This window comes from Actomonas aquatica (assembly GCF_019679435.2).
In the GTDB taxonomy this organism is placed as follows: Bacteria; Verrucomicrobiota; Verrucomicrobiia; order Opitutales; family Opitutaceae; genus Actomonas; species Actomonas aquatica.
Genome location: NZ_CP139781.1, coordinates 5,205,100 through 5,262,770 on the forward strand (window position 1 = coordinate 5,205,100; position 57,671 = coordinate 5,262,770).

Consider the following 57,671-nt stretch of genomic DNA (forward strand, 5'->3'; position numbering starts at 1 on the left):
AGGCGGCGGCGGAAGCGCAGGTGCAACAGCTCAACGTCGCGGTGGCCGTGGCGGAGCAGGAGAAAACGCTGTTGCGCGAGACGGCGCAGACCTTTCGCGAGCAGGCGGAGAAGGAGCGCGAGGAGCGCATCAAGGTGCAGGAGACGACCACCCAGCTCGCGCAGGGCGTGGGCGCGCTGGCGGAGCGGTCCGAGGCGATCACGCAGGAGATCCGCGAGAACCGGCCGATCAACGCCAACATCCTGTTCAGCGATTTCCTGCTCAACCGCGTGCCGGCGCAGTTCAACGCGGCGCGGATCAATGTGTTTGGCAACGAGCTGACCCGCAACGCGGTGGCGCGCACGATCCTGGTGCGCGACGGGGAAGCGATCTACGCGATCATGCATGTGGAGGACACGCCGTTCAATTTTGAGGAGCCGGCTTCGCAGTGGGCGCGGGTGTTTGTGACCCTGGCCAAGGACGGGGTGCGGGCGGCGGCCCCGGCGTTGCATTTCATCAATCGAGATCCGCGCATCGTGGCGATTCCGGTGGAGGCGTCACAGGCGACGGCACTGGGGGTGAAGATTTACGATATGACGATCGTTCCCTTCCGGTTTCCGGAGGCGGTGCTCATTAGCAAGGGCGGCGAAGGTTATGGCGAAGTGCCGTTTAAATTGGAGTCGGACCTGCCGGGTTATGTGCGCATGGACAACCGGTTGATTCGGCGGCTGGCGGGCGACTATTCGCCGAGTCGAGGCGACCTCGTGCTGTCCAAAACCGGTGAGTTGTTAGGCGTGATGGTGACGTCGGATTTGTGCGCGATGGTCGATGAGATTTCGGCGGCGGGCACGATCCGCACCGGTGATACCAGCGGGCAAAATCTGGAAGGATTGCTGGAGCGCATGGAGGCGCTGGCGGAGAGCCGCGATCGTTGATCGGTGATGGGCGAGATGAGCGCAGATGCTGCTGGTGAGAACGGTGGAGTTGTAGGGCCGCCGCTTGCGGCGTGCCGCATGTGCACGGGGGGACGGAGAGGCAGGGGCGGCGCGGCGCGAGCGCCGGCCCTACATAGGAGGTTGTCGTGATGAGGCCTAACATCCTATGGATCGTGACCACGCAATGGCGGGCGCAGGCGCGCGCGGCGATGGGCGATGTGAATGCGCGCACGCCGCACCTCGACGTGTTGGCCTTGGCGGCCGACGGTTGCGACTATCAGCAGGCGACCACGCCGCATCCGTTTGGGCCCTTTGCGCGGGCGGCGATGCTTACAGGCGTAACGTCGCCGGAGAATGGCTTGGCGGATTATTGGGATCCGTTGCCGAGTGGAGCGCGCACGATCGCGCACGACATGAATGAGCGCGGTTATGTTACGGCGTGGTTTGGCAAGTGGCACTTGGCGGAGCGTGATCGCAATGCGCCGCTGGTGGGCGACGCGCATGCGCGTATGATCGTGCCGGATACAGCGCGCGGCGGCTTTGGTTTTTGGGAAGGATTTGAGAGTGGGTTTTTGCTCAATGATCCGTGGTTGCACGGCACGCGTTTGCCGGAGCCGGTGCAGGTGTCGGGGTATCAAAGCGACGTGCTGGGCGAACGGGCGGCGGCATGGTTGGCGGATCGCGAAGCGGCCGAGGCGCCGTGGTTTGCGGCGGTGAGTTTGGAAGCGCCGCATCCGCCGTATGCCGCGCCGGCGGCGGGCGTGAAACCGATGGCGCCGGAGGAGGTGGTGTTGGCGGACAACGTGCCGACAGCGGCGGCGGAGCGGGCGCGACGGGAGTTGGCGGGGTATTACGCGCACATCGAGGCGACGGATCGGGCGATCGGGCGGTTGGTCGCGACGTTGCCGGAGGACGCGATCGTGGTCGTCACTTCGGTGCATGGCGACATGCACGGGGCGCACGGGTTGTTTCGCAAAGGTTGGCCGCACGAAGAGAGTGCGCGGGTGCCCCTGGTGGTGCGCGGGGCGCCGGGGGCACGTGGCGTGAACGATGGGCCGGTGTCGTTGCTCGATCTACCCGCGATGACGCGGGCGTGGGCCGATGGGGAGGCGTGGAGCTGTGCGCGGGAGCGCGCGCCGATTTCGATGCCCTGCGTGGTGCCGTTGGCCGATCAGTGTGACCGGGTGTGGTCGGGGTGGCGGTCGGCGACGGAGAAGCGGGTTTGGGCGGAAGGTGGAGCCGAGTGGGTGCTGGGGGAAGACTGAGAGGCAGGGTGGAGCGGCCGAGACGGCCGCTGCTACACTCCTGATAGTTCAGTCGTAGGCGACGGGGTGGGTGGTGCCGAAGGGGCCGGTGTTGACGAGGAGGTGGGCGGTTTTACGCAGGAGGGCGTGGTCGAGGCCTTCGGGCACCACGGGGGCGGTGGCGCCGTCGATCCAACGGCCGTCGATGACAGTGGTTTTGGGCTTTTGGGGCAGGCCGCGTTCGTGGCGCAGAAGCTGACCGGCGACGAGGTCGACGGCGGCGGCACCGATGCCATGGGCGTCCTGGTAAATGCCGGCGACGGCGCCGTCGTCTTTGGCGAGGTCGAGCGAGCAGTAGGCGATGTCGGTGGGGACGTTGATTTTGGCTTCGGCCAGCCATTCGAGGATGCGCGGTTCGGTGCTGATGATCGCATCGGGTTGGGCCAGCTCGACCCAGGCGAGGAAGCTCTTAGGATCGAGGTCGTAGGGACGATGGAGGAGGGCGTCGTTCCCAATGCCTTCGGCGAAGGTTTCGAGCAGGTATCCGCCGGTCCATTGGTCGGCGACGCGGTGGTCGAGGCGGGCGGCGAGGGCGAGGCCGATGCGGCGGCGACCGGCGGCGTGGAGGCGGGCCACGCAGACGCGGGCGGCGGCGCTGTGGTTGTCGTTGGCGCGATGGAGGCGCGGTTCGGTGAGGGTGTAGGCGATGGTGGCGGCGGCGAAGCGCGGCCATTGCATGGCGAGGGTGCCGGGTTCGTAGAGGGGGGCGATGATCACGCCGTTGATGCCGCGGTTGTAGAGGATTTCGGAGAGGCGGGTCGCGTTGCCGCCGACGTCGCCCAACCAGAAGTGTTCGAGGCGGTAGCCAGCGCGTTCGGCGCGTTCCTCGGCGCCCTCCCAGCAGCGACCCATAAACGGGCCGACGCGCCAACCGTCGCGGCGGTGATCGGAGGTGACCCAGGCGAGGGTGATGCGGTCGGTGGTGGGTTGGCCGGCGCGAATGGCGCTCATCGCTTCGGCGAGGAGCGGATTGGGGCGCCAGCCGAGCTCGTTGGCGATTTTTTGGATGCGTTCGCGAGTGGAGACCGGGATGCGCGGGTGGTTGCGCAGGGCCATGGACACGGCCGCCCGGGAAACGCCGGCGGCTTCGGCGATGGTGCCGAGGGAAGGGGTTTGGGAATGACGACGCATGGGGAAGGGCTGCGAAAACTAGCCGGAGTTTAACGCGTAACAAGCATCGATGTATGTTAACGGGATGCGGGATGCGGGATACGGGATCCGGGATACGGGATCCGGGATCCGGGATCCGGGATGCGGGATGCGGGATGCGCGAGGCGCGGCTCGCGGGGCTTTTCTCGGTATCCGCTGGGGACGGGGATAAAGAGAAAGATAAAGAGGAAAGAGAAAGAGGCTGAGCCGGGGGCTCAGTTTAGGCGGTGGGGAGTTCGCTCTCTTCGGAGTGGGCGGTGAACTGACGGCGAATGACTTCGCTGAGTTCGTGCAGCTTTACGGGCTTGGTGATGTAATCATCCATGCCGGCTTCGAGACACACATCGCGGTCGCCTTGGAGGGCGTTGGCGGTGAGGGCGACGATCTTGGGCTGACGTTCGCGGGGGAACTTGCGGCGTATTTCGCGGGAGGCTTCGAAGCCGTCCATTTCCGGCATCTGCAAGTCCATCAACACCAGATCAAAGTCACGGTCTTCCAAAGCTTGGACGGCTTCGAGGCCGTTGCCGACGCAATCGGCGCGGTAGCCGAGGCGATCGAGGAAGCGCAGGGCGACCTTTTGGTTCACCATGTTGTCCTCGACCAGCAGCACATCGAGAGGGAACTCCTCGGCGAGGATGCGACGTTTGGCCGGGGCTTCGATGGGCGGGAGCGATTGATCGGTGGCGCGGAAGAGGGTGTGGACGCCGCGCAACAGGGTGCTGGTCTTGAGCGGCTTCTTGAGCGAAAGGACGTAGGGTTTGGCGCTAAGCTCGTCGGGCACCGGGCGACCGGGGGTGAGCAGCAACAACGTGGGCAGAGAGCGCCGGTTGATGGCTTGGAGCAGATCCGGGGCGGTCGGTGATTCCAGCACGTCGTCGTCGAGCAGCACGAGGCCCGGGGCTTCGGGAGCGTGGGCGGCGGCGACTGCGGCGGTGGCATCGGTGGCGGGAAGGTAGTCGATCTTCCACTGTTGAAAGAACGTGGAAAGGCGTTGCTGGCCGACCGCGTTGTCCTCGATGCCTAGCACCGGGTGCTTTTTCAAGGAAGTGGGCGCGGCGGGCAGCGCTTCGATGTTGATCGGGTGCGCGGCTTCGGTGCGCAGGGTGAAGATGAAGCGGGAGCCTTCGCCCTGGGTGCTTTCGACGTGAATGTTGCCGCCCATGAGCTGGGTGAGGCGGTGACAGATGGCGAGGCCGAGACCCGTGCCACCGTATTTGCGGGTGGTGGAGGAGTCGATCTGGCTGAAGGGCTTGAAGAGGCGGTTGACCCGTTCCGAGGGGATGCCGATGCCGGTGTCCTGCACCGTGACCTCGAGCATGATGCGGTCCTGACCGCCCGGCACCACCGAAAGGTGTTTGCGGCGCACGGTGATGGTGATGGCGCCGGAGGCGGTGAATTTGACGGCGTTGTTGACGAGGTTGACCAAGACCTGCCGCAGACGGGTGATGTCGCCCATGATCCAGCCGGGGACGTCTTCTTCGACGTGGTAGGCGAGGTCGAGGTGTTTGGCCGCGGCCTGCATGGCGAAGAGGTCGAGGGCCTCCTCGACGCAGGTGGTGAGGTCAAAGGGCAGGTGCTCCAGCTCCATCTTGCCCGACTCGATTTTGGAGAAGTCGAGGATGTCGTTGATGATGGTGAGCAGGGCTTCGCCGGAGGTGCGGATGGTGTTGACGAAGTCGCGTTGCTCGGGGTCGAGCTTGGTGTCCATGAGCAGGCTGGTCATGCCGATGACGCCGTTCATGGGGGTGCGGATTTCGTGGGACATCGAGGCGAGGAACTCGGACTTGGCGCGGGAGGCGTGGTCGGCCTCGGCTTTGGCGCGGCGCAGGGCGTGCTCGGTTTCGACGCGGGTGGTGATGTCGGCGAGGATGGCGATGAAGGTCTCGACCTGGCCCTGCTCGTTGCGGACGGGTTGGACCTCGAGGTGGATGTGGAACTTGCGGCCCGACTTGGAGTAGTTGACGACCTCGGTGGTGACGCCGACGCCTTTGGCCATGGCCACACGAATGTGACGGATGGTGCGGGGCTTGGTATCGGGTCCGGCCATGAAGGTTTCGGGGGTGCGGCCGCGGATCTCGTCGAGTTCGTATTCCATCACCCGGGTGAAGGATTCGTTGATCCACTCCACCGCTCCCATGGGCGAGGTGATGAGCACCATGTTATCGGTGCGGGCGGCGACGAGGGAGAGTTTGCGGGTGGCGGCCTGGGATTCGCGCAGGGCGGCCTCGGCGGCTTTGCGTTCGGTGATGTCCTGCAGGGTGCCGATGATGCGCTGCGGGGTGCCGGAGGAGGCGCGGGCGACGGTTTTGGCTCGGGTGTAGATCCAGCGCCATTCGCCCTTGCCGGTGCGGAGGCGATACTCGGGATCGATGAAGGTTTCGTCGCCGGCGAGTTGGCGTTCCACGGCCTCGCGGTAGCCGGGGAGATCGTCTTCGTGGATGAGGGCGGTCCAGGCGCCCGGGGAGTTGGCGATCTCGCCGGGGGAGTAGTCGAGCATGGCCCACAGACCCGGGCTGTAGTAAAGCTGGTTGGACGGCAGCGACCATTCGAAGATGCCGATCTGGGTGGAGTCGAGGGCGAGGCGCAGACGTTCGTCCGACACCTTCAACATGGCTTCCACGCGGCGACGTTCTTCGTTTTCGGCGACGAGGCGGCGGTTGGAGAGTTCGGCGGTGCGCAGCAGGGTGTAGGCGGTGCGGGCGAGGTGAACGGAAACACCCAGCAGCAAGGTCACGATGAGGCCGGCGGCGCCAGCGAGCTCGGGCAGGTTGCGGCGTTCGTTGGCGAAGGCGGCTTCCTTGAGCACGAGGGTGAAACGCATGCGGCGGTCGCGGAAGTCGATGACCCGATCGTCGCCGCCGCGGCGGGTGATGATGCTGTCGGTCAGGGGGCTGCCGCCGGTCGTATCGAAGATGGTGGTGTTGCTGATCGAAATGATCGCGAGGTAATCCCGATTGAGGTTGGGCGTCGCCTCGAAGATCTCGCCCAGCACGTGGCTGTAAATGAAGTCGGCGTTGAGGAAGTTCCAGATGCGGCCATCGCGTTCGATAGGGGCGTAGATGGCGTAGCCGGGATTGTCGGGCAGAATGTCAACGGTGCCAGAGACGGTGACTTGGCGAGGCGGTGCGAGGGCCCGGGCGATGGCGGCGGCGCGGGCAGGGTCGTCGGCGTGATGGTAACCGGCGAGGTGTTCGTTGCCGTCGATCGGGTAAAACTCGCGGGTGGGATGCGTGATTTCGGTGCCGACGAGCATGACGGCCATGCCAGCGGGAAAATCGGTGAGGTAGCTACCGGCTTCGACGCCGCGCACGACGGCGGTTTTGGCGGGGTTGGACCAACCGTCGGCAAAGTCCTCCAAGGCGGTGGCCTGACGGGAGATCTGGTCCTCGAGGTTGGTGATGATGGTGTTGTTGATCCGCCAAGTGGTGTCGCGCAGACGCACGATCTCTTGCTGCTCGAGGCCGAGGTAGAGGATGACGGTGAGCGTGGCGGATCCAACCACCACGGGGAGGGGCAACCACACCGGTGCGCTGGATTCATCGAGGGTGTGTTCACGCCAGGCGCGAGCGAGCAGGGCGGCGCCGAGCAGCACGATTACCCAAGCCGAGAAATGCGGTGTGACGTCGCCGGAGCCCCAGCGGTAAACGGAGGACAGGTCTAGGGCGTAGCCGAGCAAGGTCGCCGCGCCGACGGAGACGACGGCGGAGGCGACGAGCGCGAAGAGCAGCGTGAGCCGCTGGCTGAGGCGCGAGAAGACGAGGGAGGTGACCAGCAGGCTGGCGAGCAGTAGGCTGGTCGAGACCGGCAGCGTCAGGCCGCCGTCGCTGCCGGGCAGCGGGTCAAAGAGGAGGTGGTCGATCCCGATGCTGCGACCGGTGAACTCCTGGAGGAGCGTAAGCGCTGCGATGGTGACAGGCAGCAGGCTGAGCCATGCGGCACGGCGATAGCCGACTTCGATGGCGAGCAGGATGGCGCCCAACAGGAAGGCGATGAGGGTGGTGTTGCCCTGAATGGGAGCGGAGTCCGAGCCCAGCGTGATAAAGGCAGGAATCTGCAACAACCAGCCCAGCAGCGGGAAAAGGCACACAGCCACCAAGCAACCGGCCAAGAGGAGGCACGCACGCTTGGGCCACACATCGCTGAGGGCTTTAGAGGATTGGACCATTAGGGAATCCACCTCACGAAGAGGCAAAGCTGGCGGGGGGGCAATGTTGTTTCCGGTAGGGAAATTACGGGGATTTCGGCGGGAAATGCCTCAGCTGTCGGGGGATGGATCGGGGGACTCGACCGGCGATTCAACCTGGGGCGGGGTAGCGGTTTCGGTGGGGGGGCTCGACTGGGCGGGACTCGGTTCGGCCGCGGTGGGGCCGGAACCGGTGAGGGCGCGCAGGAAGTTGGTGGGACCATATACAAAGGTCCAGGCCGGCTCGTTGAGTTTCCCGCCGAGTTTCACCTCGAGGGCATGGGTAAGAGGAGTGAAGACGGTGTCGAGGATTCGGCCACGGCCGCCCTCGAAGGGACGCACGCGGGTGAGGAAATCGAGATTGCGGGTATCGAGGTAGTATTTGCCGTCGCCGTCGATGGCGCCGCGCGCGCCGGTGAGTTTGATGGCATCAAAATCCACCACCCGACCATCGACGAGGAAGTCACCGTAGGCGTTGTCGAGCTGGAGTTTGGAGAAATTGAGCAGGCTGCTACCGAGCAACGTGGAGAGGGGGCCGAGGAGTTTGAGCTCGCCGAGATTGCCCTCCTCGATGGTGACGGCCCCCTGGCCTTGGTAGGCGTAGGGGTCGCCGGCCGGCCCCACGGCGGAGAGCGACAGGTTGAGCGCGCCTTCGGCGATGCGTTGCTGGAAATCGCTCTCGGGCTTGGGTTCTTCGCCGCGCCGGCGGGCCGACCAGGTTTCGACCGCGCGGATGGTTTGGCCGAGGTGGGCGTGCGAGAGGTTGAGGTCGAAGGCGATCTGACGGGAGTCGTCGGTCGGGTCGCGGGCGACCTCGATGCGACCATTGAGGGCGCCACCGGTGGCACCGGCGCTGAAGGGGTCGATGAGCAGGCGCTCGTCGGTTTGGTGGGCGGAAAACTCAGCGCCTTGCAGCGGGAAATCAAAAAAGGTCCAGGCGCCGCTGGTGTGCCCGTCGACGGTCACGTCGACCGTCGGGGTAGTGCCCCAATCGTCACGCGAGATGAGGGCATCGAGGCGGACGTCGACGGTGTCTTCGAGCGAGAACGGTTCGGCGATGGCGGTGCCGAGATCGCCCAGGAGTTTGGGCAGGGGATCGAGATCGGAGGTGCCCTCGGCATGCACTTCGAAGCGCGTCCAGCGGGTGCCGCGGGGCAGTTTCCAGGCGCGGCTGAAGCTGCCCCGCACCTCGCCGACGGGGCGGATGGCGTGGAAGTCGAGCACATCGGCCCAGCCCGGGCGCACGAAGAGGCGGGTGTTCATGTGGTCGAGGGCGATATCCTTGACCACGGCGTCGTCGCCGCGGGCCTGCACCCAGACGCGGGTGAGCAGGGGTTTTTTCCAACGTCCGCTCACCTCCACGTTGGCGTCGGGCGGCGCGACGGGAAATTGAAAATTGGACCATAAGTTGGGCCACCAGTCGCGGAACCAGCCGTTGATATCGGCCGGTTCGAGGCGGCCCTGGAGCAGGAAGCGGAAGTCGAGGGATTTGGTATCCATCTCGTAACTACCCGTGGCGCGGCTGGCGCCGCGCAGCAGGAGAATCTCGTCGGCGCGCAGGCTCGTGCCCGACCAGGTGACGCGGGCGGCGGTGGCGTCGAGATCAACACGGCGGGCGGTGACCGGACCGGTGCGGAAGGAGGCGGTGGCCTGCAGGGGGCGGCCGCCGGCGGCGAGGTTGAGGTCGACGGAGAGTTCCGGCGGTTCCGCCCAGCTGAGCAGGGCGGGCACATCGAAGTTCAGCTGGTGGCCGGCAATCTCGAGCAGGGAGGCGTCGAGCGCGGTGGCGAAGCGGATGCGGCCGGCGCGGGTGGTGACATCGAGGTCGATGGTGGCTTCGAGGGGATGGCCGGCGAGCTGGGTGTGGAGCAGCGCCTGCACCTGGGGCAGGGTGGCGACGCCGGCGCGCACGGAGGTGCCGCTCAGCTGTAGTTGAGATGATGATACGGTGGCGGCGGAGAGGTCGAGCAGGCGCGGTTCGAAGCGCAGGGGAGCGAGCGCCACCATGGACTCCAGTGAACTGCGCACCCCTTGGACGGTGACCTCGTGGGGCAGCTGGATGGAGTTGACGGTGAGATCGATGGTGCGGAGGCGCGCGGCGGGATCGAAATCGAAGGTGGTGGTGGCCGTGAGGCCGTGCAGTTGGATCGGAGTGGGGGCTGCGGGGCCGGCGGGCAGTTCCAGCTGGTCGAAGCGGAATTGGGCGGTGACGAAGGCGAGCCGCTCGGGATCGGGCTTGAAGTGGAGGGAGAGGTGAGGCCGTTGGTGCGGCGGCAGTTGCGGCAGATAACGGGCGGCGAGCCGGCAGGTGTCGAGGTAGTGCCGGGTGATCGTGGAAATGAGTTGGTCCACCGGGAGACCCTGGCTGGGCGGCAGGTAAAACGCGCCGGAGAGGTCGAGCGGCAGCGGTCCGGCGTGGGCGGTGAGTTGATCGAGGTGCCAGAGCCGCGGCTCGTCGCCCGGGCGCAGGGTGAGATTGAGGTCCTGCACGAGCGGGGCGCGGGTGCCGGAGGGCGAGAGGGCGGCGGGGATGAGCAGGTCGGCGCCGTCGATGCGCAGTCGTTGGAGGTCGACGTGGCGGAACCAGAGGGTGAGCGGGTTGAGCTCCAGGTAGATGGCATCGGCCTCGAGAATGGTCTCATCGAGTGCGCTGAGGTTGACGCGGGCTTCGCGCAGGAGGACATGGCCGCCGGGGTCGAAGGTGGCGCCGCCGAAGCTCACTTCGAGGCCGGAGGCGGCGAGGCGGGTTTCGATCTCGCGCAGGAGAAAACGCGGCACGGTGAGTTCGCGCGAGGAGAGGATGAAGCACTGGATGCCGAGGCCGATGCCGAGCAGCAGCCAGAGCGACCACAGCGCGGCGGTCAGCGTGCCATGACCACACCAACGGGATCCTTCCCGGCAGAGTTTAAGCCATCTAGGCGGAGGCATGGTGCACAGGGCGCCGCGGGCTCAGCGACCGGGAGGAGGCGTGGCCGGGGCGGTGGTCGGCTCGGCGGTGGTCTCGGAAGCGTTATCGTCTTCGTCATCCGAGTCGGAACTGGGCGTGCCGGAGGGCGGTGTGGTGAATTCGATCGGGCCGGGGTCACGCTCGGCGTAACTGAGAGTCCAGATGGCGTCGATGAGCGGTTGGGTGGCGGCGAAAACAACGTCGAAGGCGGGGGAGCCGACGAGCTGTTGATTGCCGCCGTCGCGGTCGGCGAAGAAGAGCGTGGAGTCGGAGACCTGGTTGCCGACGTCCCCGGTGAGGGAAAGCTTCACATCGAGGCGGAAGCGCCAGCCGCGCTCTTCGCCGTTGACGGTGATGGTGTTGGGGAACCCGTCCTGGACGAAGCGTTGAGCGCGCAGGGTGCGCACCTCGTTGCGGAGGGTGGTGAGGGCGGGGCCGCGGGGGCCGGGGAGGTTGGCGAAGACCTGTTCCCACGATTCGCCCTCGCGGAGTTCACGTTGGTAAAGCACGGCGTTGTTGCTCAGATCGCGCAGGGTCAGGCCGGTGATGCGGGCGCCGACGGGGAGGTCGCGGAGGAGGCGTTGCCGGTAGTGCAGGGGATCGACCGGGGTGGAGGCGAGGATGTCGGGCCGCACCGAGTAGACGAAGGTCTGGTTACGCAAGGTGGCGTAGGTGTGGTCGCCGGTTTGGTCGGTGCCGATGAGCAGGGTGGGATTGTCGTTGGCCAGTGCGCCGGCCGCCGGTGTGCTGAAGTTGATCGCGATGGTGCGTTGGGGGCGGTTGAGGCCCCAGTCCTCCAACTGGGCTTCGGTGGGCACATCGCGGACGAAGGCGGGCACCTCGCCGTAGCGTTCGGCGCGCAGGTTGCGCAGGTCGCGAAGCAGTTGGTCTTCAATCACGGAGGTGGAAGCGGGCTGGGTGCGCAGGGAACCATCGGCGGCGCGCTGCACGACTTGCCAGCTGGAAGCGGTGGTGAGGGCGTTGGTCGACGCGGCACCGCCGTCGACGCGTTGGAGCACGACCTCGTGTCCCTCGTTGTCGGAGAGGGTGAGCGAATCGATCTGCCGGTCGGCGAGGTCGAGGACGAGCGGGTCGCGGAGCAGGCGCTGGGCGTTGAGCAGGTTTTCGAGCAGGGCGGCGGGCATGGCCACGGTGAAGAGCGCGGCGCGATTTTCCATGCGGGCGTAGTAGGCGATGTCGGGGGCGGTGGCGGCACCCTCGGGCACGGCGGTGTCGCCGAGGGGGTTGCCGAGGAGCAGGGTTTCGCGGCGGTTGTTGCCTTCGAGCGTGATGCGCAGCGAAGGGGTGTTGGTGCCAGCGGCTGCGGCGCGCTCGGGGTGACGGGCGGGGTCGCCGATGAACTCGAGCGTGTTGAGAGCGTTGAGGGCGTTGATGGTGGTGCGCGTGGTGCCGGGATCGGCACGCGTCACGATGGGAGATTCGAAGGCCCAGAGGATGGAGCTCTCGCGGCGGATGCGCACGCGGGCATTGGCGGGACCGGCGGCCTGAATGTTGAGGGAGCGGACCTCGAAGTCGGGAATGGTGAAACAGGTGTCGGCGCGGAGGTCTTCGAGCCCGACGGAAAGGGCGTCGGCGAGGGTTTGGGAAACCACGTGGACGCGGGAGCCGTCGGGCGAGAGCACGTAGAGACGGTTGCCGATGGCGGTTTTGTTGCCGATGGCGAGGGAGACGGGCGCGGTCGTGAGCGTAGCGGTGGCGGCGGTCGGATCGTCGTCGCGGGGCGGCAGGGTGCCGAAGGTGACGGTGAGGGGAGGGGCGTCGAGGTGGTAGTCGGCGAGGGAGAGGCCGGTGGAGCCGAGGTTGGCGACGTCGTAGGAGGTTTCGTGTTCGAGGAACTGGAGTTCTTTGATGATGCGCTCGACGGCAAAGGGATTGGCGGGCCACTCGTAGGGCGCGGTGATGCGCCAGCTGTCGCCGTCGCGTTCGAGGCGGATGGGGTCAGCGACGGAGGGGCCGGTGAGCTCGAGGAATTGGATGTTGGCGGTTTCCGGACCGAGCACGAGGCGGCGGGCGTCGCGGGCATTCTCTTCGGTGCGCCATTTGCGTTCGAAGCCGAAGATGAAGAAGAACAGGGCGACGTTGAGGAAAACGAGGATGAGCGTGACTTTGGTGCGCATTTGGAGGGCAAAAGCTGAAACGCTAAAACGCTGAAATGCTGAAAGGGGGAGGCGTCCGCGCCCTCAGCAGCTGGGAGAGTTTCAGCGTTTCAGCGTTTCAGTTTTCAGCATTTCAGATTTTTCAGGAGCGGCGGGTCCAGTAGACGACGAGGCCGAAGATGGCGGCGAGGCCGGGGAGGATGAAGAGCAGGCTGATGCGGAGTTTGCCGAGCTCGGCCTGGCTGAGGTTGATTTGATAGCGCTCGATGGGGCGCGGCAGGGTGTTGAGCTGAACGTCGCGATCGACGCACCACTCGACGGCGTTGAGCAGGATGGCGAGGTTGCCGGGAGCGGCGAGGTGGGCGTTGGCGGCGAAGTCGGCGTTGCCGAAGAGGACGAGGCGACCGCCGGGCACGCTGAAGGGCAGGTTCTTGGGCGGCGTGATGCGTTCGGAGGAGACGACGACGCCGAGGCGGTTTTTGGGTTCGAAGCCGGCGAGACCTTTGAGATCGACGCCGGGGTTGTAGGTGCCGTCGCGTTGGCGGTAATCGCGCTCGCCCCAAGCGGTTTCGGAGGTCGCGGCGAGCACGGTGGCGCGCAGGGAATTGTCGAGCGGGCGACCGGGGTCGGGGCGCACGACCCGGGTGAGGCCGAGGTAGAGGGCGAACTGGTTGTCGATGAGCGGCTGGGTGATCGGGTGCGGCCAAAAGGCGGCGATGCGCAGCTCGTTGCGTTCGGTGACGTGGGCCGGATCGGGCTCGGCGATGATGACGTCGTCGGCGACGAGACCCCAGTCGTAGAGCAGGTCGTCGAGACCGTGGCGGACGACGGGCGGCAGGAGGATGATCACGCGGCCGGCGCGGTCGCTGAGGTAGCGGCGCAGCAGCTCCACCTCGAAGGGATCGTAACGGCCCTGGGGGGCGGCGATGACGACGAGGGAGGCGTCATCGGGCACGGCTTTGTTTTGGGTGAGATCGATGACGCTCACCTGCAGGTTGCGCAGGCGGAGTTGGTCGGCGAAGACGGACAGACCACGCTCGGCGTCCACGACGCCGGGCTGCATCTCACCGTGACCGGCGAGGAAATACACGTGCGGCTGGTCGGGCGAGGAGACGCTGAGGATGGCGGAGGTGACGACCTGCTCGCCCTTGAAGGCGACGGCGACGCGGTCCTTGGTCTCGTAGAATTCGGGCAGGGTGATGATTTTGCGCCGGTCGTTGGCGAGGGCGATGACGACGTTGGCCTGATCGATGCCGAGGCTTTGGGCGATGCGTTGGTCGCGATAGATGTCGAGTTCCTCGAAGGTGACCTTGCCGGCGGGACCGGAGGCGGAGGTTTTGCCGGCAGTGGCGTTGACGTATTCGCGCAGCAGGCCGCGCACGTCGCGGTGAAATTGGGTGAGGTCGTCGTTGGTGTTGTTGGGGTCGACGGTGACAACGAAACGCACGGGCTGCTCGAGGTCGCGCAGGTAGGCGAGGGTTTCCTCGGAGAGGGTGTGGCGGCGGTGGTTGGTGAGGTCCCAACGGCCGCCGTGATGCAGGGCGAGGTAGTTGAGTCCGCCGAAGAAGGTGACGAAGAGGATGGCCTGCAGCAGCAGGTTGGTGGAACGCAGCCAGCGGGCTTTGGCGAAGGCGTTGGAAGGAGCGTCGCTCATGCCGGGTGGTCGATCAGCTGTGCAGCAACTTGGCCTCGAGGCCGAGGATGCTGAAGATGAGAGTGAGGGTGGTGCCGCTCAGGTAGAACAGCAGTTGGCGGGCGTCGATGATGCCGCGACTGAAGTCGTCGAGGTGGGTGAAGACGTGCGCGTAGGCGACGCCCTCTTTGAGCGGGGCAAAGATTTCGAGGTCGAGGGCGTTGAGGCCGGACAGCAACTGGGTGCCGATGATTAGGCCAAAGAGCATGACCACGCCGAGGATGCCGGCGACGGCCTGGTTGCGGGAAAGCGAGGAGGCAAAGATGCCGACGGCGACGAAGAAGAGACCGGAGACGGCGATGAAGATGTAGCCGCCAAAGAGCGGACCGGTATCGAGCAGGAAGGCGTCGTGGGTGAAGCGGTGCAGGATGTAGAAGAAACCGGCGGTGGCGCTCCAGAGGCTGAAGTAGAGGAAGTAGGCGGCGCCGTATTTGCCGAGCACGACTTCGGTGGTGGAGATGGGGGTGGTGAGCAGGGTCTCGAGGGTGCCGAGGCGGCGTTCCTCGGAGATGCTCTTCATGGTGAGCAGCGGAATGATGAAGATCACCGGCACCCAGAAGAGTTCAAAGAAGGCGACGGCCGGTGAGACCTCCTGCGGGGCGGCGGCGTATTCGGCGAGGATGCCCGAGAAGATGAACCCCATGAAGGCGAGGAAGATGACCGCAGCAATGTAGGTGCTGGGACTCACCAGCAGCATGCGGATCTCGTGGCCGAGGATGGTCAGGAAGTGACGCATTTTTAAAACGCTGAAAGGCTGAAAAGCTGAAACGCTGAAAACAGGAAAGGGGGCACGGGAAGGATGCTGGGTTTTAGCATTTTAGCGTTTCCGATTTCAGCTTTTTGGATCGGCCGCTGGCCGATCCACGATGTCCCAGCTGCGTTTGGTGGCGGCGAGGAAGACGTCTTCGAGGGTGGGCTGGGCGCGACTGAGGCCGCGGAGGCGGAAGCGGTCGTCCGTGGCGAGGGTTTTGAGCAACACCTCACTGCAGTCGGAGTCGTGTTCGACGGAGAGTTCAAAGGCGCGGAAGCCGTCTTGGTCGGGTGAACCCTCGGAGATGATTTGCAGGGACGGGTCGATCGCGGCGAGGGCGGCGGCGAGGTCGGCGCTTTCGCCGGCGAGGTCGAGTTGATAGCGGGAGCGGCCGAGGATCTCGCGTTTGAGGGCAGCGGGTTCACCGGCGGCGACGACGCGGCCCTGGTTGATGATGAGCACGCGGTCGCAGGTCATCTCGATCTCGGGCAGGATGTGGGAGGAGATGATGACGGTCATGCGGCCGCGGAGGCGGGCGATGAGGTCGCGGACGATGAGGATCTGGTGCGGGTCGAGGCCGATGGTCGGCTCGTCCATGATGATGACGGGCGGCTCGGCGAGGATGGCTTCGGCAATGCCGACGCGTTGGCGGAAGCCCTTGGAGAGTTTGCCGATGATGCGGTGGCGGACGCGTTTGAGGTCGCAGAGTTCGAGGAGCTCATCGATGCGGGCGCCAAGTTTGCTGCGGGGCATCTCCTTGAGGCGGCCGCGGTAGTAGAGGTATTCGACCACGCGCATGTCCTCGGGCAGCGGATTGTTTTCCGGCATGTAGCCGATGAGGCGTTTGATGGCGCCGGTTTCGCTGGCGACGGAATGGCCACAGATTTGCACGTTCCCCGAGGTGGCCGGCAGGAAGCCGGTGAGGATGCGCATGGTGGTGGATTTGCCGGCGCCGTTGGGGCCGAGAAAGCCGAGGATCTCGCCCTGGGCGACGTTGAAGCTGATGTGGTTGACCGCGGTCATACCCGCGAAGGTCTTTACCAGATTATCAACAACGATGGCGGGGGAGGAGTCGGACATGCGGGAATCAGAAAAGAGGAGGCAGGGAAGAGACCAAATCAACCCAGCGCTTGCAACGCGGCGATATGAGCGTCGGTGGAGAGCAGCCGGGCGCCGTGGTGACGGGCGGTGGCTTGGATGAGCAAATCGATGGCCGGACTGGTCAAACCCGCGGCGCGGGCACGCCGGGCCAAGGCGTAGCTCTCCTTCCAGACCGCAGTTGTGACCGGAAGTGCATCCAAAGCGGCCTCAATTTGAGCCAATCCGCGTTTTTCTTTTTCGCCCCGTGCGCCGTTCCAGAGCTCCAGCGCCACCGGAGGGATGAGGCGGGCTTCGCCGGATTGAATCAGCTCCACCACCTCACGACGAACCTGAGGGTCGCCAGTGGGGCGCAGCATCTCGATCCAAGCGGAGGTGTCGATAATCGTCATATTTCAGGCCGAGCGGTCTTCACGCACGCGCTTGAGATCGTCCTGATCCATAAATGCGTCGAAGGTGCCAGCCAGATCGGCGGCGGCAGCGAGACGTTGTCGCCGGTTGTAGTCTTCGATGGCCATGAGCACGGCCTCACGTTTGGTCTGGGCCTTGGTGCGCTGCATGAGTTCCGCAAAGGTGTCTTCGGGAATATCGAAGGTGGTCTTCATGGATTACGTAATGGGCTAATTGTGTAATATTTCAACTGCATTACCCGGAACCCTGATTCAGTGCCCAGGCGGCGGCGAGGCCGCGGAGGGTCAGGTCGGGGATGTCGGTGGTGGGCTGGCGGAGGCGGTTGCGCACGAGGGCGTAGGCGCCGCCGCAGGTGATGACGCGGGCCGTCGGTTCGCCGGCGGCGGTGAGGTCGCCTTCCACGCCATCGAGACAGGCTTGCATGAGGCCGGTGAAACCGAGCACGGCGCCGATGCGCATGGCTTCGACGGTGGACTTACCGATGGCCGAGGTGACCGGTGAAGTGACGTCCTCGACGAGCGGCAACTGGGCGGTGTGCTCATGCAGGTAGCGCGTCATGAGCGAGGGGCCGGGGGTGATGATGCCGCCTTCGTAGCCGCCGCGGTCGGTGACGATGTCGAAGGTGACGGCGGTGCCGAGGTCGATGACGACGGCGGGCAGGGGGCCGAGCGCGGCGGCGCCGGCGGCGTTGGCGAGGCGGTCTTGGCCGATCTCGGCCGGGCGCGGGTAGGTGATGTCGACCCCGAGCTTCACCTCGTGAGTGAGTTGCCAGAGCGGCAGATCGAGGGCGACGAGCGCAGTGCGCAGGCGCGGCACCGCAGCCGGCACGACGCTGCAAAAAGCGATGGCGGTGAGCTCGGCGCGTCGGGTCTCCAGCAGCGGCAGGAGCGCTTCGAGGGAGGCGGTTTTTACCTCACCGGTGTCGGTGGCCGCGGACAGCCCTCCGGGCGTGCAGAAGCCGAAGTGGGTGTGTGTATTGCCGATGTCGATACAGGCGAGCATGGGTGAAGTGGCAGGTATCAAGGGGACAAGTATCAAGCGGCGGGGGCAGGTCTCTTGTTACTTGGTCACCTGGGACTTGTTACTTTTTGGCAATCGTGACTTCGCCGGCGCGGAAGCGTTGGGGGGCGCCGCCGTTGACGCGGAGGAGGAGGGAGCCGTCGGTGTCGATACCGGCGGCGATGCCGGTGATTTCTTCGCGACCGTGCAGGAGCGTGATGGTGCGGTCGACGAGGGCGTCGTAGCGTTGCCACTGGGCCGCGAGTTCGGCGCTGCAATCGCCGTCCTGAAAGGTGCGACAGGCGGTGAGCACGCGGCTGATCACGGCGGCGGCGAAGTGGTTGAGGTCCACCGGAGCGGCGGCGGCTTCGCCGATGGAGATGGCGCGTTCGGCGAGTTCGCCCTGCCAGCCGCCGGCGGGGGGCGTGAGGTTGAGGCCGCAGCCGATGACGAGGTCGCGAATGCGGTCGGCGTCGATGCGGGCTTCGGTGAGGATGCCGCCGGCTTTGCGGCCGTTGATGAGGATGTCGTTGGGCCACTTGATGCGGGCGTCGACCTTGCCGTAGTTGGAGAACAGGGCGCAGAGGTTGACGCCGACCCAAGGCGTGATGGTGGCGAGGCGCTCCGGCGGGACTTCGGGGCGCAGCGCGAAGGTGAGGTAGAGGTTGCCGTTCGGCTCGGAGACCCAGGTGCGGCCCATGCGTCCGCGGCCACGGGTCTGCTCGCGGGCAATGACGACGAGCGGGGTGGCTTCGCCCAGGGCGGCGCGGCGCATGGCTTCGTCGTTGGTGCTGTCGACGGTGTCGAGGGCGACGAGGGTGCAGCGGGCGGCGGCGGGCAGGCGGGCTTCGATGAGCAGGGCGTTGAGCGTGGTGGGTTTGGCGGTGAGGCGGTAGCCGCGGGAGCGCACGGCCTCGAAGGCGAAGCCTTGTTCGCGCAGCTTTTCCATGTGCTGCCAGATGGCGACGCGGGAGAGTCCGAGGGTGTCGGCCAGACTGCTGCCAGAGACAAAGTCGTCACCCGCATCGAGGAGCGTGCGGATGATGGTGAGATCGGCGTGGGCGGTTTTCATTGCTTCCAATCGAGACCGATGTCGACCCAGGTGCTTTGGTGGACGAGGGCGCCGGTCGAAACGAAATCGAGGCCCAGGCCGGCGAGGGCGGGCAGCGTTTCGAGAGTGATGCCGCCGGAGGCTTCGGTGAGGGCGCGGCCTTTGATGAGGGCAACGGCTTCGCGGAGTTGGTCGGGCGTAAAGTTGTCGAGCAGGATGACGTCGGCGCCGGCGGTGAGCACGGGCGGGATCTGATCGAGGCGATCGACTTCCACTTCGACAGGCAGCTTGGGGGCGTGCTGGCGGGCGCGGTTGACGGCGCCGGCGAGGTCGTCGGTGGAGCCGAGCAGGGCGAGGTGGTTGTCCTTGAGCATCACGCGGTCGAAGAGACCGAGGCGATGGTTCCAGCCGCCGCCGCAGGCCACGGCGTATTTTTCGAGCATGCGGTAACCGGGGGTGGTTTTGCGGGTGTCGAGCAGGCGGGTGCGGCCCTCGCCGAGGGCGTCGACGTAGCGGCGGGTGAGCGTGGCGATGCCGGAGAGGCGTTGGACGAAGTTGAGCGCGATGCGTTCGGCGGCGAGCAGGGTGCGCGGATCGCCGGTGAAGGTGGCGAGCACATCGCCGCAGGAGAGGCGGGCACCGTCGTGGGTGCGCAGTTGGACCTCGGCCGGACCCGACGTCTCGGAGCGGTAGGTCGAGAGGATGAGGCTCAGCAGGGGCAGGCCGCTGACGGTGAGGTCCTGGCGGGCGGTGAGGTGAGCGGTGCTGGTGCGCGGGGCGCTGGCGATGCTGCCGGTGGAAAAGTCACCGGCCTCGGCGGGGCGTTGATTGAGGCCGAGACCGGCCAAGTCCTCGTCGCGGGCCATCTCGACGAGACGCCGCAGGTAGGCGACATCGAGGTCGGCCCACGTGAGGCGGTGTAACAGGGAGTCGAAGAGGGCGGACATGAGCGGGAAAAGCTAAAACGCTAAAAGCTGAAATGCTGAAAAGGCGAAGGCGAGAATGGGTTATTCCATTCGGGTGAGGGTGAGGGCCCAGTCTGCGGTGGGGAGGTCGGGGGCGGTGCCGAGGGAGACGGGGGCGCCGCCGGTGACGGGGTTGGCGGGGAAGCGGTCGCCGGTGCGCGGGTCGAACCACTCGACGGCGTAGGTGCCGGGGGCGTTGGTCAGGTCGAGGGTGGCTTCACCGCCGCGCGGTAGGTAGACGACGTAGAGCTCGCCGGGGGCGGCGAGGCACCAGTCGACGCCGGCGAGCTGGTCGGCGGGCAGGAGGGTGGCGAGGTCGACGGGGAGGGCGCGGAAGAACTCGAGGGCGAGGCGGGCGTAGGTCCACGAGCGGGTGCGGCTGCGGTAGTCCTCACATTGCAGGTCGTTCTGCGGTTGTTGGTAACCGAAGTAATACTCCACCCCGGCGCCGCCGGCCATGAGGTTGCCCCAGAGGGTGAGGGCGCGGATGTCGTGGAGATCGTATTGGACCCCGTCGGCGGTGGTGGCGACGCCGTCCTGGCCCTCGTAACCGGGGTCGGCCGGCACGCCGACGGCGGCGGAGCCCTGCTCGTCGTTGGCCACGACCCAGGTGTGTCCGGTGGCGGCGCTGGCGGCGAGCCAGTGGGCGGTGCGTTCGTGCACGGTATCCCAGGCGTTTTGGAGAGAGATGCCGGTGAGTTTGGAGCGGTCGCCGAGCAGGGGCGTATAGACCTCGTCCTGCTGGTGTGGATACGTGTGCAGCACGCGGTGGTGTTGGTAGGGATCGATGGAGGCGACGTAGTTGAGCATGGCGATCTGCTCTTCGTAGGTCTGGGTGTTCTCCTCGCCGAAGTTCCAGGTGAGGGCGAGGTGGTGGCCGAAGCGGGCGATCAACTCGCGGAAATAAAGGCGGCGTTCCGGGCCGGTGTCGCCGCCGTCCATGGCCTCGGGGATGGTGGTGGCGGTGCGGAGGTGCGTGGCGCGCTGGTCGTCGATTTCGGTTTCCTGCAGTTTGAAGTGCAGGTGCAGGCCAAGGCGCTGGGCGTGGGTGAAGACGAGGTCCCACTGGGCGAGTTTGGAGACGTCGTAGTGGAGCTTGTCGTTGCGGTCGACGAAGGGCCACACGTTGTCGCCGTCGCCGCCGGCATTGTAGGTGAGGAACGACACAGTGTTGAGGCCCTGGGCGGCGAGGTAGTTGAGCGCGCCAATGATGCCGCGGCCGCGACCATCGCGCCAGGTTGGGTCGCCGCGTTGCCAGTCGCGCAGGTGGGCGGTCCAGGATTTAAGCGGCACCTGCTCGCGGCCGGCGGTGGTATTGTCGAAGCCGGTGTAAGCGAGAAACGTTTCAGGGGCGTCCGGTCCGGCCTTGAGCCAGGGGCGGCCGTCGCCGGCGAAGCGCAGGTAACGCTCGCCGGTGTAGGTGAGGCGACCGCGGGCGCGGAAGTCGGGGGCGGCTTTGTCGGTGGGCGCGATGGAGAGCACGCCGCTCAGGCCGTGGTAGGGCGCGACGGGATTGCCGCCGTGGTAGGTGGCGGCGTGCGGACCGCGTTCGAAGGAGACCACGTAGGTCCAGTCGCCGGGCACGTCGGGCGTGAAGTGGGCCCGCCAGGTGCGGCCGGAGGTGGCGCTGGATTCGGCGGCGTGGCCATCGGCGGCAAAGAAGCCCGGCACGGTGTAGCGCGGGCTGCCGGAGGCGTGGGTAAAGGTGACGTTGAAGGCGAGGTCGCTGAAGGGATTGGGGGCAACGTCGTCCTCGTGGGCGAAGGGGCCGTCGAGGTCGAGGGTGACGGTGTGCCACTGTAACCGTTCTCCGGATACGGTGATGGCGCCGTCGCCATTGGGGGCGCGGGCGAGGACGTTGGCGCTGGCACCTTCGGCGTTGGATGAGGCGCGGGTGTAGGTGGCGGAGCTGACGCCGGGAACGGCGGGCGGCGGGGGGCGCGTGGGGTCGTAGTCGACGGGCGTGAGCACGAGGCGAGACCAGCGAGCGGCGGCCGCGGCTGCGGGGGCATCGGCGTCGGAGGACCCGACGGTGGCGCGCAGTTCGATGGCTTCGCCGTCGTTGATTTCGACGAACTCCCAGAGGCGATTGAAGGCGGGGCCCTCGGCGGTGGGTTCGAAGGCGAGGGGCGGCTCGAAGGCGCCGATGTGGCGTCCGCCGACGTAGAGTTCGTAGGTCGCCGGCGTGGTGTCGCTGCCGACGGTGTGGAGGGTGATATGAAAACGACCGCCGGACACGGGTGGGTTGATGAAGGCGGAGGCGGTGCGGGGGCCGTCGGCAGGCAGGCCGGCGAAGGCCTCGTCGTCGCTGAGTTCGAAGCCGGGGGGCGGGAACTCAAAGGCGGCGGCGGGCAGGAGGGTGCCAGCGGCTTCGCGAGCGTGATCGGTGGCGAGCTGTTGTTCGATCCAGCGGGCGAGGGTGCTGGAACCGGAGCCGAAGCCGGCGGGCAGCGGGCGCAGGTCGCGGGTCTGCACTGGGGGCGGTTCGCCCCAGCGGGCGGGGAAGGGCAGGGTGGTGCCGTAAGCGGTTTCGCGGGCAGCGGCGGCGCGGGCGGCGACGGGGAAGGGCGGCGGGGCGGAGCCTTCGGCGATGACGGGCGTGGGACCCTCGCCGTCGGGTTCAAACACGACGCCGCGGGCGAGGACCCACTTGTCGAGTTCGAAGCCGTCCTCGTGCATGGAGATTTGGATGAGGTGGTCGCCGGGGCCGGGGATGTCGAGGTAGCTGGAATAGGGTTCGCCGGCGGGGACCTGGGAGGTGCGCTGTTTGCAGTCCCAGACCCAGGCGTTGCGGCGGAGGGACTGCCAACGGCGGCCGCTCTCGGGCCACTCGCCGTTGAGGCCGACGTGAACGGAGTTGTCGGCCGTGCCGGTGGCATAGTGGCGGGCCCAGAAATAATAACGGCCGCCGCGGCTGAAGCGGACGCGATAGCTGAGCACGGCGTGTTGGCCGGGCGTATTGGAGATGTTGATACCCTCGGTCGCGGGTTCGTCGTCGGTGGTGAGCGTGTCGGGAAGGACCTCAACGTAGGCGCGGCCGCTGGCGGAGGTGGCGTGATTGGGGTCGGGGTCGGGCCGCACGCCGGGATCGTTGATGGTGGAAACGAGGTGGAAGGCGCGGGTCTGGGTGAGGTCCTGGGCGATGAAGTGTTCGGCCTCGACGGCGACGACGCCGTTTTGCTCGGCAAAAATGAGGTCGGGTGGGGCGATGGGGGCGGAGGACGCGCGCAAGGAAGCGGGCAGGGCGGCGACGGCAAGCAGGGGCAGCAGGCGGGTGGCGCGGAGGAGGGAGTGAAGGTCGATCATCACGGAGCTGGGGGGAGGTCGAGCAGAAGGCTGAACGGCAACGGGAGCAAGGGTTGCATGGGGCGGGCGCGGCGGGTGACGGTGGGCGCATGGACATCGCGACCTTCAATGGCTTGGACTCACCGGACGGACTCGACGGCGCGCTGCAGGCCTTGTGGTGGGATGCCCAGGGCGACTGGGAGCGGGCGCACACGGAGGCGCAGAGGGTGGGCAGTCCGGCGGGGGATTGGGTGCATGCCTACCTGCACCGCAAGGAGGGCGACATCGGCAATGCCGGGTATTGGTATGCGCGGGCAGGCAAACCGGCGCAGGAGGCGGGTGTGTCGCTGGAGCGCGAGTGGGAGGCGATCGCGACGGAGTTGCTCGCTGGGGACTAGGGGATGGGGGCTGGGCTCTGGTGGCTGGGAGCTGAAAGCTGATGGCTGAGAGCTGGACTGCCGAGGGGGGGAGCGGCCGAGACGGCCGCTGCTACATTTTGGTCCTATTGTCCGCGGGCGTCGCGGAAGGGCGTGCGGGCGGAGCTGAGGAAGAGGGGCTCGTGACTGAGGGTGTCGTTGAGCAGGTCGCGGAGCTCGGTGGCGCGGGTGGTTTCGCCGAGGGCGTCGAGGAGGTCGGCGTCGGCGCCGTATTCGGAGAGCAGGCGCAGGCGCTCGTCCTGGTCGTAGAGCAGCATGGCGAAGGCTTCCTTGCCCATGCCGACGAGGGGCAGGGTGAAGCGGTTGAGGGCGAGCAGGGTGTCGCTCTTGAAGTAGCGCTTTACCGCGAGGTCGGCGAGGCCTTGGCGGGTGTGGATTTCGCGTTCGCTGAAAATGGGCGGACGGTTGCCTTCCACGACGACCCGGGGGAGGCGGACGATGCCGTTTTTGGGTTTGGGGAGGTCGGCCCAGGGATCGGTGTCGGCGGCGGTGGCGTCGGCGTCGGTGCCCTCCGCGGGTTTGGCGGGCGGATTGTATTTTGGCAGCGAAGCGGTGAGGGCGTCGGAGATTTCCGAGGAAAGGGCGCGCCGGGAAGGTGGTGGCTCTTGGGCGGGGAGGGTGGTGGTGGCGAGTGTCGCGAGTAAGAGGACGGCGGTAAGGAGCCGGGTAGGCGAGGCCACGTTGTCGCTTTGCTCCAACGCAGCTACCTGGGGAGGCTTAGCGTTGGGAGCCGGGGGCGCATGGGACGAGGCTCAGTTCCGTCCGGAGGTGCGGATGGCGGTCGGGGTGGGCAGGTAGTCCTGGCGGCCGAGGGTGTCGTGGGCCAGTTCCTTGAGTTCTTCGGCTTTCTCCTCGTCGCCCATAAAGGAGGCGTTTGCGGACTGGTCGTTGATCTCGTCGAGGAGGCGGAGGCGTTCGTCTTCCTGCCACATCATCATGGCCAGCTCTTCCTGGGTCATGGTGAGGAAGGGGATGTTAAATTTGTTCAACGCCTGCGAGGTGTCCGAAAAATAACGTTTCACGGCGATATCGGCGAGGCCCTTGTCGGTGTGGACTTCGCGTTCGGTGAAGACCGGGGGACGTTGACCTTCCACGACCACCTGCGGGAGGCGGACGATGCCGTTCTTGGGCTTGAGCATGAGGTCCTCGTCGACGCCGTCGTCCTCTTCCTTCTCCTCCTTGGGCGGAGGCGGGTTGAACTTCGGCATGGTGTCGGCGAGCGCCGAGGCGAGGTTGCTGGAAATGCCGCGTTTGCGATCCGAGGTGTCATCCTGCGCCGTGGTGATCGCGGCACTGGTGGTGGTGAGCAAGGCAATCAAGGTGAAGCGGGCAAGGGACATGGTTGGTAGGACCGGATTGAGCGGATTTGGTTCAAAATACGCGGAGCGACGGTGTGCGAGCTCGGGCCATAACCTTATCGTTTTGGGCTTCGGCGCAAGACCCGGGAGACGAGGCGGGGGAGGAAGCGTTGCAGGTAAACGGCGTAGATTTCGCGGCCGCCGATGAGGATTTCCTCCTTGTGGGCAGCGAGTTGCGGCAGGAGGCGGGCGGCGAAGGTGTCGGCGCTCATGGCGCGGGCCTGATTCTTGTCCATGCGGGCATGGCGGCCGCCGCTGGAGTCGAGGGCATGCAGGCTGATCTCCGTGCGCACGTAGCCCGGGCAAACGATGCTCACCCGCACGCCGGTGGGGTGCAGCTCGGCGCGCAGAGCGTTGTAGAAGCCGTGGAGGGCGTGTTTGGAGGCCGCGTAAGCCGAGCGGTGTGGGGTCGCAACGTAGCCGACGACGCTGCTCACGACCACGATGTGACCGGCCCCGCGGGTCGTGAGGTGGGGGAGCACGGCTTTGGTGAGGCCGACTTGGCCGAAGTAGTTCACCTCCATGATGCGGCGATCGACTTCGAGCGGCGTGTCGGCAGCGTCGCCACGCTGGCCGAGTCCGCCGTTGTTGATGAGGCGATCGAGGTGGCCGAAGCGCGCGAGCACGGTTTCAACGGCGGCGGGGAAGGTGCCGGTTGCGGTGAGATCGAGCGGGAGGACAAGGTGGCGCTCCGGGCCGCCGGGGACGGTGGCGGCGAGGGCCTGCAGCTCGGGTTCGCGGCGGGCGGAGAGGACGAGTTGCGCACCAGCGGCGGCGAGGGCGCGGGCGAGCGCGGCCCCGATGCCGGAGGAGGCGCCGGTGATCCAGATGACTTGGTCGGTGAAGGCGCTGGAGATTGGCACGGGGGGGCGAGGGCGGCTGTCGGGCGTAAAGCCCGACCCACAGAAGCGAGTGGTGATTAGCCGCGGGTTTGGCCGGTGCCGGTGACGACGTATTTGTAGGAGCAGAGCTCGGGCAGGCCCATGGGGCCGCGGGCGTGGAGGCGATCGGTGCTGATGCCGATCTCGGCGCCGAAGCCGAACTCGAAGCCGTCGTTGAAGCGGGTGGAGGCGTTCCAGAAGACGGCGGAGCTGTCGACGGCGGCTTGGAAGCGGGCGGCGGTGGCGGCGTCGGTCGTGATGATCGATTCGCTGTGGCCGGAGCTGTCGCGGTTGATTTGGGCGATGGCGTCGTCGACGGAATCGACGATGCGCACGGCCATCTTGAGGGCGAGGAACTCGGCTCGCAGGTCCTCGTCGGAGGCAATGCCGTGGGGAAGATTGGCGGTGCTGAGGATGGCGGCGGCGCGGCCATCGGCGACCAGTTCGACGCCGGCTTCGATGAGCGCGCTGGCGACCTGGGGGAGGAGCGTGGCGGCAACGTCGGCGTGCACGAGGAGTTGTTCGGCGGCGTTGCAGACGCCGGGGCGCTGGGTTTTGGCGTTGACCGTGATGGCGGAAGCGAGCGTCGGGTCGGCGGCTTTATCGAGGTAGATGCAGCAGACGCCGGTGTAGTGTTTGATGACCGGGATGGTGCTGTTTTGGGCGACGAAGCGGATGAGGCCCTCACCGCCGCGGGGGATGATGCAGTGGATGAGCTCGTCGAGCTTCAGCAAGGTGTTGAGCGCGGCGCGGTCGGTGGTGGGAATGAGTTGGATGGCCTCGGCGGGGAGGTCGGCCGCGGCGAGGGCTTCGGCGAGCAAGGCGGCGAAGGCGGTGTTGGTGTGGAAGATCTCCTTGCCGCCGCGGAGGATGGCGGCGTTGCCGGATTTGAGGCAGAGGATGGCGCAGTCGATGGTGACGTTGGGGCGGGCCTCGTAGATGATGCCGATCACGCCGATGGGCACGCGGCGCTTCTCGATGACGAGGCCGTTGGGGCGGGTGGTGGTTTCGAGGGCGGCGCCGACGGGATCGGGGAGGGCGGCGACTTGGCGCACGGATTCGGCGAGGTGGTCGAGGCGCTCGGGTGTGAGGGTGAGGCGATCGATCTGGGCGGCTGTGAGGCCATTGGCTTCGGCGGCGTCGAGGTCGAGTTTATTGGCCGCGATGAGGCGCTCGGAGGCGGCCGGCAGGAGGGTGGCGAGGTGTTCGAGCGCGGCGTTTTTCTGCGCGGTCGGAGCCGTGGCCAACGCGTAGGAAGCGGCGCGGGCTTGTTGGGCGATCGTGGTGACTTGTTGGGCGAGCTCGTCGGACATGGGTAAAAAAGGGGAGGCAGAAGGTGCCGACGGATCAAACGGAAGACACGGAAAAAAGCGCAAGCGGCGGGCCCGCGTGCCGGATGAGGCAGGCGCCGAAGTGACGCCACCGGCAAGACCCCAAACCCCGGCGAGACTGCACCAAGTTGTCACCCATTAGGTGACACTTTTACATTTGGGGTTATGTAAAGTGCTGAGTGATAAGGGTGGGTTCGAATGTGGGGCTGAAAATCTTGTCACCTAATAGGTGACAACTTGGCGAGGGGATGGGCGCTGGGGGAGCGGGGCGCGGGCGTGGGGAGGCGGGCGGGGGCGATCAGTCGATGGCGTAGATTTCGACGAGGGCGATGCCGGTGGTGTCGGCGGCGCCGCGGATGAGGGCGCTGTAGGGGCCGGGTTCGAGTTCGACGATGGCGGCGGCGTCTTTGGCGGCGGGGCCGAGCGGGAAGGCGCCGAGTTGGTCCATGGTGGTGTCGAGTTCGGCGGCGTTGGCGGCGCGGAACCAGTCGTCGTTGAGGGCGAGGCGTTGGAAGGTTTGGTTGGCGTCGAGTTGGCCGACTTCGAGCACGGGATCGGCGAGGGTGCCGGCGACGCCGAAGCTGCCGAGGGTGGGGCCGATGGCGCGGATGAGCAGGCGGCGCGGCACGGTGCCCGGGATGACGAAGCCGGCGATGAGCAGGTCGGTGCCGGTGCCGACGAAGCCGCGGCTGGAGAGGTTGACGACGCGCGGGCCGGTGGCGCCGTTGGCGAGGTCGTAGAGTTCGAAGAGGATGAGTTTGGCGTCGTTGGTGGGGTTGGGCGTGAGGGCGCTGTAGACGCCGGCGGTGAGGTCGACGCGCAGGGCTGAGTCGGCGCTGTCGGGCGTGAGGGCAAAGGCCCCGACGGAGGACGCGGCGGCGGTGACGGTGGTGGCGTCCCAATCGTCGTTGGAGTGGCGCAGGACGCTGTCGTTGCCGACGCGTTCGTAGAGTTCGAGGGTCGGATCGGGCAGGAAGGTGGTGAGGCCGAATGGGGCGAGTCCGGGGCCGACGGCGCGCAGGAGAACGAATTTGGAGCTGGAGCCGGAGAGCACGAAGCCGGAGGAGAGGGCGTTGGCGCCGGCGCCGGTGCCGGTGCGGGTGGAGAGGTTGGACAGGCCGGTGAAGGCGGGCGGGGTGGCGTCGACGACGACGGTGGCGGCGCGGCTGGTGGCGGTGCCTTGGGTGTTGGTGATGGTGGCGGTGTAGCGGCCGGCGTCGGCGCCCGAGACGTTGGTGAGCGTGAGGGGGGCGGCGGTGGCTCCGGGGATCGGCACGCCGCTGTGGGACCATTGGTAAGTGAGCGGCGGTGTGCCGGTGACGTCGACGCTGAGGGTGGTGTCGGCGCCGGGGGCGAGCAGGCGGGCGTTGGGGTGGAGTTCGATGGTGGGCGCGGCGACGGTGGGATCGGCGGCGACCTGGAGTTCATACCAAAGCGTATCGGCGGCGGAGCCGAAGGTTAGGCGTGCGCCGGTGGAGGTGGCCGTGACGGTGAGTGCGGTGGTGCGGTTGCCGGTGGGATCGAGCGCCCAGGCACTGACGCGGCTGGCGGGGTGGGGAATGTCGAGGGTGAGGGGGACGGTTTCGACGAGAACGGGCGCGCTGCCCCAATTGGTGCCGAGGGAGGTTTGGGTGGCATCGGTCCATTGTTGGCCGGTGTTCATTTGCTCGCCGGTGAGGATGACGAGGGCGGTGAAGCCGAGGGAGGATTGTAGGGAATCGCCGGATACGGTGGTGACGCCGGCGGTGAGCCAATCGAGACGAGTGTCGCCGGGAGTGAAGACCCAGCCATCGAGGTCGAAGCTGCGGCCCTCGGCGAACCCCCAGAGCGCTTTGGTGCGCGGAGTGTCGACGGTGACGACGCCGCGGTCGGCGATGGCGTTGTCCCAGATGAGCTGGCCGGTATCGGCGGTGAGCACGTCGGCGGTGGGGGCGGCGGGCACGCCGGTGAAGGGGGCGTTCACATCGAGGGCGACGCGGGATTCAAAACCGTGGCGCGGGGAGAGGCCGAGGTGGTGGCCGTCACCGACGGCCCAGGCGCGACCGGCGAGGGTGGCTTGAAGTTGGGCGTCGGCGTCGAAGCCGATGGTGACGTGGGAGTTGGCGGGGCTGACGTCGCCGCGGCGGAAGAGGTGCGCGGCGAGCAGGACATTGGCCATCTTGGCCGGGTCGGTGTCCATGGCGAAGAAGCCGTCGACGTAGCCGCGATCCCAGGCGCCGGCGCCGTAGTCGAAGAACCAGAAACCGTCCCAGTCCTGGAAGGCGCCGTAGGCGGCGGGAATGAGTGGGCCCTCGGCGCGGTAGTGGCTGGGGGCGGGGTGCTGGTATTCGGTGTTGAAGAAGGGTTTCCCGGCGACGCGTTGGCGGGCGAAAGCGCCGACGTGACTGGTGGTGGTGTTCACCGCGGAGGTGTTGTCGATATACCAATCGGACTGATCCCAGGCGACGTTGGGAAAGACGGGGTGCTCCCAGTAAAAATGGGAGTCGACGGCGTCGAGGCGGGCTTGATTGCCGGCGGGGCTGTTGGCGACGATGGTCCCGAAGACGATGCCGGGGTAGCCGAGCTCGTCCTTGATAAATGAATACATGGTATCCCAGTAGGTCTGCTCGCTGGCGATGAGGTAGCGGAACCAGTCGGTTTGTTGGGCGACGGTGGCGGAGCCGCCGGTTTTGAGCAGGGCCGGGATGTTGGCGGCCTCGAGGGATACGCCGTCGGGCAGGCTGCCGGCGGAGCCGCCGGTGGTGAAGGAGACGGCGGCGATTTCGACGGAGCCGGTGCGGTTGCCGAAGCCGTTGAAGTTGAGGCGCACGGCGGGTTCGTCGGCGGTGGCGACGAAGGTGGCGGAGAATTCCTGCCAGTCGGCGGTGAGGGTGGCGCTACCGATCGGGTAGAGGGCGGCGTAGTCACCGCCGGCGCGGCCGATGACGCCGTTGAGGGGGAAGCCGTCGTTCGAGCGGGCCCAGAAGGAAGCGGTGTAGATCTGGCCGGCGGAGAGGGCGTTGCCGGCTTGGTTGAGCTGGACGTGCCAGGCGGCGGAGCCGGCGGTGGTGACGGAAATGCGCAGGGCGGGGGTGTTGCCGGTGAAGGTGGAAGCGGCGGTGGTGGTGGCGACGGCGGAGTCGTGTTGCTCGAAGTTCCAGCTGGCGGCGCCGGCGGCGAAGTCGGCATTGGCGAGGAGTTGGGGACCGAGCGGTTCGTTGACGGCGTTCCAGCCGGTGAGGAGGGCAGCGGTGTCGGCGTAGCGGGTGGCGAGCCAAGCGTTCCAGTGGTCGCGTAGTTGGTCGGCGAATACGGAGGGGAGGGCGTCGAGGGTGCCGTCGTGCCAGGCTTGGAGGAAGCCGTATTCGTTGAGGATTTCGACGAAGGCGACGGCGGGGTCGGCGACGAGGGGCGTGTTGGCGCGGTGCGGGTTGGGGGCGGTCAGCAGGTTGCGGGCGTATTCCTGCTGGAGGGTGAGCATGTGGTCGTTGAAGAAGCTGAGACACTGTTGCTCCTTCCATTCGAGTTCGGCCACGGCGGCGGGGAAACCGTCGTTGGGGTAAAACTGGCGCGACACGAGCAGGTTCATGTCGGTGTAGATGCCGGCGGTGGCGAGGGCGGCGACGAAGTGGTGGAGGCGGTCGAGGTGGGTGGCGCTGAGGTTGCGCGAGGTGTTGCCAGTGTAGTCGACGAGGACGTTGGGTGCGCCCCAAGGGGCTTCGAGGTGGTGGAAACGCACGGCGTTGATGCCGAACTTGGCGAGGCGGCCGGCGACGGCGTTGGCATCGGCGGTGGTGGGGAAGGCGGACTCGGCGGTGATGTTGACGCCGAGCATGCGGAGGCGTTCGCCGTTGAGGGTGAGTTGGCCGGCGGCGTTGGCGGTGAGGTGCGAGGCGGTGATGCCGATGGGGGTGTTGAGGCCGGACAGGTCGGTGACCGTGCGGCTGTCGTCATCCCAGGGGAGGGTGAAGGGGGTGAGTGAGGGCTGGGACTGTGCCTGGGTCGGCAGGGGGATCCCGGAGAGGGATAGAGCGAGGCACAGGGAGAGGAATAGGGGGAGGCGCGCGCCGAGGACCGTGAGGATCGTGGTGATGGCACGGTGCGCGGCGCGCCGGGGGCGCAGATGGGGTGGGGTCATGGGGCTTGGTTGAAGCAAACCCCATGCGACGGAGAGAGGCAAGGCGGTGGTGCCGAGGCGGTGTGGGTGGGGGGGAGTGGGTGGCTGCGCTTGAGCCCGGTGCGAAAGGGTGGCGGTTGGCGGTGAGACAACGCGTGGAGGGGCAGGGCGGGCCACGATGTCGCTTTGCTCCAACGCGGCTACAGGGGGTGCGGTGGCGGTGGAGTGGGTGGCTGCGCTTGCGCCGGAGGAGAAAGCGTGGCGGCGGTGAGGCGACGGGCGGAGAGGCAGGCGAGGCCACGTTGTCGCTTTGCTCCAACGCGGCTACGGGGGGCGTAGGCAGTTATTTATGTGGCTGCGCTTGAGCCGGAGGTGAAAGCGTGGCGTGGTTGGATGGGTGAATGGGGCGCAAGCAGATGGGAAATCCCGACCGGGGCATTTGCCGCGCCTCGATCCGGCGGCCTACCGCGGGCGGGTGCTGGTGCATTGGACGATGACCCTCGAAGGGCGGGCGACGGGCTGGCTGAGTGCACGTTGGTTTGAGGGTTTTCGCGGGCTCCTTGTGACGACCGCGGCCAAATACGAGGTGGCCGTCGTGGCGGGTGTTGTCATGCCGGATCACCTGCACCTGTTGGTCGCGGGATGGAGGGATAGCAGCGATCAGCGGCTGTTCGTGCGGGCGTTGCGCCGCAGTGTGGGTGCTAGCCTGCCGCCTCCGGTGACGTTGCAGAAGCAGGCTTACGATCATGTGTTGCGGCCGGCGGAGGCGGGTCGCGATGCGGTGGCGTCGCTGGCGTATTACATCGCCGAAAACCCGGTGCGAAAGGGATTGGTGGAGCGAGCGCAGGATTGGCCGTATACGTTTGCGGAAGTGACGGGCGAGTCGGGTTTGCGACCTGATGAGGCGGATTTCTGTGAGCGTTGGTGGCGGCGTTGGAATGGGGGGCGGTGAGCGGGGGAAGGCGCGCGGAGCGGGGTGACGGGCGGAGGGGCAGGGGGCCACGTTGTCGCTTTGCTCCAACGCAGCTACGGTGGGGAGGCTACGGTGGAGGCGAAGGAGTGGTGGCTGGCGGTGGGGCAGGGCGGGCCACGTTGTCGCTTTGCTCCAACGCAGCGACCGGGACACTTAGTCGAAGAGGTTGCCGCGGTTGAAGCGCCAGAGGCTGAAGGCGCTGACGAGGGCGGCGATGCCGGTGAGCACGCCGAGGATGGGCAGGATTTCGAGGAGGGATTTGCCGGCCCAGAGCACCGCCAGGAAACCTTCCATCGACCAATACACGATGGTGAGTTGGGAGAGCGATTGGATGAATTCCGGCATGAGACTGGTGGGAAACCAGGCTCCGCCGATCGCACTCATGGTGAGGATGAGGAAGGTGGCGAGCCCGCTGGCAGCCGCCGGGTTGGGCGAGATGGAGGCCAGCAACATGCCAAACGCGGTGCAGGCGATGGAGGCAAAAAGCGCGACGACCATTAGCATCGGAAAGTGGGCGAGGGCCTCGATGCCGAAGAGGAGTTGGCCGGCGAGGAAGAGCACGGCGAGTTGGCTCATGCCCATGAGCACGTTGAAGAGGTATTTGCTCCAGAGGATGTGGGAACGCTTCACCGGGGAGGCGAGCAGGCGGTGAAAGAGACCGGCCTGCTTTTCTTCAAAGAGCGAAGTCGAAGCTCCGCTGACCGAGAAGAGCAGGAACATGATGGCCCAGCCACCGACGACGCGCGTGGCGGCGGGGCTTTTGACGTCGGCGCCGGCGAGTTGCTCGTTTTGCAGGTCGACGAGTTGGGCGAGGAAATCGGTGGCGGATTCGGAGTCGGTAGACTCGGCATCGGTGGTGGCGGCGGAGTCGGTGGCGACGGGGAAGAGGCCGGCGTCCATGTCGGCGCGGACTTCGGCCGGGTCGGCGCCGAAGGACTCCGCGATGGTCTGGGCCAGGTTGTCGTAGAATGTATCCGTGGCTTCGATACCGATGAAGTTTTCGGCGCGCTGGCGGAGTCCGTCCATGAAGGCTTGGGGCGCGGAGGTGAAGATGACCTTTTGTAGGAGGCCAGTGACGGTCTGGGTTTCGATGTCGTTGCGCGGGTTGTTGAGGAAGCGGAGTTTGAGGCCGAGGCGTTCGTCGCTGACGGTGTCGGGCGGGAAGACGAGGGCGAAGCGGAGCGTGTTGTCGTCGATGAGGTCGCGGACGTTTTGTTCGGTGAGCGGCGTCTTGGTGCCGTCGGCGGCGACGGATTGGGTGAGCACCTTGAAGGAGGACTCGGCTTGGAGTGCGGTGATGATGGTGTCGGCGATGGGGGCGTCGGTTTGTTTGACGACGGCGATCTTGATGCCGGCGGGGCCACTGCCGCCGGAGCCGGTGACGCCGAAGACGTTGCCGAAGATGTAAACCAGCACGAGCGGCACGATGAAGGTGAGGCCGAAGGCGGTTTTGTTGCGCAGAAACAAGCGGATGTCTTTGCGGAGGAGCGTGAGGATCGTGCGCATGGCGAGAGCGGGAAAAGGGCTGGCGGTGACTTATTCGCGGAAGGCTTTGCCGGTGAGGTGCAGGAAGACGTCCTCGAGGCCGGGGCGGGAGAGGGTGCAGGCGGAGGAGGGCACGCCGTATTTTTCGGTGAGGGCGAAGACGGTGGAGAGTGGGGTGCCGGGGTGGAGCGCGATCTGGTGGCCGTCGTCGGTGGTGGTGACGGTGCCGTGGGCGGCGAGGGCCGGGAGGGCGGCGGTGGCGGCGGCGCTGAGGGGCAGGCCGAGTTGCTCGCTGGAGGGGAGGTGGCCGAGCAGGTCGTTCAGGGAACCGTCGGCGAGGATTTTGCCGTGGTCGATGATGGCGATGCGGGAGCAAAGGCGGGTGGCCTCCTCCATGTAGTGGGTGGAGTAGATGATGGTGAGGCCCTCGGCGGCGCGTTTTTCGAGGAACTCGAAGATGGCGTTGCGGGACTGCGGATCGACGCCGACGGTCGGCTCGTCGCAGAGGAGGAGCTTGGGGCGATGGAGCAGCGCGGCGACGAGGTTGAGGCGGCGTTGCATGCCGCCGGAGAAGGTTTTGACGCGGTGTTTGCGGCGGTCGGCGAGACCGACGGCGGCGAGGCCCTCGTCGATGCGCTCCTGGAGGGTGGCGCGATCGAGGGCGAAGAGTTCGCCGAAGACGCGGAGGTTTTCCTCGGCAGTGAGGTCGTCGTAGAGCGCGATGGTTTGGGGGACGAGGCCGAGGTCGCGGCGGGTCCGGGCGGCGGCGGGGCCGAAGCCGGCGGGCTGACCTGCGAGGGTGATGGTGCCGGCGTCGGCGGGTTTGAGTCCGGCGATGAGCGACATGAGGGTCGACTTGCCGGCGCCGTTGGGGCCGAGCAGGCCAAAAAATTCACCGGGACCGATGTCGAGGGAGACGCCGTCGAGGGCGGTGAGTTTGCCGTAGTGCTTGGTGAGCGAAGTGATCGCGAGCATGCGATCCGTTCTGCGGGCGTGTAGGCGGGGCGGCGAACGGAAAGCGGTGAACCGTGACCAACGGGCTAGTCACGGTGTGCCGGGGTCATGGTGGTGGGGGCGGCGCGGAGCGGGCCGAGGGGCAGGGCTCTTCTGGCTCCTTGTTGTCTTTCTCTTTATCTTTATCACGGGCCGCGAGTGGCGGGCGGATTTCGCGGGGCGGGGAGAAAGATAAAGATAAAGAATAAAGAGAAAGATTTGGGGGGGGGCCGAGGCTGGATGCCTCGGCCACGGTGGATTTTTTAGCCGAGGCGGGCTTTGAGGGGGGCGAAGGCTTCGTCGGGGATGATGGGGCCGAGGTGTTTGACGGTTTCGGCGCCGACGTGACTGGCGATGCGGCCGGACTCGGCGAGGGATTTGCCGCGGAGGTGGGCGCTGAGGAAACCGGCGGCCCAGGAATCACCGGCGCCGTTGGTGTCGACGACGTTGTCGACGAGCACGGGTTCGATGCGGTGAAGCTCATCGCCGCGGGCGATCCAGGCGCCGTCCTTGCCGACCTTGACGGCGGCGGTCACGCCGTGGGAGGCGAGGCGACGGGCGAGTTGGTCGTAGGGCGTGGTGGTGTCTTCGAAGAGGGCGCGGATCTCGTCCTCGTTGGCGAAGATGATGTCGAAGCCCTCGGCGAGTTGGCTGAAAATCCAAGGACGAGTGGCGTTGATGACCTCGAAGGAGGCGAGGTCCATCGACACGGTGCAGCCGGCGGTGCGGGCGGCGGCGAGGACGGCGTTGATGAGGGCTTCGTTGAAGACGAGGTAACCCTCGATGTGGGCGTGACGGCAGCCGGCGAAATCGGCCGGGCTGATCTCGTCGGGCGAGAGGGTCATGGCGGCGCCGAGGTCGGTGCGCATGGTGCGGTCGGCGTCGGGCGTGGTGAGGATGAGCGACCGGGCGTTGGGGACGGTGCCGGTTTTGAAGCGGGAGGTGTCGATGCCGAGGGCGGCGAAGCGGTTGCGGTAGGTGGCGGCGACGTCGCAGTTGCCGAGCTTGCCGAGAAAGGTGGTGCGCAGGCCGAGCCGGGTGGCGTTGAGGGTGGCGTTGGCCGCGGAGCCGCCGGTGGAGGTGGCGGGAGCGGTGGGCAGGTGGGCGAGTATGCCGCTCATCTCGGCGTCGTTGACGAGCACCATGCCGCCCTTGTCGCCGGCGACGTGTTGGGTGAGGAAGTCCTCGGGCACGGGGGCGAGCAGGTCCATGATGGGGGACCCGACGCCGATGAGATCAATGGCGGAAGCGGACATGGCGAAACGAAACGGAGCGGAGCGGTGAAGCGCGGGGCGGCGCGGGGCGCGGCGGGGCGGGTGCTTATTGGGACGTGACTTGGATGTTGGTCGAGAGCAGGACCTCGTCGTCGATCTCGATGAGCAGGTCGTATTGGCCGGGGGCGGGGAAGGTGAGGTTGCGCACCTCGTTGATGAGATTGATGCGCTGGAGGGGGCTCTTGGATTCGAACTCGCGCTCGATGAGCGGCTGCATCTGAGCGGGGTCGACGCCCATGGAAATGCGGACCTTGTGCTTGCCGGGTTGGACGTCGCTCACGGTCAGAAACCAGACCATGTAGGGGTGGACGAACGGGAACTGGCGGCCGCAGATATTGGAGAAGATGCCGAGGATGGTGTGTTTGCCGGTGGCGGGGTCGATGTGGACACCGTCGCAGGTCAGCCAAACGAGGACTTGAGGTTTAGATTGCACGGGTGGGAGTGGGCGGAGGGGCTGTGGTTGTGGCAAGCGGGGAATTGCTTGGCGTGAGGAGAATTGGCGATTTGGTGGAAGGGGTCTTATGGAGCACGTTGAAGCCGCTTTGCAGAACCTGAATGCCTACCCGCGCTGGCTGGTGGCGAGCTGTGTGATCGTGGTGGCGCTGGCGGTGCTCTGGGTGCTGGGCAAGCTGCTCAAGTGGACGGTCTATGTGATCGTGGGGCTGGCGGCGCTGGCGGTGATCGGTGGCGGGGTCTGGTGGTGGCTGGGCTGAGCAGGAAAAGCTGAAAGGCTAAAAGGCTGAAAAGCTGAAATTGGGCAGACGGGGGGAGCTGGAGGTTACGGGGGCTTTGCCCTACTTCGTGCGCGAAAGCGTGGCGAATAGGGTCTCCGGGGAGCTTTTTCTTGTCAGTGTTCGGGGGGCACCGTTAACCCGTTTGAATGAAATATATTTTCGTGACGGGTGGGGTGGTTTCGTCCTTGGGAAAGGGCCTTACCGCAGCGGCTCTCGGAGCGTTGCTGGAGGTCCGCGGGTTGCGCGTCCGCATTCAGAAATTTGACCCCTACCTGAACGTCGATCCGGGCACGATGAGCCCGTTTCAGCACGGCGAGGTGTATGTGCTCGAAGACGGTGCCGAGACCGATCTCGACCTGGGTCACTACGAGCGTTTCACGAGCGGCAAACTCTCGCGCCTGAACAGCCTGTCGTCGGGCCAGGTCTACGAGAGCGTGATTCAGAACGAGCGCCGCGGCATGTATCTGGGCAAGACGGTGCAGGTGATCCCGCACGTCACCAACGAGATCAAAGAGCGCATTTATCAGGGCGGCAAAGACGTCGACGTGTTGATCACCGAGATCGGCGGCACGACGGGTGACATCGAGGGGTTGCCCTTCCTCGAAGCGATGCGCCAGTTCGCCCTCGAAGTGGGGCCGCGCGACTGTCTCTTCATCCATGTGACGCTGGTGCCCTATCTCGGTGCGGCGGGCGAGTTGAAGACCAAGCCCACCCAGCAGTCGGTAGCGAAGCTGCGCGAGATCGGTATCCAGCCGCACATCGTGGTGTGCCGTTGCGAGCACCCGATGGATCAGGGCATGCGCGACAAGATTTCCATGTTCTGCAACGTGCCGGTGAAGGCCGTGGTGGAGTGCCGCGACGTGTCGTCGATTTACGAACTGCCGCATGCGCTGCAGCGCGAAGGCATGGACGATCTGGTGGTCGACCTCTTCGGCATGAAGCGTCCGATGCCGGACAAAAACCCGTGGGACAACATCGTGCAGCGCATCAACAATCCGCGCCACGAGGTGACCATCGGCGTGGTGGGCAAATACATCGAGCTGCAGGACGCCTACAAATCGGTCTACGAGTCGGTGACTCACGCGGGCATCGCGAACCATTGCCGGGTGAACGTGGTGCGCATCGACGCCGAGGATTTGGAGGCCAAGAACGGCCTCGAGCTGCTCAAGAATCTCGATGGCATTCTGGTGCCAGGCGGCTTCGGCGATCGCGGCACGGAGGGCAAAATCGCGGCGGCCAAATACGCCCGCGAGAACGGCGTGCCGTATTACGGCCTCTGCCTCGGTCTGCAGATCGCGGTGATCGAGTTCTGCCGCAACGTGCTCAAGTTGAAGGGCGCCAACTCGCTGGAGTTTGATCCGGATGCGAAGGAGCCCGTCATCATGATCATGGAGGAGCAGAAGAAGATCGTGGATAAAGGCGCCACCATGCGTCTCGGCAGCTACGAGTGTCAGCTGCAGCCCGGCACACTCGCGCGCAAGGCCTACGGCCAAGAGTATGTGCGTGAGCGCCATCGTCACCGGTTTGAGGTCAACAACGCCTATGTCGGTCAGATGCAGCGCGCCGGTCTGACCATCAGCGGCATCAACCCGCGTCGCAACCTGGTCGAGATCGTGGAAATCAAGAAGCACCCCTGGTTCGTGGCGGTGCAGTTCCACCCGGAATTTCAGTCGAAGCCCAGCGAGGCGCATCCGCTGTTCGCAGCCTTTGTGAAGGCGGCGATGAAGCACAAGTCGGGGGCGGCCAAGAAGGTCGCGGCGAAGAGCGCCAAGCCGGGCAAAAAGAAGGCGAGCGCGAAGAAAAAGGCCGCGACAAAGAAGGCACCGGCGGCCAAGAAGGTCGAGCCGAAGGCGGCTGAATAAGGCGCCCGCCGCGCCTTCCCACGTCCCGCCTTTTTCCGTCCTTACCGACCATGCTCTACGATCCGGAAAAACTCCTTTTGCTGGCGGGCCCGTGCTCGCTGGAAAACGAAACCATCTGCCGCACGGTGGCGACCGAACTGGTCGCGCTGCGCGAGGCGCACCCGGAGCTGAACATCGTCTTTAAAGGTTCCTTCGACAAAGCCAACCGCACCTCCATCGCGGGAGACCGCGGCACGGGTATGGCGAAGGGTTTGGAACTGCTGGCGATGGTGCAGCGCGAGTTTGGCCTGCCGGTGGTGACCGACATTCACAGCGCCGACCAATGCGCGCCGGTGGCGGAGGTCGTCGACGTGTTGCAGATCCCGGCCTTCCTGTGCCGCCAGACCGATCTGCTGCTGGCGGCGGCGGCGACCGGCAAGGTCGTGAACGTGAAGAAAGGCCAGTTCCTCTCGCCGACCGATATGGTGCATGTGGTGGGCAAACTGAAAGAGGGCGGCGCGGCCGAGATCTGGCAGACGGATCGCGGCACGACCTTTGGGTATCAGAACCTGGTGGTCGACATGCGCAGCTTCCCGATCATGGCGCAGAACGGTTACGCCACGATTCTCGATGCGACGCACAGCGTGCAGCTCCCCGGCGCGGGTGGCGGCAAGAGCAGTGGTCAGCGCGAGTTTGTGGAGCCGCTGGCCAAAGCCGCGCTGGGCGCGGGCGCGAATGGACTCTTTCTGGAGACGCATCCGGACCCGGACAACGCGATCAGCGACGGGCCCAACATGGTGCCGCTCGCCGAGTTGGCCGGTTTGCTGCGCCGCTGTCTGGCGGTGTGGCAGGCAGTGCGAACCGGTTGACTAAGGCACGGGTCTATCGCCACAGGCGTTGACCCGCACGGTCGGGCGCACCAGCATCCGCGCCTTCTGTATGTCCGATTCCACGATGGAAACCTTTCTGATCGATGTGCCCGTGCCCTCCATGGGCGCGACCGTGAACGAACTCACGGTGATCGATATCATGGTGCAGGTGGGCGACCACTTTGCCCAAGGCGACAAGCTGGCCGAGCTGGAGAGCGACAAGTCGGTCTTCGAATGGGAGGCGCCGTGCGAGGGCACGGTGGTGGCGTGGCACGTGCGGCCGGGCGATATCGTGCCGTCGGGCGCGGCCTTTGTGCGGCTGGAGACGGCAGACACGTCGCTGAAGCATTTGGAGGTGAAGGCGGACGCGGCGCCGGTTGAGGCGAAGCCGGCCGCAGCAGAGAAGCCGGCGGCTGAAGCCGCCGCTACGCCCGCAGTGGCGGCCACTCCGCCGCCTGCACCGGTGGCTCCGCCGCCAGCGCCGGCTTCGGCTCCGGCGAGCACGGGTCCGAAGTGGACGCCGCGCGCGGTGAAATTGATCAAGGAGGCTGGGCTCGATCCGGCGACGATTACGGACATCGAAGCCACGGGACCGGGCGGTCGCGTTTCGGGCGATGATGTGGCGGCTTACCTCGCGCAAAAAGCTACCGGCCCGGAAGCCGCAGTGGAACCGGCGGCTGTGCGGCCGGCGACGGCGGCGGACGAGACGGTGTGCATCGCGGGCGTGGGTTTTGCGGTGCCGAAGAACGTGCGTTCGACCAAGGACGTGCTGAAGGAATTTCCCGGTCGCACCGAGGCGGAGATGATCAAGCTCACGGGTATCCGCGAGCGCCGCTATGCCGACGAAGGGCAATCGGCCACCGACCTCGCTTCGGTGGCGGTGCAGCATGCGGTCGAGCAGGCGGGCATCGATATCAAGACGGTCGATGGCATCATCATGGCCACGATCATTCCGGACCAGCCGGTGCCTTCGATGGCCAGTGCGCTCGCGCGCAAGTTGGGCATCCCGCACGCGTTGGCGTTTGACCTCAACGCGGCCTGCTCGGGCTGGTTGTATGCGCTGGAGGTGGGCCGTTCGCTGATTCGCGGCGGCACGGCGAAGAACCTGATCGTGGTGACGGCCGAGTTGTTGTCGCGCATCACCAACCCGAAGGATCACGAGACGGCGTTTCTCTTTGGTGACGGTGCCGGCGCGGCGGTGTTGACCGATGCGGGCGGCGGCCACCGGCTGCACCGCATGGCGCTCTCGGGTGACGCGACCTATTACGCGGCGATTCAGCGGCGCGGCGGCGGGGCCAACAAGCCGTGGCCGAAGCCGGAGGATATCGATATCAAAGATTTCTATCTGCAGATGGACGGCGGCACGGTGTTCAAGAACGCCGTGATCTCGTTTGCCAATCAGATCGAGGCGACGTTGGCGCGGCACAACCTGAAGCCGGAGGATATCGAATGGGTGGTCCCGCATCAGGCCAACGAGCGGATTCTGCGCGCGGTATCGAAGCGGGTCGGCATTCCGTTTGATCGCTTCGTGGTGACGATTTCCCGCTACGGCAATACCTCCGGCGCCAGCGTATCGATGGCGCTCGGTTGGGGCGCGGAAGAGGAAATCTTCCAGACGGGCGACCGCATCATCTTTTGCAGTGTCGGCGCGGGTCTGACCTACGCGGGCGGTCTGCTCGTGTGGTGAGTCAGGCGCCGGCGGCGGTGCCGCCGGTCATTCTGGCTGCAGGGCCAGGCTGATGGCGTCGGACAGAGACTGCAGGGTGAAGGGTTTGCTGACGAAGGCCTTGAAGCCTTCGGCGCGAGCGCGGCCGGCATCCATCTGGCCCCCGAAACCGACGATCATGATGATCGGTAGGTCCGGGTATTTGGTCCAAACCGCTTTGCCGAGATCGACGCCGGTGAGGCCGGGCATGAAGTAGTCGGTCACCACGAGGGCAAACTCGTCGGGGTTGTGCAGCAGGCGATCGCGCGCGGTGCGGGCATCGTTCATGGACTCGGCCCGGTAGCCGAGGCGGTTGATGAGGGAGCAGGCGACCTTGGCGACGGCCGGTTCGTCGTCGACGACGAGGATGCGTTCGCCTTTGCCGGTGGGCAGGGGAGAGGCTCCGCGGTCGGCGGCGGACGGGGCGAGGGCGTCGCGGGCGGCCGGGATGTAGATGGAGATGCAGGTGCCCTGGCCCGGGGTGCTGTCGGCAAAGATCGCGCCGTCGTGACCGACGACGATGCCGTGCACCATGGCGAGACCGAGGCCGGTGCCTTCGCCGGGCGGTTTGGTGGAGAAGAACGGTTCGAAGATGCGTTGCAGGGTATCTTCATCCATGCCGGAGCCGGTGTCCGCGACCTCGAGCAGCAGGTAGTCGCCGGGGTTGAGGGGCGGGCGGCGTTGGGCTTGAGCGGGGGTGAAGGACGCCTCGCTGAGGCGGATGGTGATCTCGCCGGGGCGATTGCCGATGGCGTATTTGGCGTTGTTGCAGAGGTTGAGGAGGATCTGGTTGATCTGCCCGATGTTGGCGACGGCGAGACGCTTGGTGCGCAGGTCGGTGGCGACCACGATGTTGGTGCGCACGGTGTTGTTGAACTGGCCGATGGCGTCGCGGATGACGTTGCGCAGATCGATCGGTTCGCGCTTGGAGGGCTCGTTGCGGCTGAATAGGAGGATCTGGGCCACGAGGTCCTTGGCGCGGGCGCAGGCTTGGCGGATGTCGCGCATACCGTCGCGCCAGTGCTCGGGCAGGCCGTTTTCGGCGGCATCCATTTCGAGCAATTCGCCGGAGGCGGAGATTACGGCGAGGAAGTTATTGAAGTCGTGCGCGATGCCGCCGGCGAGGTTGCCGATGGCTTCCATCTTCTGGGCCTGGCGCAGGCTGCGCTCCATCTGGGCGCGCTCGATTTCGGCCCGGCGACGGATGGAGATATCGCGCAGGACGCCGATGCGGCGGTTTTCGCCGAACTCATCGACGGCGACACGTTGGCTGCGGGCGATGATGTGGCGGATGGTGCCGTCGCCGCATTCGAGGGCGAATTCGACTTGGTGGGATTCGGTGTCGTGGGCGTCGGGCGAGAAGACGAGGGCGGCGGCGGCGCGTTGTTTGGGGGGGACGCGGCGAGCGAAGAGGTCCCAGTTGAAGCTGCGTTGGCCCGGGGGCTGGTCGAGCAGGTCGAGGGCTTCGCGGGACCAGGTGGAGATGCCGCGGTCGAAGTCGAAGGCGAAGCTGCCCATGTGGGCGACCTGGAAGGCGAGGGTCAGCTGGTTGTTGGTGCGGTGGCGTTCTTCGATTTCGGCCTCGAGATTGCGAATGGAGGCGACGAGGCGGTCGTTGAGCTGGCGAATTTCGGATTCGGAGGCGGCGAGGGCGGCGTTGGTGGCGGAGAGTTCGTCGACCTTGGTTTCGAGCTTCATCGACATGCGCCGGCTGTGGCCTTCGAAGAAGGCTGCGCCGGGTCCCTTGGGCCGCACCGGGCGCGGGGGCTTGGCGCGCACGTCGCGGATGACTTCCTCGAAGCGGGCGACCACACGTTCGGGGTCGAAGGGTTTGATGAGGTAACAATCGGCCCCGACGTCGTGCGCGAAGTGTTCGTCGCTCTCGTCGGTGAAGGTGGCGGTGTAGATGACGAAGGGGACGGTGCAGGTGGTCGGATCGCTGCGCAGGATGTGGCAGAGTTCGAAACCGTCCATGCGGGGCATGAGGGCGTCGGAGACGACGAGATCGGGCAGGCCCCGGGATTTGATGAGGTCGACGGCTTCCTCGCCGTTGACGGCGGGCCAGACGGTATGGCCGGCGTCGCGCAGGAGCTGCTCGAGCAGGTAGATGCTGTTGCGGTTATCCTCTACGATGAGAATGGTGTAGCTCACGACGAAAGGAGGGCTTGGGCGCGCTGCATGAAGTCGTCCGGGTCGAACGGCTTTTCGAGGTATTCGCGCACGCCGAGGTCGAGGGCACGTTGGCGCTCGCCGGGCATGGCGTAAGAGGAGGCGACGAGGACGGGGATGTCGCGAGTTTGTGCGGAGGCCTTGAGGTGCTCAAGGGTCTCGTAGCCGTCCATCACGGGCATCTCGATGTCCAAGACGATGATGTCGGGCAACTGAGTGCGCGCCAAATCGAGGCCCTGCTGACCATTAGTGGCGTGGGCGACGGTGAAGCCGGCTTTCTCGAGGAGGAAGGTAGCGAGGTGACGATTCGAAGCGTTGTCTTCGATCAGAAGGGCGGTGGGCATGGCCAGAGAAGGACGGGCGGAAAGAACGCTGAGTAGAGTCGAATAAGTTGAGTGCTTTACCCTAGATTCAAGCGCCTGGCGAGATCGGAGGCAAGGTCACGGTAAAACAGGAGCCGCGGCCGAACTCACTTTTTACGGAGATGTGACCACCGAGCTTGGCGGTGAGCTTACGCACGAGGTTAAGTCCGAGACCGACGCCGTCGTAGAGGCGGCGAGCGGAGCCATCGACTTGGCGGAACGCCTCGAAGAGTTGCGGCAGGTGTTCGGCTTTGATGCCGATGCCGGTGTCGGTCACGGCGATGGTGACGCCGCCCTCGGCGGTGGCTTGGGCGGTGACGGTGACGTGGCCGTCGGGGCCGGGGGTAAACTTGATGGCGTTGGCGGCGAGGTTGAAGATGACCTGGCGCAGGCGCCGGTGGTCGCTCACGAGTATGGGCAGGTCGGGCGGGCAGGTGGTGGAGAAGGTGAGGCGCGCGGGGTCGAGGTTGGCGGTGAGTTCGGTTTCGACGGATCGGAGCAGGTCGGCGACCACTACCTCTTCGTGCATGATTTCCATGCGGCCGGAGTCGATGCGGGAGACGTCGAGCAGGTCGTTGATGAGGTCGAGGAGTTGGCGGGCGGACTGGTTGACGAGTCCGATCTGGAGGTGCTGTTCGTCGGTGAGGGGGCCGACGAGGCCGCGTTCGAGGATAGAGGAGAAGCCGATGATGGAGTTGAGCGGGGTGCGCAGCTCGTGGCTCATGGTGGCGAGGAACTCGGTTTTGAGGCGGTCGAGGTCGGTGAGTTTGAGGTTGGCGGCTTCGAGTTCGGCGGTGCGGGCGGCGACGCGTTGTTCGAGGTTTTCGTTCAGGTCGCGGAGGTTTTTCTCGGCGGCTTTGCGATCGGAGATGTCGGCGATGAAGCCCACGATCTCATCGAAGTGAGTGGAGGGGTTGCGCACGATTTCGCCCTGTTCCCAGAGCCAGCGGGTGCGGCCGTCGCGATGAGTGATCTGGTATTCGAGGGAGTAGCGGCGCGGCTCCTGCAGACGTTGGACAGCGCGCTCGACGACGTGTTGGGCCCGTGCTCGGTGGGCGGGCACGATGAGTTCGCCGAAGGAGATGGAGCGGTCGAGGAAGGCTTCGGGAGGATAGCCGGTAAGGTCGAGGGATCCGCGGCTGACCCAGAGCATGGACCAACTTTCGTCGATGAGGCAGCGGAAGGAGAGTCCTGGGAGTTGCTCGACGAGGGTTTCGAGAAGTTGGCGGTTTTCGCGCAAGGCTTCTTGGGCGGCGATGCGTTCGGTGAGGTCCGGGACGGAGATGACGAGGCAATCGTTGTAGCCGAGGCGGGTGCGGGCCGCGCAAAGCAGGACTTGGTGAGGGCGGCCGGAGGCGTCGAGGAGCTCGACGACTTGGCCGGGAAACTGGCCGTGTTGGGTGAGTTGTTGCAGGAAACGGCGGCGATCCTCGAGGTCGGCCCAGAGGCCGAGTTCGAGGCCGGTGCGACCGAGGGCGGCCTCGCGGGAGTGCCCCAAGGCATCGGTCCACGCTTGGTTGATGTCGATGAGGTGCCCCTCCGGATAGGAGGTGATGCACTGGGGGGTGGGGGATTGGTGGAAGACGCGTTGGAAGCGTTCTTCGGATTCGCGGAAGAGGCGTTCGGCGGCGAGGCGTTCGGTGACATCGAGCACGAGCGAAGAGACGCCGATGATGCGACCGTCGCTGTCGGTGATGGGGGTGTTATACCATTCGCAGTCGATGATGCGGCCATCGCGCGTGAGGTTGCGGTTGAAGTTACGGGAACTCTCGGGGTTCTGCAGGAGCTTGCGCCAGATGTCGTCGACCTCTTCGCGGTCATCGGGGGGCACGATGACGGTGCCGAGGCGACCGATGGCTTCGGCGGCCTTCCAGCCAAAGATGGCTTCGGCGGCGGCGTTCCAGCTGCGGATGTGGAAGGAGGCGTCGAAATCGACGACGCCCAAGGGGGTGTTTTCGAGGTGACGGCTGATGCGCTGTTGGCTGTCGCGCAGCGCGTTTTCGGCCCGACGGTGTTCGGTGAGATCGATTTTCACGCCGAGCGATCCCACGATTTGGGCGTCTTGGAGGATCGGCGCTTCGAGGATGTGGTAAAAGTGGCGTCCGGTGGGGGTCTGCTCGATGGTGTCGGAGCTGATGATTTCGCCCTGCAGCACGCGTTTGGAGCGGGCGACGCGGTCGGCGAGAAGGGATGGGGAGACATCGAGGTCGTCGATGCGCTGGCCAATGATGTTGCCGTGGAGGTTGCGGGAGTAGCGGTTCTGGTAGGTGTAGACGCCGTCGGCGTCGGTGGTCCACAGGTCGAACGGGGTGTTTTCGAAAATGGCGTTGAGCGTGGCTTCGTGGGACTGGCGTTGGCTGATCTGGCGCTGCAGGGCGGTGTTGATCTCGGCGAGTTCCTCCTGGCGCTCGATGAGTTTGCTGCCCTGTTCGTCTAGCACATCGCGCAAGTCCTGAATCTCGCGTGGGGCGGTGGTGGTGGGGATGTCGATTTTACCGGAGTCGGCGAGATCGGCCACCGAGGTGGTGAGGGCTTCGATGGGGTGAGCGAGGAGGCGGGCCATGATCCAGGCCATCAGGCTGCTCAGCACCACGATCACGAGGGCGGCTGTGAAGAAGACGGAAGAGGGGGAGAAGTCGGGGACCAACGTCTGGCTTTCGGCCAGAGCGCCGACGACGCCCCAGCGGGCGAAGGGCGCAGGCAGCCGGGTGCCTTGCACCAGCCAGGAGGATGCATCCGGCAGGTCGCGGGCGACGGCGGGTCCCGAGCCGGGGGGCGCGCCGGCGGGCGGCAGCAGCTCGGGACTGATGAGCGGGTCGAGTTCGTGGAGGCCGGACAGCTGGTCGGCGGCGGTCACGCCGGCGATCGTATCCGCTTCGTGGTGACCGACCCAGAGGGGCGGATCGGTGGCGAGATCAAAGAGGGCGACCCGCAGGCCGGTTTCCTCATTGAGCGTCTGCACAAAGCGGTGCAGTTGGTCCAAGTCGTATTCGGCCCACCAATACGATGAGTCCGGCGCATTGCCGGGGGTGAAGCAGGTGATGCCGAGGGTGGCGGGCAAGCCGACCAGCGGGTGCAGGGCGGACCAGTGGAAGGTGTCGGGCTCCAGCCCGGCGGCGGGCGGCAGGGGGACGGGCGTCGCTTCGGTGGTGGGCCCGTGCAAGTCGATGCGGCCGGAAGGGTGGCGCCAGAGATAGGCATACTCGCCGGCGACGCCGGTGCTGAAGCCAAGGCGGGTGAGTTCCGGACGCTGTTCGAAAACCGGGAGGGCGCGCTGCAAGAGTTCCGGCCAGCGTTGGGCCGGGGGCAGATCGGCGCGTGGGGTGAGCCGTGAGGTGGAATCGAGACTGAGCTCGGCGGCGCGCAACAGTTGTTGGGTGCGAAAGGCGGACTGGTCGAGACGGTCGTGCAGGTTGACCTGCATGACGGTGGCGACGGAGGTTTGGCTGGCCCGTTCGACCAGCAGGCCGGTGACGATGGCGAGAATGAGGGTCCACAAGCCCGTGCCGAGAATGAGCCACGTGCGGAAGGAGAGCGTGGAGAGCGGGGACCGGGGGAGGCTCACAGCTAAGGGTTCAGGGCGGCGCTGATGACGGCGAGGGCGTAGGTGGCGGCGGTATCGCAGCGGAGCACGAGTCGCCCGAGCGAAACGGGACGGGCGCCGAGGTTTACCAGTTGGTCCATCTCGGTGGAGGTGAAGTCACCCTCCGGTCCCACCCACCACATGAGAGAGGGGGGCGGTGGGGCGGTGCTCGCACCGGTCCATGCGCTCACCGTTTCGTGCAGACCGGCGGCACCGGGGTGAAGGCTGGCGACGAGGCTGGCGTCGTGCTGGGCGATGAGTGAGGCTGCCGCCTCGGCAAGGGGACGGGGTTCATCGATCTCGGGGAGCCACGGATTACCGCACTGCTTGGCAGCTTCGAGTGCGGTGGCGGTCCACTTCTCCTGTTTGCGCGATTGGCGTTTGTCGTCCCACTGCACCTGGGTGCGCGAGGTGAGCACGGGCACAATGCGATGCACGCCGATCTCGGTGGCGTGACGCACGATGGATTCCATTACTCCGCCCTTGGGCACCGCTTGAGCCAGCGTGATGCGGCAGGGCAGGTGCGCGGCTTCGCGAAAGGTTTGGATGGCAAGGGTGGCTGCGCGGCGATCGGCCTGTTGCACCGTGGTCTCCCACTCGCGGCCCTGACCGTCGAAAGCGATCACCGGATCGCCGCGGCGCGCGCGATTGACGGAGACCAAGTGATGCGATTCGGCCGCGCTCAAAGTGAGCTCCGCAGCGGCGGGCGGAGGGGAGGGGCAAAAAACGCGAAAGTCGGGCATCGCAGGTCGTCGAGTCGGTAAACGCGGAGCCTGCGGCGAGGCCGCGGAAGCGTCGAGATTTTGCTGGTTGGATTGCAGAAACAGTAAAGGCGCCGGAGCAGAACTCCGGCGCCTTTGCCGACTTATCAAACTACAAACTATGAACTAGCAAAAAGAACAAAGGACTTACAGGGGGAGAGACGCAGGCCCCCAGAGATTCGTTCAAAACTTTCGAAGAATTCTCGTATTCTTTTTGGGGGATTTTGGATGCGCGGATCGCCCGTTGGGACGCGTAAGTATGCAGGATAGGTGATGGCAGGGAGTTACGCGATAAGCCGCCTTGATGGTGAGGCGCGCGAGGGTCGTGCAAAGACACAGATTTTTTCTGTGAACGTTTGCGCGGTGGTGGAGCGCGATGGGGTCTGGGGCGCTATCGGGGGCTGTTTGTTGCCCGGCCCTCCTACGCTCTGCGAGCTTCGGCGGGCAGCCTTCGCTTTCACATCTGGCTGGCCTCGCCAGCCGTAGCTTCAAGCCGACGACCAGAGGCGCTTGCTGGCGAAAGCGCGGCCTGAGCCAGATTTGAGGTAAAGCTCGAACTCACGGGCGGCCGCGAGATCGGAGAAGGCAAGATAGGTCTCCAAACGCCAAGGTTTATGCCTAGTGGTGTGAGGCGACTGACCGCGGTTGTGGGCGTTGAGGCGGGTCTTGAGATTGTCGGGGAGACCGATGTAGCGCTGCTCGGGATGCACGACGGATTGGGTGAGGTAGACGTAGTGCATCGCGAGATGGTGACTGTCTGTTTGTTGCCCGGCCCTCCTACGCTCTGCGAGCTTCGGCGGGCAGCCTTCGCTTTCGCATCGGGCTGGCCTTGCCGGCCGTAGTCCCGCTTTAGCGGGACGAAGGCTGGTGGAGCTGAGGGGAATCAAACCCCTGACCTCTTCATTGCGAACGAAGCGCTCTATCAACTGAGCTACAGCCCCTTTTGCCAGAAGGAGGGGAGTTGTGAGAAACTCACCGGTCGGAGTAAACACCTTTTTGCAGGTGCGGAAGTTGGCATTGCGTCTTTCTGACGAACAGGGAGCAATGCGGTCACGATGGCGAAAAATGGGACGAACCGTGACGTTGGTCCCCAATTTGCTATTGCAGATGGGTGACACCGGGGGGCAAAGGTCCTCCTGAGTTCACATCAAGAACCCGATTCCTAACCATGAAGAAGAGCACCAAGTCCACCACGCCTGCCGCCCCACAGGCCAAGAAAACTGTAACCAAGAAGGCAGTGGGAACGAAGAAGGCCGCCACCAAGAAGGCTGCTCCCGTTTCGGCTGAACCCGTCGCGGCCGCTCCGGCTGCTGCGCCCAAGAAGGTCGCCGCCAAGAAGACGGCGGTGAAGAGAGCTGCTCCGGTAAAGCCGGCGCCCGCCAAGAAGGTTGTGACCAAAAAGGCCCCGGCTAAAAAGGCGGCGGCTGCCACCAAGGTCGAAGTCGCTGACACGGTCGTGACGGCCAAGATCAACATCGGTTTTGGCAACACCATGCACCTGCGTGGCAGCGGTCCGGGTCTGTCCTGGGACGGTGGCGTGCCGATGAATTGTGCGGGCGATGACGAGTGGACCATTACGCTCTCCGGCGCGACGGCGCCGATCGTCTTCAAGTTCCTGGTCAACGACCTGACCTGGAGCGTGGGTGACGACTTCGTCGTGGAACCGGGCAGCACCGTGGTGCTCGAGCCGAGCTTCTAAATTTGGTTCCCCGCAGATCCGCTTCGGAACTTGCTTCCTTTCTGGCGTCCCGGTTTTGGCCGGGACGTTTTTTTTTGGGCGTGTCGGCCGTAGCTCAGTGGCGAGTGCCGTTGAGCTCCGTCATTTGGCGCGTGAGTTCGTCGATCGCGGCTTGGCGATCCTTCGGCAACTCGCTGGGCAGAACTTGGCGGCAACGCAGCACCATGCGGCTGAACGGGCAGGGGATGATGAAGCGATCCCAGCTGCGCAGTTGCTTCACCGGACCGTCGAACTCCATGCCGACCAACAGCAGTGGCGTGTGGGCGCGACGGGCGATGATGAGGCCACCCGGCTTAAACTCATAGCAGGGGCCGCGCGGACCATCGGGCGTGATGCCGAGGTCGTTGCCCTGGCGCGATGCCTCGATCATGGCGTTGGCGGCCTCGCGGGCTCCCCAGCTGGAGGAGCCACGAATGGCCCGGATGCCCATCATCTGGAAAAAGCCCACCAACCAGGCGCCGTCTTTGCTGGCGCTGATGAGGCCATGAAAGGGTTTGCCGCCGCGATAGCGCCGCACGCATTCGGCCCCCATGAAGAGGCGGTTGTGCCAAATCACCAGCGAGATGGGGATGTCGCGGCGGCCGAGGGCGGCGCGGTCGGCATCCGCGATTTCGATGCGTAGGGTGCGGGCCCACACCTTGAGCAGGGAGCCGAGCAACCACAGCAGAATGCGTTGCCGACCTACAATGGCTTCGGCGGCGGGGCGGGGACTGGTGGATTCGTCGGCAGCGGACACGGCGCGCACACTGGAGAGTGGCGACGGCGGTGGGAAGAGCGAAGCGTGAGAGGCGGAAAGGATGGGCACCAGGGTTGACGGCTCACGTTGCGGTGATCACCGAAGGGTGATGCGATTGCCGCCTTGCCCGCATCTTCCCACCCCCCGGCCCGGAATGGACTATCGGGTGTATGCTCCTTTTGGGGCCGATCGGGGAAGCGGGTTCTATGGCACTGCCTTGGAGTATGGTCAGGAGCTGTGGCAGCGGCGTTTACCGGCGCGGGCTATCCTTTGTCTAGACCGGGCGATGGGGGCGGACTTGCGCGGGGACGAGCCGGTGTTGGGCTCCTGGCCCATGCCGTATGCAGCGATGGCGTGGGTGTTGTGCGAAGTGCCGCGCGATCTGTTTTGCGGCAATCCGCGGGTGCACTTTCAGCATTACGCGGATCGGATGAACGAACCGCGCAAGACGCTGCGCACGTGGCGCGCCTGGGCCTGCTGGGCGATCACGCGGCGCGTGCGACCGGAGTTGCCGGGAGACCCCAAACACGACGTGCGGGAGCCGAGCGAAGCGGAGATCGCGGACGGACTTGAGCGTTACGGTTTGCCGGGCGAGGCGGGCTGGTGGACGGATGTGCTGGAGGGGCGCACGCTCTGGCGGTGACTAGCTGAGACGGTAGAACCGCAGGGCGTTCCGATAAAAGACGGCATCGCGGTCGTCAGCGGTGAGTCCGGTGGTGAGATCTTGCGCGGTGTGCAACCAGCGGGGGTGATTGCTGGCGAGTTTTACGACCGGCCAATCGCTGCCGAAGAGGATACGATCGACCCCGAAGCACTCCAGCAGATGGTCAACGTAGGGTTGCAGGTCGGGGGCGGTCCACTGGGCCCAATCGGCTTCGGTGACGAGGCCGGAGAGTTTGGCCCAGACGTGGGGGTGCCCGGCCAGGGCCGCGATATCGAGCCGCCAGGCGTCGATGAGTTTGCGGCGGATGCCCGGCTTGCCGAGATGGTTGAGCACAAAGCGGGTGCCGGGGCATTGCTCGACCAGGGCGGTCAGGTCGCGCAGTTCCGGGTGGTAGCAGCAGAGGTCGACGGACAGACCTCGCTCTCCGGCGGCTTGGCAGCCGGCAACGTAGGCGGCGGATCGGGCAAAACCACGCGGCTCGTCCTGGGTGTTGTGACGCACGCCGCGCACCAGCGGATATTGGGTCAGATCATCGAGGATCCGCAGGGTGTCGGCCCCGGCATCCAGAGGGGCGGTCGCGACGATGCCGGCGATGCGCGGGTCATCGAGGGCGAGACGTTCCACCCACTGCACTTCTGCCCGCCAGCTGGCGATTTCCCCGACACATTGTAGAAAGACGATCTTCTCCGGCGGGACTGCGCGCGTCTCGATTTGGTAGTGCGCCGGCAGATGAGGTTCAGCGATGGCGGGCAGTTCGTTGAGCCAGGGGTAGGGCAACAAACCGCGATCCCAGAAGTGGACGTGCGAATCAATGTAGCGGAACGACATGGGGAAAAGTCGGGGAGGGCGTGGTGATCCCAAAGATGCCTATTAGGTGCAAGTCCATTGAAATAAAATAGGGTAAAATAAGCCTATTTTGATTGGGCCTGTCTGGTGGTGTAGTCGGTGCGTGGATACGACAGGCGGATCGTCGAGCAGTGTCGCGCGGGTGGGGGAAACGAGGGCCACCGATCATGCCGATAATGGGGGGCCAGGAGTCGCCGCACTCGAACCGGAGGCGAAAGCACTTCCGGAAGGCGATCACGTTGCGATCACGTTGTCGTTGCGCTCCAACGCGGCTACTCGAGGCAGCCGCGCAGCGGCATGGGCCGCGGCTCGAGATTCCGGGGGGCAAGTGATCGGGGCACAAAAAAACCTCCGAAGAATCGGAGGTTAAAAAGTGGCGGGATGGACGGGACTCGAACCCGCGGCCTTCTGCGTGACAGGCAGACGCTCTAACCAACTGAGCTACCACCCCGTGAGGGGAAAGGAGGCGAGACCGTAGAAGCGGGTTGAGGCAAGTCAAGCGCTCTTCGTGCACTTTTTTGGATTCCCTGCACTTTCTTCGCGGAGCCCTCGGCGCGCGTGCTGATCTGGGAGCGAGTCGCTGGAATCGGACGGTGGGCCTGTCGAATTTGGGCAATAGGGGGAATTGCCCTTGTCGTTGATAATGTGGGCTTTTATCGCTGGTTCAGTTTGGAGCTGTGCCCGTAGCTCAGCTGGATAGAGCACTTGCCTTCTAAGCTAGTGGTCGAGGGTTCGAATCCCTCCGGGCGCGCCAGCTGTCGTCTTCCCCTATGCCAACTTCTTTTTCGCCTTCACCCTCTGGGTCTCTTTGCCGCTCACGAGATATTTCGACGGGAGTCGGCTTTAAGCTCAAGGGGCGGGCATGGTCGATGGGGAGGGGCTGCGCATGAGTGGGTCGGGTTCTGTTTCCGATTCCACCGAAGAGGGCCACCAAATCCGGGAACCCGGCTCCACTCCGGTCTGCGAAAGCGTTTGGGAACTGAGTGCCGCGGGACTGTGTTTGGTGGACGAGGACGGCACGGTGTTGCGCGTCAACCGGGCCTTTGCCGATTCATTGGGTTACGAGGTCGCGGCGATGGCCGGCATGCCGATCGGGCGCATCCATCCACCGGATACGGCGCTGGCGATGAAGGCAATGCATGAGGCCTTGGTGCGAAATGAACCCGCGACGGCCTGGCTGGGGCGGGAGATGCGTTTTAAGCATCAGCGCGGTCGACCGGTGATGGGCTACGTGCGTAATGCCCGGTTGGTGACACCGACGGGGCGGGTGCAGCGACTGATCACGTTTGTGGATATGATCGATATGGTGCGCTCGGATCCGCGGATGAGGCAGCAGTTGCGGGTGGAGAACTTTTCGGCGTTGGCGTCGGCGATCAGTAACGATCTGAACAATCTGCTCTCGATCATCATGGGTTATACCGCGCTGCTACAGGAGGGGCAGGCGGATGCGCGCCGACTGCGGGTGGTGAGTGAGGGGGTGGAGAGTGCGGTGCAACGGGCTTCGACCTTGGTGCGGCAGACGCTTTATCTTGCCCGTCGGCCCGAAGCGGTGCTGCGGCCGGTGCCCCTGAATCCTTTTGTGGAGAGGCGCCTTGAGCAGGCCCGTTCCTCCATCGGTGATCGAGTGGTGAACCTGCGCCTTTCGGGGGACCGCAGTCTGTTGACCGTGCCCTTGGATGAGGCCCAGATCGGGGATGCGTTTGATGAGCTGATTCAGCGGGTGCATGCGGTGGACCCGGATGGTCTGCGGCCCTTGCAAATTGAGACACGGGCGGAGACGGGAGAGGAATTGCGTCGTCGTTTCGGCCACGCGACCGACGCCGCCTACGCGGTGGTGGAACTCAGTCACCCCGGTCGGCCGCGCACCAGCAGTCGTGGTCCGTTTCTGGCCGCAGACCTCACGGACGTGCGGGCGGGGCATGATCTCGGCATCACGATGGTGGAGCGCATCATCGACTCGCATCGCGGGTTCATGGCGCAACAGGTGCTTTCCGGCGGAGGTCTCGCGTATACTTTGGTGTTTCCGTTGGTGGAGCGAGACAGCGGGCTCGCTGAAGTCCTCGATGCCGAGGCTTCGTCCCCAGCTGCGGGGTCACCTAATATGGTGGAACCGGCTCCGGTGGTTCCTGCCGGCGACCAACGTCGAATCCTGGTGGTGGATGATGAAAGTGGCCTGCTGACGACGATCGTCGAGACGCTGCGGCGCGAGGGCTACTTTGCAATCGGGGCGGCCGACGGGTTGGAGGCGCTGAAGCTGTTCCGGCAATACCAAGGCCAGTTCGACCTAGTGATCTGTGACCTGGTGCTGCCCAAGATGAACGGCTGGGAGGTGTTTACCGGGATGCGGGAAATCAGAGCCGATGTGGCGGTCGTGATCATGAGCGGTCACCTGGAACCGAAATTGAAGGACGCAGTGCAGCGCTCAGGTGCTTCGGCGTTCCTGCAAAAGCCGTTTTCGATGGGCGCGTTCCTGCGGTTCGTGCGCAAGCTGGTCGAGCCCGTGGTCTGAGCCGGAAAGGAGCAGAGGCGATCAGCGGCGCCGCTCGGAGGCAGCTTGTTGCGTGATGAGGCGGGCGAAGGCTTGGTTCCAAGTCGATTCCGGGGCGGTGGCGACCGTAGCGGCGGACGTCGTCGCCGCGGTGGGGCCGGGCCGGTCCAAGCTCGTCGCCCAGGTGCGGAGTTGGCGGGCACAGCTGCTGGCGAGGGATTTGGTGTAGAGCAACAACGACTCGGGCAATTTCCCTCCGGAGTCGCCGTGTTCGATGGCGTTGACCAGGCGGGTTACGATCTGCGCGTGATGGCGCGCGCCCAGCAGGCACTCCACCAAGTGGCTGTGACTGGGCGACACGATGCCTTCGGCCAGGAGGTGGGGAATGCTGGAGGCCGAGTGTTGCAGGCGCTGAGCGGTGCGAGTGGAGAAGGCGGAGGCAGAGGCAGAAGCCGTGACGAGGTCGGCACAGGCAATGTCCAGCGCCACCGCGGATCGCCAAACCGGCAGCTCCGAGAGGGTCTGATCGAGAAAGGGAGGTGAAAGGCTCATGGTGATGCGCGACTGATCGAGGCAGCGGGGCGAAGAGATCGAAACCCGTCGTAGATGAAACGTCATGAAGGCGTCGGATCTTTCAGCGATTATGCGAAAAGTTGTGATTCGGGTGGGTCAGGGGAAAACCGAGGAGCGGGTTTCCTGTTGACGTCCAACAGAAGCCTTTGTGTTGATTGCCAACATGAGCACCTTGCCCGATCGCCTCGAAGTCCTGCAGGGGACCTTGGATCTACTGGTATTAAAAACCTTGTCCTCGCTGGGACCGCTGCACGGCTACGGCATCGCGCGGCGCATCGAGCAGGTGTCGGGCGATCTGCTCGCCCTCAACCAGGGCACCCTCTACCCGGCGCTGCTGCGGCTCGAGCAACAGGGTTGGATCGCCTCGGATTGGGGCGTGAGTGAAAACAACCGCCGGGCACGTTTCTACCGTTTGACGGAGAAGGGCACGCAACGCCTCGAGGTCGAGGTGAGCCGCTGGCGACGCATCAGCGCGGCGGTGAATGCGATCGTCGCCGAGCCGGCGCAATGACGTCCGCGCCCAACTGAACCCAAGAGAGGATACGATCATGGCATTCGAATGGCTCAACCGATTGGCGGATTGGAAACGGCGCAAAGCGCTGCGCGCGCGCCTCGACGAGGAACTGAACTTTCACCTCGACCGGCTGACGGAGGACTTCGAGCGCCGCGGTTTTGCGCCCGAAGAAGCGCGGCGGCGGGCCCGGCGGGAGTTGGGCAATACGACGCTCGTGCAAGAGGCCCATCGCGAACGCGCGGGGTTGCCGTGGATCGAAGAATGGGCGCGTGACGCGGTGTTGGCGGTGCGCAACCTGCGCCGTCGGCCCGGCTACGCGGCGTCGATGGTTGGCATGCTCGGCGTGGGCCTCGCCGCGACGCTCACGGTGTTTGTGCTCACGGATGCGATGCTGCGGCAGAGCCTGCCGGTGCCGCGTCCGGCGGAGTTGCATTTGGTGACGACGCCCGACGGCCAGCCGGCCTGGTTTTCGCGGGCCACGATCGAACGCCTGCAATCGGAATGGAGCGAGGGGACGGTGGTCGCCTACGCTGGCGATACCACGGTCACGGTGCAGCGTGGTGATGCGCCGGCGCGCAGTGCGCGGGGCCAGCTGGTGATGGGGTCGGCGCTCTCCGGTTTGGAGCTGCAGGCGGCGGCGGGTCGCCTGCTCACGCCGATGGACGATCGCATCGGCGCGGGGGCGCCGGTGGCGGTGGCCAACCACGCCTGGGCGGTGAACGAGTTTGGTAGCGCGGCGGGCGCGGTGGGGCAGGAGATTTCCGTCAATCGCCAGACCGTGCAAATCGTCGGGGTGTTGCCGGCGGCGTTCCGCGGTTTTGACGGCGTGAGCCGCACCGACCTGTTTATGCCGACGGCCTTGCAGCCGCTGCTGGGCATCGATGGCAACGCCAACGAATTTTCGTCCGACGATCGCCCCAACGATCCCGACCGCAATCGCGAGAACCGGGTGCGCTGGTTGGAAGTGTTGCTGCGAGTGCCGGCTGGCGTGCCGGCGGAGCGCGTGACCCCGGCGGTGGAGGCGGCCGCCGCGCCGGATATTCAGGATCTGATCTCCCAGATGAGCAGTCCGGCCGAACGCGAAACGCTCGAGCGCAGCACCTGGCGGGCGGTGGCCGCACCGGCTGGCTTTTCCTACTATCGTAGTGCCTTCACGAATACGGGGCGCATGCTCACGGCGCTGGTGGTGAGCCTGTTGGTGCTTACCTGTGCCAATCTCTCCGGCCTCATGTTGGTGCGCACGCTGGCACGGCACCGCGAGATGGGCGTGCGGCTCTCGCTGGGCGCCGGACGTTGGCGGACCTGCCGGCTGACGGTGGTGGAGGCCCTGGTCTGCGGTCTCGGGGGCGCGCTCCTGGCGCTGCTGCTGGTGCAATGGACCCTGCCGGGCGCGGCGCGCCTGCTGGCTCCGGGCACGGATCTGGCGCTCAGCCTGTGGGGCTCGGCTCCGATCGGGGTGCTGGTGGGCGTGGCCACGGCGTGCGGGGTGGCTTGTGCGCTGGTGCCGGCGTGGTGGTTGTCGCGGTTGCAGCCGCTGGTCGCGCTGCAGGGCGCGATGGGCACGGGGCGTCTGCCGCAGCGTTTGGGCCGGGTCTTGGTGGCGGTGCAACTGGCGGTGGCGGTCTTGCTGGTGGCGGTCGCCTTCAGCCTCGGACGCGAGATCGCCGACGTGCTGGCGCAGGATCCGGGCTACGACCGCGAGGTCACGCTCACCGCGCGATTTGATCCGCGCACGGCAGGTTATGAGTATGAGGATCTGGAGCCGTTGTATGCGCGGCTGAAACAGGCGGCGGAAGCCGTGCCCGGGGTGGAACGTATTGGGTTTTCGGCTACGGGCATCCTGTCGCACAGCCGCTCGGCCAGCACGATTTATCCGCGCGGCGAAGGCCTCGAAGCGTTGGCGGGAAATTATCAGAACGAAGTGATCGACGTGGACTTTGCTTCGGCGGTCGGGCTGCGCTTGGAGCGCGGGCGGTGGTTTGCCGAGACGGACTCGGCGGAGGCGCCGCCAGTCGCGTTGGTAAGCCAGTCCTTTGCCCGCAAGATGTGGGGCACGACGGAGGTGCTCGGGAAGCGCATGGGTTTTGGTTACGAGCCTGAAGACAGTGACCTCGAAGTGGTGGGCGTGGTTTCGGATGCTCGCATCAATCGGGTGAAGGAGGACGGGGTGGAGATCTTTTACGTGGCGCGAAGCCAGTTTCCGGCGGGCATGGGTTATGTGGCGGTGCGCACGCAACGTGATCCGGCGGCAGTGCGGGCGCGGCTGAAGGATGCCTTTGGCAGTGTGGAACCAGGTTTGGTTTTCGGCTCATGGCAGACACTGGGCGAGCGCATGGAAAGTGATCTGCGCAGTGACATCGCCTCGTCGCGACTGGCGGGCATCGTGGCCGGGT

The 57,671-nt window shown here is 65.8% G+C and carries 43 protein-coding genes and 3 tRNA genes (2 of these 46 only partly in view); 14 read left to right on the top strand and 32 right to left on the bottom strand.

The genetic code is table 11. The features are described from left to right. Both K1X11_RS19890 and K1X11_RS19895 read left to right on the top strand, forming a co-directional pair. Positions 1–914, top strand: partial view of a hypothetical protein gene (locus tag K1X11_RS19890; RefSeq protein WP_221029503.1) — the 3' portion only. It extends 505 nt beyond the left edge of the window; the window shows 914 of its 1,419 coding nt (coding positions 506–1,419); its start codon lies off the left edge, out of view; the stop codon is at positions 912–914. Between the two features lie 149 nt (positions 915–1,063). Then, entirely contained in the window at positions 1,064–2,179 is a 1,116-nt protein-coding gene (locus K1X11_RS19895) for a sulfatase-like hydrolase/transferase (protein WP_221029502.1), read from the top strand. Positions 2,180–2,227: 48 nt separating this feature from the next. Here the strand turns inward: K1X11_RS19895 and K1X11_RS19900 are convergent, their stop codons facing one another. The 13 genes from K1X11_RS19900 to K1X11_RS19960 all read right to left on the bottom strand — a co-directional run bounded on the left by K1X11_RS19900 (position 2,228) and on the right by K1X11_RS19960 (position 22,888). Beyond that, the gene (locus K1X11_RS19900; RefSeq protein ID WP_221029501.1) at positions 2,228–3,349 is read right to left on the bottom strand and encodes a LacI family DNA-binding transcriptional regulator; all 1,122 of its coding nucleotides are present in this window, start codon (positions 3,347–3,349) and stop codon (positions 2,228–2,230) included. A gap of 238 nt (positions 3,350–3,587) precedes the next feature. Beyond that, a complete protein-coding gene (locus K1X11_RS19905) occupies positions 3,588–7,532 on the bottom strand; it encodes an ATP-binding protein (protein WP_221029500.1) in 3,945 nt (1,314 codons plus the stop codon). A 90-nt stretch (positions 7,533–7,622) separates the two neighbouring features. Beyond that, positions 7,623–10,478: an AsmA-like C-terminal region-containing protein gene (locus K1X11_RS19910; RefSeq protein WP_221029499.1), complete on the bottom strand. Its 2,856-nt coding sequence runs from the start codon at positions 10,476–10,478 to the stop codon at positions 7,623–7,625. Positions 10,479–10,499: 21 nt separating this feature from the next. After that, the gene (locus K1X11_RS19915) at positions 10,500–12,635 is read right to left on the bottom strand and encodes a DUF4340 domain-containing protein (protein WP_221029498.1); all 2,136 of its coding nucleotides are present in this window, start codon (positions 12,633–12,635) and stop codon (positions 10,500–10,502) included. Positions 12,636–12,756: 121 nt separating this feature from the next. Continuing rightward, positions 12,757–14,268 (bottom strand): GldG family protein, encoded by a 1,512-nt coding sequence (locus tag K1X11_RS19920; RefSeq protein WP_221029497.1) that lies wholly within the window; start codon positions 14,266–14,268, stop codon positions 12,757–12,759. 13 nt (positions 14,269–14,281) lie between these two features. Continuing rightward, the gene (locus tag K1X11_RS19925; protein WP_221029496.1) at positions 14,282–15,043 is read right to left on the bottom strand and encodes an ABC transporter permease; all 762 of its coding nucleotides are present in this window, start codon (positions 15,041–15,043) and stop codon (positions 14,282–14,284) included. 96 nt (positions 15,044–15,139) lie between these two features. Beyond that, the gene (locus K1X11_RS19930) at positions 15,140–16,138 is read right to left on the bottom strand and encodes an ABC transporter ATP-binding protein (protein ID WP_221029495.1); all 999 of its coding nucleotides are present in this window, start codon (positions 16,136–16,138) and stop codon (positions 15,140–15,142) included. A gap of 38 nt (positions 16,139–16,176) precedes the next feature. Then, positions 16,177–16,548: a PIN domain-containing protein gene (locus K1X11_RS19935; RefSeq protein WP_221029494.1), complete on the bottom strand. Its 372-nt coding sequence runs from the start codon at positions 16,546–16,548 to the stop codon at positions 16,177–16,179. Between the two features lie 3 nt (positions 16,549–16,551). Continuing rightward, positions 16,552–16,761, bottom strand: coding sequence for a type II toxin-antitoxin system VapB family antitoxin (locus K1X11_RS19940; RefSeq protein WP_221029493.1), 210 nt, complete (start codon positions 16,759–16,761; stop codon positions 16,552–16,554). Between the two features lie 40 nt (positions 16,762–16,801). Continuing rightward, positions 16,802–17,569 carry a type III pantothenate kinase gene (locus K1X11_RS19945; protein WP_221029492.1) on the bottom strand — a complete coding sequence of 256 codons (768 nt, stop codon included), beginning with the start codon at positions 17,567–17,569 and terminating at the stop codon, positions 16,802–16,804. A 79-nt stretch (positions 17,570–17,648) separates the two neighbouring features. Continuing rightward, positions 17,649–18,638, bottom strand: coding sequence for a biotin--[acetyl-CoA-carboxylase] ligase (locus K1X11_RS19950; RefSeq protein WP_221029491.1), 990 nt, complete (start codon positions 18,636–18,638; stop codon positions 17,649–17,651). Next, positions 18,635–19,483, bottom strand: a complete 849-nt coding sequence (nadC, locus tag K1X11_RS19955; RefSeq protein WP_425503837.1) for a carboxylating nicotinate-nucleotide diphosphorylase — start codon at positions 19,481–19,483, stop codon at positions 18,635–18,637. Before nadC ends, K1X11_RS19950 begins: the two co-directional genes overlap by 4 nt. A 141-nt stretch (positions 19,484–19,624) precedes the next feature. After that, entirely contained in the window at positions 19,625–22,888 is a 3,264-nt protein-coding gene (locus tag K1X11_RS19960; RefSeq protein ID WP_221029489.1) for a DUF5060 domain-containing protein, read from the bottom strand. An 89-nt stretch (positions 22,889–22,977) separates the two neighbouring features. On the opposite strand from K1X11_RS19960, the gene K1X11_RS19965 reads away from it, so the two are divergent. Continuing rightward, a complete protein-coding gene (locus tag K1X11_RS19965; protein WP_221029488.1) occupies positions 22,978–23,265 on the top strand; it encodes a hypothetical protein in 288 nt (95 codons plus the stop codon). Positions 23,266–23,369: 104 nt separating this feature from the next. On the opposite strand, the gene K1X11_RS19970 is transcribed toward K1X11_RS19965, so the two are convergent. The 5 genes from K1X11_RS19970 to K1X11_RS19990 all read right to left on the bottom strand — a co-directional run bounded on the left by K1X11_RS19970 (position 23,370) and on the right by K1X11_RS19990 (position 30,991). Then, positions 23,370–23,984, bottom strand: a complete 615-nt coding sequence (locus tag K1X11_RS19970; protein WP_221029487.1) for a hypothetical protein — start codon at positions 23,982–23,984, stop codon at positions 23,370–23,372. A gap of 72 nt (positions 23,985–24,056) precedes the next feature. Next, positions 24,057–24,644 carry a hypothetical protein gene (locus tag K1X11_RS19975; protein ID WP_221029486.1) on the bottom strand — a complete coding sequence of 196 codons (588 nt, stop codon included), beginning with the start codon at positions 24,642–24,644 and terminating at the stop codon, positions 24,057–24,059. Positions 24,645–24,718: 74 nt separating this feature from the next. Continuing rightward, positions 24,719–25,525, bottom strand: coding sequence for an SDR family oxidoreductase (locus K1X11_RS19980; protein WP_324726033.1), 807 nt, complete (start codon positions 25,523–25,525; stop codon positions 24,719–24,721). A gap of 56 nt (positions 25,526–25,581) precedes the next feature. Next, positions 25,582–26,856 carry a glutamate-5-semialdehyde dehydrogenase gene (locus tag K1X11_RS19985; RefSeq protein ID WP_221029485.1) on the bottom strand — a complete coding sequence of 425 codons (1,275 nt, stop codon included), beginning with the start codon at positions 26,854–26,856 and terminating at the stop codon, positions 25,582–25,584. Between the two features lie 316 nt (positions 26,857–27,172). After that, positions 27,173–30,991 (bottom strand): carbohydrate binding domain-containing protein, encoded by a 3,819-nt coding sequence (locus tag K1X11_RS19990; RefSeq protein ID WP_221029484.1) that lies wholly within the window; start codon positions 30,989–30,991, stop codon positions 27,173–27,175. A gap of 418 nt (positions 30,992–31,409) precedes the next feature. Here K1X11_RS19990 and K1X11_RS19995 point away from each other — a divergent pair, with 418 nt between their 5' ends. After that, the gene (locus tag K1X11_RS19995) at positions 31,410–31,922 is read left to right on the top strand and encodes a hypothetical protein (RefSeq protein WP_221029483.1); all 513 of its coding nucleotides are present in this window, start codon (positions 31,410–31,412) and stop codon (positions 31,920–31,922) included. Positions 31,923–32,096: 174 nt separating this feature from the next. Here K1X11_RS19995 and K1X11_RS20000 read toward each other — a convergent pair whose 3' ends face one another. From K1X11_RS20000 to K1X11_RS20015, 4 genes are all read right to left on the bottom strand, one after another. Further along, positions 32,097–33,449 (bottom strand): ABC transporter permease, encoded by a 1,353-nt coding sequence (locus K1X11_RS20000; protein ID WP_221029482.1) that lies wholly within the window; start codon positions 33,447–33,449, stop codon positions 32,097–32,099. Positions 33,450–33,479: 30 nt separating this feature from the next. Then, positions 33,480–34,403, bottom strand: coding sequence for an ABC transporter ATP-binding protein (locus K1X11_RS20005; protein ID WP_221029481.1), 924 nt, complete (start codon positions 34,401–34,403; stop codon positions 33,480–33,482). Positions 34,404–34,684: 281 nt separating this feature from the next. Then, positions 34,685–35,677, bottom strand: coding sequence for an adenosine kinase (locus K1X11_RS20010; RefSeq protein ID WP_221029480.1), 993 nt, complete (start codon positions 35,675–35,677; stop codon positions 34,685–34,687). 64 nt (positions 35,678–35,741) lie between these two features. Further along, a complete protein-coding gene (locus K1X11_RS20015; RefSeq protein WP_221029479.1) occupies positions 35,742–36,128 on the bottom strand; it encodes a DUF6941 family protein in 387 nt (128 codons plus the stop codon). A gap of 88 nt (positions 36,129–36,216) precedes the next feature. Here K1X11_RS20015 and K1X11_RS20020 point away from each other — a divergent pair, with 88 nt between their 5' ends. The 4 genes from K1X11_RS20020 to K1X11_RS20035 all read left to right on the top strand — a co-directional run bounded on the left by K1X11_RS20020 (position 36,217) and on the right by K1X11_RS20035 (position 40,826). Beyond that, entirely contained in the window at positions 36,217–36,408 is a 192-nt protein-coding gene (locus tag K1X11_RS20020; RefSeq protein WP_221029478.1) for a DUF819 family protein, read from the top strand. A 167-nt stretch (positions 36,409–36,575) separates the two neighbouring features. Beyond that, positions 36,576–38,291: a CTP synthase gene (gene pyrG, locus K1X11_RS20025; protein ID WP_221029477.1), complete on the top strand. Its 1,716-nt coding sequence runs from the start codon at positions 36,576–36,578 to the stop codon at positions 38,289–38,291. A 50-nt stretch (positions 38,292–38,341) separates the two neighbouring features. Beyond that, positions 38,342–39,139: a 3-deoxy-8-phosphooctulonate synthase gene (gene kdsA, locus K1X11_RS20030; protein WP_221029476.1), complete on the top strand. Its 798-nt coding sequence runs from the start codon at positions 38,342–38,344 to the stop codon at positions 39,137–39,139. Positions 39,140–39,209: 70 nt separating this feature from the next. Beyond that, positions 39,210–40,826: a beta-ketoacyl-ACP synthase 3 gene (locus tag K1X11_RS20035; protein ID WP_225919265.1), complete on the top strand. Its 1,617-nt coding sequence runs from the start codon at positions 39,210–39,212 to the stop codon at positions 40,824–40,826. Between the two features lie 27 nt (positions 40,827–40,853). Here the strand turns inward: K1X11_RS20035 and K1X11_RS20040 are convergent, their stop codons facing one another. From K1X11_RS20040 to K1X11_RS20065, 6 genes are all read right to left on the bottom strand, one after another. Continuing rightward, positions 40,854–42,995: a response regulator gene (locus tag K1X11_RS20040; RefSeq protein WP_221029475.1), complete on the bottom strand. Its 2,142-nt coding sequence runs from the start codon at positions 42,993–42,995 to the stop codon at positions 40,854–40,856. Next, entirely contained in the window at positions 42,992–43,357 is a 366-nt protein-coding gene (locus tag K1X11_RS20045; RefSeq protein WP_221029474.1) for a response regulator, read from the bottom strand. The genes K1X11_RS20040 and K1X11_RS20045 overlap by 4 nt, the downstream gene beginning before the upstream one ends. A gap of 67 nt (positions 43,358–43,424) precedes the next feature. Beyond that, the gene (locus K1X11_RS20050; protein ID WP_221029473.1) at positions 43,425–46,940 is read right to left on the bottom strand and encodes a PAS domain-containing sensor histidine kinase; all 3,516 of its coding nucleotides are present in this window, start codon (positions 46,938–46,940) and stop codon (positions 43,425–43,427) included. 2 nt (positions 46,941–46,942) lie between these two features. Next, complete coding sequence (locus K1X11_RS20055) at positions 46,943–47,701, bottom strand: RsmE family RNA methyltransferase (RefSeq protein ID WP_221029472.1); 759 nt, start codon at positions 47,699–47,701, stop codon at positions 46,943–46,945. Between the two features lie 506 nt (positions 47,702–48,207). After that, positions 48,208–48,459, bottom strand: a complete 252-nt coding sequence (locus tag K1X11_RS20060) for a GIY-YIG nuclease family protein (RefSeq protein WP_221029471.1) — start codon at positions 48,457–48,459, stop codon at positions 48,208–48,210. 125 nt (positions 48,460–48,584) lie between these two features. Next, positions 48,585–48,660: transfer RNA gene (locus K1X11_RS20065), tRNA-Ala, on the bottom strand. A 227-nt stretch (positions 48,661–48,887) separates the two neighbouring features. Here K1X11_RS20065 and K1X11_RS20070 point away from each other — a divergent pair. Then, positions 48,888–49,418, top strand: a complete 531-nt coding sequence (locus tag K1X11_RS20070) for a hypothetical protein (protein ID WP_221029470.1) — start codon at positions 48,888–48,890, stop codon at positions 49,416–49,418. A 94-nt stretch (positions 49,419–49,512) separates the two neighbouring features. Here K1X11_RS20070 and K1X11_RS20075 read toward each other — a convergent pair whose 3' ends face one another. Next, entirely contained in the window at positions 49,513–50,193 is a 681-nt protein-coding gene (locus K1X11_RS20075; RefSeq protein ID WP_324726034.1) for a DUF374 domain-containing protein, read from the bottom strand. Between the two features lie 286 nt (positions 50,194–50,479). On the opposite strand from K1X11_RS20075, the gene K1X11_RS20080 reads away from it, so the two are divergent. Then, positions 50,480–50,836, top strand: a complete 357-nt coding sequence (locus tag K1X11_RS20080; protein WP_225919264.1) for a hypothetical protein — start codon at positions 50,480–50,482, stop codon at positions 50,834–50,836. On the opposite strand, the gene K1X11_RS20085 is transcribed toward K1X11_RS20080, so the two are convergent. Both K1X11_RS20085 and K1X11_RS20090 read right to left on the bottom strand, forming a co-directional pair. After that, positions 50,837–51,685: an amidohydrolase family protein gene (locus K1X11_RS20085; RefSeq protein ID WP_221029467.1), complete on the bottom strand. Its 849-nt coding sequence runs from the start codon at positions 51,683–51,685 to the stop codon at positions 50,837–50,839. A 392-nt stretch (positions 51,686–52,077) separates the two neighbouring features. Then, positions 52,078–52,154, bottom strand: a tRNA-Asp gene (locus K1X11_RS20090). A 226-nt stretch (positions 52,155–52,380) separates the two neighbouring features. On the opposite strand from K1X11_RS20090, the gene K1X11_RS20095 reads away from it, so the two are divergent. Together K1X11_RS20095 and K1X11_RS20100 are read left to right on the top strand one after the other, a co-directional pair. After that, positions 52,381–52,457 (top strand) — tRNA-Arg (locus K1X11_RS20095). A 132-nt stretch (positions 52,458–52,589) separates the two neighbouring features. Beyond that, positions 52,590–54,212: an ATP-binding response regulator gene (locus K1X11_RS20100; protein WP_225919287.1), complete on the top strand. Its 1,623-nt coding sequence runs from the start codon at positions 52,590–52,592 to the stop codon at positions 54,210–54,212. Positions 54,213–54,233: 21 nt separating this feature from the next. On the opposite strand, the gene K1X11_RS20105 is transcribed toward K1X11_RS20100, so the two are convergent. Further along, entirely contained in the window at positions 54,234–54,743 is a 510-nt protein-coding gene (locus K1X11_RS20105; RefSeq protein ID WP_221029465.1) for a hypothetical protein, read from the bottom strand. 184 nt (positions 54,744–54,927) lie between these two features. Here K1X11_RS20105 and K1X11_RS20110 point away from each other — a divergent pair, with 184 nt between their 5' ends. After that, positions 54,928–55,275 carry a PadR family transcriptional regulator gene (locus K1X11_RS20110; RefSeq protein ID WP_221029464.1) on the top strand — a complete coding sequence of 116 codons (348 nt, stop codon included), beginning with the start codon at positions 54,928–54,930 and terminating at the stop codon, positions 55,273–55,275. Between the two features lie 37 nt (positions 55,276–55,312). Then, a protein-coding gene (locus K1X11_RS20115; protein ID WP_221029463.1) for an ABC transporter permease crosses the window boundary here: on the top strand, positions 55,313–57,671 show its 5' portion. It continues 353 nt past the right edge of the window; only the first 2,359 of its 2,712 coding nucleotides appear in the window; its start codon is at positions 55,313–55,315; its stop codon lies beyond the right edge, outside the window.

What these genes read in the sequence shown, in the direction of transcription:
- K1X11_RS19965 (WP_221029488.1), top strand. Translation starts at nt 22,978, where the DNA reads ATGGACATCGCGACCTTCAATGGCTTGGACTCACCGGACGGACTCGAC.
- K1X11_RS20110 (WP_221029464.1), top strand. Translation starts at nt 54,928, where the DNA reads ATGAGCACCTTGCCCGATCGCCTCGAAGTCCTGCAGGGGACCTTGGAT.
- K1X11_RS19895 (WP_221029502.1), top strand. Translation starts at nt 1,064, where the DNA reads ATGAGGCCTAACATCCTATGGATCGTGACCACGCAATGGCGGGCGCAG.
- K1X11_RS19900 (WP_221029501.1), bottom strand. Translation starts at nt 3,349, where the DNA reads ATGCGTCGTCATTCCCAAACCCCTTCCCTCGGCACCATCGCCGAAGCC.
- K1X11_RS20070 (WP_221029470.1), top strand. Translation starts at nt 48,888, where the DNA reads ATGAAGAAGAGCACCAAGTCCACCACGCCTGCCGCCCCACAGGCCAAG.
- K1X11_RS20000 (WP_221029482.1), bottom strand. Translation starts at nt 33,449, where the DNA reads ATGCGCACGATCCTCACGCTCCTCCGCAAAGACATCCGCTTGTTTCTG.
- K1X11_RS19925 (WP_221029496.1), bottom strand. Translation starts at nt 15,043, where the DNA reads ATGCGTCACTTCCTGACCATCCTCGGCCACGAGATCCGCATGCTGCTG.
- K1X11_RS19975 (WP_221029486.1), bottom strand. Translation starts at nt 24,644, where the DNA reads ATGTCCCTTGCCCGCTTCACCTTGATTGCCTTGCTCACCACCACCAGT.
- K1X11_RS19905 (WP_221029500.1), bottom strand. Translation starts at nt 7,532, where the DNA reads ATGGTCCAATCCTCTAAAGCCCTCAGCGATGTGTGGCCCAAGCGTGCG.
- K1X11_RS19915 (WP_221029498.1), bottom strand. Translation starts at nt 12,635, where the DNA reads ATGCGCACCAAAGTCACGCTCATCCTCGTTTTCCTCAACGTCGCCCTG.
- K1X11_RS19960 (WP_221029489.1), bottom strand. Translation starts at nt 22,888, where the DNA reads ATGATCGACCTTCACTCCCTCCTCCGCGCCACCCGCCTGCTGCCCCTG.
- K1X11_RS20100 (WP_225919287.1), top strand. Translation starts at nt 52,590, where the DNA reads ATGAGTGGGTCGGGTTCTGTTTCCGATTCCACCGAAGAGGGCCACCAA.
- K1X11_RS20105 (WP_221029465.1), bottom strand. Translation starts at nt 54,743, where the DNA reads ATGAGCCTTTCACCTCCCTTTCTCGATCAGACCCTCTCGGAGCTGCCG.
- K1X11_RS20020 (WP_221029478.1), top strand. Translation starts at nt 36,217, where the DNA reads ATGGAGCACGTTGAAGCCGCTTTGCAGAACCTGAATGCCTACCCGCGC.
- K1X11_RS19985 (WP_221029485.1), bottom strand. Translation starts at nt 26,856, where the DNA reads ATGTCCGACGAGCTCGCCCAACAAGTCACCACGATCGCCCAACAAGCC.
- K1X11_RS20005 (WP_221029481.1), bottom strand. Translation starts at nt 34,403, where the DNA reads ATGCTCGCGATCACTTCGCTCACCAAGCACTACGGCAAACTCACCGCC.
- K1X11_RS19940 (WP_221029493.1), bottom strand. Translation starts at nt 16,761, where the DNA reads ATGAAGACCACCTTCGATATTCCCGAAGACACCTTTGCGGAACTCATG.
- K1X11_RS19935 (WP_221029494.1), bottom strand. Translation starts at nt 16,548, where the DNA reads ATGACGATTATCGACACCTCCGCTTGGATCGAGATGCTGCGCCCCACT.
- K1X11_RS19920 (WP_221029497.1), bottom strand. Translation starts at nt 14,268, where the DNA reads ATGAGCGACGCTCCTTCCAACGCCTTCGCCAAAGCCCGCTGGCTGCGT.
- K1X11_RS19990 (WP_221029484.1), bottom strand. Translation starts at nt 30,991, where the DNA reads ATGACCCCACCCCATCTGCGCCCCCGGCGCGCCGCGCACCGTGCCATC.
- K1X11_RS19930 (WP_221029495.1), bottom strand. Translation starts at nt 16,138, where the DNA reads ATGTCCGACTCCTCCCCCGCCATCGTTGTTGATAATCTGGTAAAGACC.
- kdsA (WP_221029476.1), top strand. Translation starts at nt 38,342, where the DNA reads ATGCTCTACGATCCGGAAAAACTCCTTTTGCTGGCGGGCCCGTGCTCG.
- K1X11_RS20045 (WP_221029474.1), bottom strand. Translation starts at nt 43,357, where the DNA reads ATGCCCACCGCCCTTCTGATCGAAGACAACGCTTCGAATCGTCACCTC.
- K1X11_RS19950 (WP_221029491.1), bottom strand. Translation starts at nt 18,638, where the DNA reads ATGAAAACCGCCCACGCCGATCTCACCATCATCCGCACGCTCCTCGAT.
- K1X11_RS19910 (WP_221029499.1), bottom strand. Translation starts at nt 10,478, where the DNA reads ATGCCTCCGCCTAGATGGCTTAAACTCTGCCGGGAAGGATCCCGTTGG.
- K1X11_RS20080 (WP_225919264.1), top strand. Translation starts at nt 50,480, where the DNA reads ATGGGGGCGGACTTGCGCGGGGACGAGCCGGTGTTGGGCTCCTGGCCC.
- K1X11_RS20010 (WP_221029480.1), bottom strand. Translation starts at nt 35,677, where the DNA reads ATGTCCGCTTCCGCCATTGATCTCATCGGCGTCGGGTCCCCCATCATG.
- pyrG (WP_221029477.1), top strand. Translation starts at nt 36,576, where the DNA reads ATGAAATATATTTTCGTGACGGGTGGGGTGGTTTCGTCCTTGGGAAAG.
- K1X11_RS20055 (WP_221029472.1), bottom strand. Translation starts at nt 47,701, where the DNA reads ATGCCCGACTTTCGCGTTTTTTGCCCCTCCCCTCCGCCCGCCGCTGCG.
- K1X11_RS20060 (WP_221029471.1), bottom strand. Translation starts at nt 48,459, where the DNA reads ATGCACTACGTCTACCTCACCCAATCCGTCGTGCATCCCGAGCAGCGC.
- K1X11_RS20035 (WP_225919265.1), top strand. Translation starts at nt 39,210, where the DNA reads ATGTCCGATTCCACGATGGAAACCTTTCTGATCGATGTGCCCGTGCCC.
- nadC (WP_425503837.1), bottom strand. Translation starts at nt 19,483, where the DNA reads ATGGCCCGCGACGAGGACTTGGCCGGTCTCGGCCTCAATCAACGCCCC.
- K1X11_RS19945 (WP_221029492.1), bottom strand. Translation starts at nt 17,569, where the DNA reads ATGCTCGCCTGTATCGACATCGGCAATACACACACCCACTTCGGCTTC.
- K1X11_RS20085 (WP_221029467.1), bottom strand. Translation starts at nt 51,685, where the DNA reads ATGTCGTTCCGCTACATTGATTCGCACGTCCACTTCTGGGATCGCGGT.